Here is a 57,671-nt window from a genome sequence, read left to right as displayed (position 1 = left end):
GGCGCCATGTAGGGCTCACGGTCCACTTCGGCGGAGTCGAAATGGTACTTGGCCGGGTTCTTGACGTAGACCAGGATGTTGTCGTGCTTGGTGGGCCAGCGGTACTTGGCCCGTGCACCGTAGTCGTATGCCCAGATGATCTCGTTCAGGAAGCATTCGCGGCCAAAGATCGCGTCCAGCATGACCTTCGCATAGTGCACCTCGCGGTAGTCCAGGTGCAGGTACAGGGTGCCGTCGTCGGCCAGGAGCCGCCAGGCTTCCACAAGCCGCGGCTCGAGGAAGGACCAGTAGTCGCTGAACGCGTCGTCGTACTTGTGCAGCGCGCCCTTGATGGTGTCATAGGACCGGCCCTTGAACCCGACGCGGTCCCCCTCGCCGCCGGCGTTGAGCACCATCCTGGTTTCCTGGCGCCGCTGGACCCGACCGGTGTTGAAGGGCGGGTCCACATAAATCAGTGTGAAGGCGCCGTCCGGCAGCGTGGGGAGGTATTCCGCGTTGTCCGCGTGAACCACCAGGTTGCTGCCGTCCGGCGCCCAGACGGTGTCAGTCATGGAGGGGATTAGGCCTCGGCGCCGCTCGGCTGTGCGTCGCCGCCGGCCACTACCTCGCCGTTGCGCCGGCGGGTGCGGGTCCGGCGCCGGGCACGGGTTGCCCGGTCCACCTCGGTGGGGGCCTTCGCCGGCGCGGCGGCAGCAGCATCCGGCCCCTGTCCGTTGGCGGTCGACGCCGTGGCGGCATCGGCATCGGCAGCAGGACGGCGCCGGCGGTCGCCGGAGCGTCCGCCGGCCTCGGCGCCGCTGCGGCGCGAGTCACGGCCGCCGGTGCGGCTGCCTTCACGTGCGCCTTCACGGCCGCCGGTGCGGCTGCCTTCACGTGCGCCGTCACGGCTGCCCGTGCGGCTGGCTTCGCGGCCGCTGTCCTTTGCGCTGGTGCGCGAGTTCTTTTTGCCGGTCTCGCCGAGGTCCTCGAGGACCTCCGCGTCGACGCCGGCCAGCACACGCTTGTCGCGGGGCAACCGGCCCTTGGTGCCCGCAGGGATGTCAAGTTCCTCGAACAGGTGGGGCGAGGACGAGTAGGTTTCCACGGGCTCGGGGTAGCTCAGGCCGAGGGCCTTGTTGATGAGCCCCCAGCGCGGCATGTCGTCCCAGTCAACAAAGGTCACGGCGGTGCCCTTGTTGCCGGCACGGCCGGTGCGGCCCACACGGTGCAGGTAGATCTTCTCGTCTTCGACGCACTGGTAGTTGATCACGTGGGTGACGTCGTCGACGTCGATGCCGCGGGCGGCGACGTCGGTAGCCACGAGGACGTCCACCTTGTTGTTGCGGAAGGCGCGCAGAGCCTGTTCGCGGGCGCCCTGGCCGAGGTCGCCGTGGATGGCGGCCGCGGCGAAGCCGCGGTCCACGAGTTCCTCGGCCACCTTCGCGGCGGTGCGCTTGGTCTTGGTGAAGATGATGGTGCGGCCGCGGCCGCGGGCCTGCAGGATGCGGGCCACGACCTCCACCTTGTCCATGCTGTGGGCACGGTAGATCAGCTGGCGGATGTCGCGCTTGGTCAGGCCTTCGTCGTCCGGATCCGCGGCGCGGATGTGGGTCGGCTGGGTCATGTAGCGGCGGGCCATGGCGATGACCGGGCCGGGCATGGTGGCGGAGAACAGGAGCGTCTGGCGGACCGCAGGCGTGCCGGCGATCAGGGTTTCCACGTCCGGCAGGAACCCGAGGTCCAGCATCTCGTCGGCTTCGTCGAGGATGACGATCTTGACGTTCTTCAGGCTCAGGTGCTTCTGCTTGTAGAGATCGATCAGGCGGCCGGGGGTGCCGACGACAACTTCTACGCCGTTCTGCAGCGCCTCGACCTGCGGCTCGTAAGCGCGGCCACCGTAGATGGTGGCAATGCGGGCGTTGCGCTTCTTGGCGGCGTTTTCGAGGTCCTTGGCTACCTGGACGGCGAGTTCGCGGGTGGGCACGATCACCAGGGCCTGCGGGGCGCCGGGAACGGCCAGCTTGTCGAAGCCGGCATCGTCACGGCCGACGACGCGCTGCAGCGCCGGGATGCCGAAGCCGAGGGTTTTGCCCGTACCGGTCTTGGCCTGGCCGATGATGTCGTGCCCTGCCAGTGCGACCGGCAGCGTCATGGCCTGGATCGGGAAGGGGTGGGTGATGCCGGCGTCGGCCAGGGACTCCACGATGTCCGCGCGGACATTGAAGTCGGCAAAGGTCTTCTCGGCAATCTCGTGCGGCTTTTCGTCCGAGATGATGGTCTCTTCGGGCTCGATGGTCTCCGTGCCGGACTCATCGGTCAGAAGCTGGTGCGTGTGCAATTCACTCACAGGGGAGTTTCCTTATTCATTTTGGGCTGCGCTGCTTGCTCAACGGGGCCGGCCATGGTGGCCGTTCCGGAGCACGCTCAGGCGCGCAAGCAATTCCAGTGGAAGCCGATCGCGGGCTATCTAAATGCTGGCACTGGGGACCAGCGGGTGTATCTCAAGATCGCGTAGGGGCGGGCTTGTTGAATTCGAAAATCATGGAAATCAACGACCGGGCATCCATTTCTACCTCTTCAGTCTAGCTGTACAAGGCGCGGATCCTCGACTGGGCGGGTGATTGCGCCTCGGGAGGCCGCCGCGAGCGTGCCGGCTGCGGACAGCCAGCGGGCCGTCAACGGACCTGCAGGGGACCGTCAGCCCACGAGCTCCAACTGGATTTCCCGCGTGGCGATGTCCGAGGACACCACCCGGACCCGGACTTTGGTGCCCGGTTCCAGTTCGCCGGGGCAACGTGCGGTCACGGCGGGCTCGGCGATCTGGACGATCCCGGACGGGCCGTTTCCGTTGCCGTTGGTCTTCCCGCCATTCCCGTTGCTGGTGCCGTTGATGCTCTTTGCCGGCTTGGGACCGGAGATGACGACGGCGTCGAATTCCTGGCCGATGTGGTTGACGAGCAGCGCCGCCTCCACGGTGTCCAGCGACAGCCGCTCCAGTTTCGCGGCCAGCTGGTCCGAAGTGCCCATGATGGCCGGGAGGGACGGCAGTGCTTCCCGGGCCCAGGCAGGAACTTCAGTGCCGTTGCTCAGGGCTTCGCAGATCACCAGCACGAAGCGGTCGACCAGCCGCCGCAACGGTGCCGTGGAATGGGCGTAGGCGGCGCCGATGGCGGACTGGACGGCGGCGTCGGGCACCGTGCCGTCGAAGGGCGTGTACCCGGCGCCGCGGAAGAGCATCCCGGCCGAATGCACAATGGCCAGCTGCCGGGGGTCCGTCGGGTCAAGGGTCCGCAGGTACTCGCCGTAGCGCATTTCCCCGTCCCAGGGCTTGCCGAGGGCGTGGGTCTGCCGGTGGAAGTGGCGCAGCGAGGCCTCGTCCGGGGCGGGCATGGTGCGCAGGATGCCGACCTTGCCCTGGAGCATGAGCGCGGCGGCGGCCATCCCGGTCATGAGTGAAATCTGGGCGTTCCAGTCCTCCACCGGCAGCGGCGGTGCCGCCACGATCCGGTAGCCGCCGTCGGGCAGCTGCTGGATCTCCTGTTCCGGCATGTTCAGGCTCGCGCCGCCGCGCAGGCGTTCCAGTTCCACCCGTTTGATGCCTACTTCTTTCAGCAGCTGCAGCACGGGCGCCGCGGTGCCGGCGTCGAGCTCGGCCTGCACGCCTTTGTAGTTGAGCTTCGCGCGGCTGCGGACCTGTGCCCGGCGCACGAGGACCGAGGCGACCTCTGCCGCGGCGTCGAGCTCGAACTCCCAGACGAAAGCAGCGCACAGCTGCCCGGCGAGCAGGCTGCCGGCGGCCTCGCTGATGATCTCCGGATGCAGCGGAATCCGGCCGTCCGGGGTGTAGAAGGTCTGGCCGCGGCGCCGGGTCTCGGCGTCGAGCGCCCCGCCCGGGGCGACAAAAGAGGGGACGTCGGCGATGGCATAGAAGACCTTGTAGCCGCCGTCGCTCCGTTCGATAAACAGGGCCTGGTCCAGGTCGGTGGACGACGCCGGATCGATGGTCACGAACTCGACATGCGTGAGGTCAAGGTCCGGGAGCTTGTGCTCGGCCACTGCCGCCTCCGCGTCGCGCAGCACATCTTCGGGGAACGGGCCGGGCAGTTCCAGCGTGGTGCGCAACGCCTTGAGGGCCCCGGCAAGCTGGTTCTGCTGCTCGTGGACACTGGGGGTCAGGCGATGATGGGACACGAAAATCAGGGTAGCCCGATTTCCGCTATTAGTCTTGGATGATGAGCGCAACTGCGGACGATCCGGCCCTCTACAACAGCTTCATTGCCGACCTGCTGGGAGTCTTGGCGTACGGCGAGCTTTCCGCCTTCGAACGGCTGTCCTCGAGTGCCCGGTATTCGCCCACGCTGCATGACCGTGCGGTGCTGGGCAGGATGGCGGTGGTCGAGTTCCAGCATTACGAACTCGTCCGGGCACGGCTCGAGCACATGGGCCTGGACACGGAAGCCGCCATGCTCCCGTTCCAGCCTTCGGTGGACCACTTCCACGAACGCACGCGCCCGTCGGACTGGTACGAAGCCCTCATGAAGGCCTACGTGATCGACACGGTCGCCGCGGACTTTTACGGCGTCGTCGGCCGGTACGTCGACACCGCGACCCGGAAGCTGATCGGGCAGGTCCGCTCCACCGGGGAGTCCACAGCCGTGCTGCAGGAGCGCCTCAAAGCGGCCCTGGCTGATGACCCCCGGCTGGCGTCGCGCCTGGCGTTGTGGGCCAGGCGCCTGCTGGGGGAGGTCCTGAACCACGCCCAGCGCGTCAGCGCTGAGCACGCGTTCCTCGGCGGGCTATCGGGGCTGGACGACGCCGGCGCCCGGGCGCTGGTCAACGGCCTGGCGGCCGAGCTCGCAGCGAACCACGCGCGACGGATGACGGAGCTGGGTCTGACCGGTTAGTTTCCGTGCCGGCCGGCATTACAGGCCGCGAACCTGCCTAGGACGCGGCGTCCAGCGCCGCGAGCAAGGCTGCGGCGGCGTGGGCGGGATCGGTGGCGTCGGTGATCGCCCGGACCACGACGATCCGCCGGGCACCGGCGTCGACTACCCGTTCCACGTTGCTGAGGTCGATCCCGCCGATCGCGAACCACGGCAGCAGGCTTTCGTTGACTTTGCCCGTTCCCTCCGCGTCCGCCCCGCCGACCGCCTGCGCGGCGTAGCGCACCAGGTCGAGGCCGACGGCGGCGCGTCCGGGCTTGGTGGGCGTCGCCCACACGGGGCCCACGCAGAAATAGTCGAGCCCTTTGCGGCCGGGCGCGGCAGCAATGGCGGCGTCCACCTGCTTCGGGCTGTGGGTGGACAGGCCGATCACGGCATCCTTGCCCAGGAAGCCGCGGGCGGCGTCGAGCGAAATGTCCTTCTGGCCGACATGGAACACCGGAGCCCCGGACAGGGAGGCGATGTCCGCCCGGTCGTTGACGGCCCACAGCCGCCCGTGCCGCAGCGCTGCGGTGTGCAGGACCTCCAGCAGTTCCAGTTCCTCGGAGGCCTCGAGCGACTTGTCGCGCAACTGGATGATGTCCACGCCGCCGGCGAAGGCGGCGTCGACGAAGTCCTCGAAATCGCCGCGGTCCCTGCGGGCGTCGGTGCAGAGGTAGAGGCGGGCGGTGGTGTGGAGGGGGTCCTGGCTCATGAGACCAGCCTAGTTCCTCTAAACTGGGCGCATACCGCGGGAGCCCGCAGCAGCCATGTCACCGCTGCCCGGCTGAGAGGGCGTCAGAGCCGACCGCTTGACCTGATCCGGCTAGTACCGGCGTAGGGAAGGAATTTTTCATGGGCACACGAGCAGGCTGCGCAGCCGAAGCCGCAGATGACGCCGCCGCCCGGGTTTGTGACACAGGGCCCGGTACCGCAGAGGGAACCGTCCCGGGGGATACCAGTGCCGACGACTTCACCGCCGACGCGGTCGAGGCGGGGGATCTCAGTGCCGACGACTTCACCGCCGACGCGGTCGAGGCGGGGGATCTCAGTGCCGATGTGGCCGTGATCGGCGGCGGGGTGATCGGCCATGGCATAGCGTTCGAGGCCATCCGCGCGGGCCGTTCCGTGGTCCTGATCGATGATGCTCCCGGCAGCGGAGCCAGCTGGGCCGCGGCCGGCATGCTGGCCCCCGTGAGTGAGCTGCACTACCAGGAGGAACAGCTCCTGGAACTGATGCTTGAGGCCTCCCGGTTATGGCCAGGATTCGCTGCGGCGATCGACGCCGGTGCCGCCGGCACCGAGTCCCGGGCAGGTACCGGCTACTTAACGACGCCGACCCTGGCGGTGGGGGCCGACGCGGCGGACCGGCGCGCGCTCGCGGACTTGCGGCAAGTCCAGCAGGCCAGCGGCCTCAGCGTGGAACCACTGACACTGCGCGAGGCACGCACCCGGGAGCCCCTGCTGAGCCCCGGCATCTCGTGCGCCTTCGACATCCCGGCCGACCACCAGGTGGACCCCCGCCTGCTGATCGCCCGGCTCGCCGGCGTAATCGGTGCGGAAGGCGGCAGCTTCGTCCGCCAGCGCGCGGCAGGCCTGCTGTGGCAGGACGGACAGGTGGCGGGTGTGCGGCTGGCCGGCGGCGGTTCCGTGCGGGCTGCGGAAACCGTGGTCGCCAACGGGCTCGGCGCCGCCGCCCTCGAGGAGTTGCCCGCAGGACTGGCGCTGCCGCTGCGCCCCGTCTACGGCGACATCCTCCGGCTTCGCGTGCCCCCGCATCTGCAGCCGCTGCTCACGGCCACCGTGCGGGGCATGGTGCGCGGCGTCCCGGTGTACATCGTCCCCCGCCAGGACGGCACCGTCGTGATCGGGGCCACCCAGCGCGAAGACGGACCGTCGGACCCACACGCGGTTTCGGCCGGCGGCATCTACCAGCTGCTGCGGGATGCCCAGCAGCTGGTGCCCGCGGTCGCCGAGCTGGAGCTGCTGGAAGCCACGGCGCGGGCCAGGCCCGGAACACCGGACAACGCCCCGCTGCTGGGGCGGGTCGCACGACCGGACGGCGGGGACGTCCCCGGGCTCATCATCGCCACAGGATTCTTCCGGCACGGCGTCCTGCTGACCCCTGCCGCTGCGGCCGTGTGCCGGCAACTCATGGACTTCACGCCGGACCCGCGCTGGTCCGGGTTCCGTCCCGATCGTTTTTCCCGAATCCCGGATACGTCCGGGGACAGCCCCAATAAGGAAGCAGCATGAACATCCGACTCAACGGAACGGAGCAGAGTGTCGCCGACGGCGCCTCCGTCTCCACACTCGTCAGCCAGCTCACGGGCAGGAGCATCGGCCCCGACGGCCGCGCTGCCGACGGGCGGAAGCTCGGTGTCGCCGTGGCCCGCAATGCCGAAGTGGTACCGCGCAGCCAGTGGCACGCCACGGCGCTCGCCGACGGCGACGACGTCGAACTTGTCACGGCAGTCCAGGGAGGATGACCAGCATGAACGAGACGACGTTCGCAGGAACCCAGGCCGTGCCCGTGACCGGTCCAGTGGCCGATCCGTTCGTGGTCGACGGCGTGAGGCTCGGCTCCCGCCTCATTATGGGAACCGGCGGTGCGCCGAGCCTGGACGGGCTCGGGGCGGCACTGGTGGCGTCCGGGACGGAGCTGACCACGGTGGCGATGCGCCGCTATTCGCCGGCGGAGACGGGATCGCTGTTCCAGCTGCTCGAGGACCACCAGATCCGGGTGCTGCCCAACACGGCAGGCTGCTTCACCGCCAAGGATGCGGTCCTCACCGCCGAGCTGGCCCGGGAGGCCTTGGAAACGGACTGGGTCAAGCTCGAAGTCATTGCCGACGAGCACACGTTGCTGCCGGACGCCGTCGAACTCGTGGACGCAACCGAACAGCTTGTGGCCCGCGGCTTCAAGGTCTTTGCCTACACGAACGACGACCCCGTGCTTGCCCTCCGACTCGAAAACCTCGGCGCGGCGGCCGTGATGCCGCTGGGAGCCCCGATCGGTACCGGACTGGGCATCCTGAACCCGCACAACATCGAGCTGATCGTCTCGCGCGCGTCCGTGCCAGTGGTGCTGGATGCCGGGATCGGCACAGCCTCGGACGCGGCCCTGGCGATGGAACTCGGCTGCGACGCAGTGCTGCTGGCGACGGCCGTGACCCGGGCGCAGAATCCCGTGCTCATGGGCGAGGCCTTCAAACATGCCGTCATCGCCGGCAGGCTGGCAAAAATGGCCGGCAGGATCCCGCGGCGTGAGCATGCACTGGCGTCTTCGGCGATGGAAGGCCGGGCCGAGTTCCTCTAAAGCCGTGCTTTGAAGCCCCCGGGGACTGGTCTGGTCCCACGGGCCGGACAATCTGATCACCATTCTCTTGATGACGCGTCGGCTCTCTTGATGACGCGTCGGCTCTCTTGATGACGCGTCGGCTCTCTTGATGACGCGTCGGCGCGATCACGCGTAGGCCCGGCCGGGGCGACGTGCGGCGGGATGAACCAGGTATGCCGTCGGTCCGCGTCCGGATGGTTCGCTGTCCTTGTGGATCAAGTGGTGGTGCGAGTAAGGCAGGGTCCCGTTAGCGCGCTGGAGCCACTTTCACGAAGAATGGAGTTGCCACTTCTTTGCCGTTCCAGCTGCCCTTTTCGAGGTCAGGTGCCATCCCTTGCAGTCCTGGCATGGGTATACGCTCGCGGGCAACTTGCCACCAGAGGACGAGCCCTTGCGGATGATTTCCTGGAGCGTGCGGTTCGCATGCCAGAGAGTGGGATAGGTGATCTTGGTGCAGGTTGCCATCGGGCGAAACCCTTCTTGGAAGAGTACTCGCGTGGCTCATATCCACACTTGAGCGCCACCTAATAGCGGCGTCCCAGGTTCCACATGATTGTGTCGTTCAAGTCACAACGTACCCGCAGCCCTAACTGCCTTGCAATCGTGAGTCTTCGGCCCAAGATTCCCTGAGAAATAGCCACCGTTCCCTGTCCCTCGCCGCCGAGGACGACGTGGAAGATGTCGGAGCCGCCCGCAATATTGCGCGCGGTGGTGGCGGTGAGGCGTCGGCGGGACTGCCCGTAGGCCTGGCGGGACTGCCCGTAGGCGCCGCGGGCGCTACTGGTCGGGACGGAAGTATCTGTTCCGGCGGGGTGTCTGGGCGGGGTCGAGGTGGGGTGGTGGGATGAACCAGGGGATGCCGGTCCGCATCTGGATGTTCCAGTGTTCCTTGTGGATCACGTGGTGGTGATGGGAGCAGAGCAGGGTTCCGTTCCCGGTTCCGGTGGTTCCGCCGCGGGACCAGTAGGTGATGTGGTGGGCCTCGCACCAGGGTGCGGGGATGGTGCATTGCGGGAAGGCGCAGCCGCGGTCCCGGGCGGTGATGGCCTTGCGGATGTGCGGCGGGAAGACCCGGGAGGCGCGGCCGATGTCCAGGACCTGGCCCTTCCCGCCGAGGAGGACGGGGATGATGTCGGCGTCGCAGGCGATTTTGCGGATGGTGCCGGCGGTGACGGGGCCGGTGAACAGCAGCGAGCCGGTCTGCTGCGGCGCCCCTGTGCTGTGCGGGGAGCGGGGTCCGAGGCGCGGGGCGCCTGCTGTGGCGCCGGAGGAGTCCTGGAGCCGGGTGAGCAGGTCGCGGTAGTCGATGGTGGCCATGACCTGGGGCCGGAGCCCGCCTGCGGCGGGCAGCCCGCCGGTTGCCAGTGCCGCCTTGCAGGCGCCGACCAGCCCGTCGAGCAGCCGTTGCGGCCGGGAGCGGAGGTCCAGGGACGGCAGCGAGGGGTCCTCTTCCGCGGTGGCGGGCTCATCAGCCGCGCAGGGCGCATCCGCCGCCGCCCCGTCCTCGCCCGCCTCGCCCGGTCCGGCCTGTGCCGTGTGGCCGGAGGCGGTGCCCTCGCCGGTGCGGGGGTTGGTGGCGGTGTTCATCACGGTGATCAGGTGTTCGAACTGGTCCGCCGTGGCGAAGATTTCCAGGTGCTGCAGGCCGTGGCGGGATTTGCGGAGGAAGGCGCCCTGGAGCTGGCGGAGCAGTTCCTCGGAGGGTTCGGCGCCGTCCTGGTCCAGCGCCTCGGCCCAGCTGCGGCTGACCCGGGCAAGGAAGTCGGCGTCGTTCTCGGCCGCGGTGCGGGTCAGGGCGTGCTCCATCGCCGCCGCGGCCTCGGGGAGGCAGCCGTGCCGGACCCGGTCCAGGGCGAGCGTGATGACCGTCGCGGCCCGGGACGCGACCTCGCCGGCCGCGACGGCGGCTCCGAGCTCCGGGTGCACGGCCGGCATGGGCCCGCCGGAGAGTCCTTGCCGGGGCAGCAGCGTGTCGGCGAGGCAGAGCCGGCGCTTGGCCTCCGCGGCGCCGATCCGCAGCCGCGCCCGCAGGAACTCCACCGTGTTCCGGTACCCGTCATCCAGCACCGATCCCGGCACCGCCGGCACGGACACGCCGGCAGACGCCGCGGTACCGGACCCGCAGGCAGGCTCTAAGGCGCCGGTTGCGCCGGCAGGCCCCGCGGCCAAGGAAGTACCGGGTTCTCCGGTCTGCCATCCGCCGCCGCTCTCGCGCCAGCCCGTGGTCCACGCCGTGGCCGACCCCGCCGCAACCCCGGAGGCCGCGGCGGCGGACTGTTTCCTGGTCCGGTCCACGGCGGCGGCCGCGACGAGCTGCAGATACTCCACCGTGCGGGAGAGTTCCTCCACGCTGCCGGCGAAGTCCGCCGCGGCCCGGAATCCCCACGAGCCCGCCTCCTCCACCGCCGTCGAACTCACCGCCCGCAGCGCGGCCAGGGCGGCGTCCATACCGGATTGCCGGACCGTAGCTGCACCCCGGACCGTAGCTGCACCCCGGTCCGTGCCCTGCGCCTCGTCCCCGCAAGCGGTGAAATCCCTGATGAAATCCCTGACGGCTTCCATGGCACGAGTCTATTTCTGGGGTACGACAAGATGATGGAGACGGTTCCGTACGGCGTGATCGGACCCCAAACGAACTGTGACCACGCACCCTGTTGGGTGCGTGGTCACGGCCGCGCGCGGAAACCGGCTGCGCGGGTCTAGCGGGCTAGAGCTTCAGGATGCTGGTGAGCCGCTCGGTGTCCTGCCGGGTCCGGGCCTTGCCGAGGTACACCACGGCCGCGATCGAGGCTGCGGTGCCCAGGACCATCGGCAGGATCCACGGGATCCAGGTCAGGCCCGGCTGGTAGCCGAGCCCGGCCGCGATGAAGATGATCCAGCTGAGCATGCCGACTGACGCAGCGACTCCCGCCGGGACGGCGACGCCGTACTTCTGGTGCCGCTTGTCGTTGGCCCACACCACGAAACCCGCAGCAACGGTCACCAAGGCGACCACAATCAGGGAAAGCATTCAGGACACCTCACGCTGGTGAAGAAACGATGACGAAGAAACGATGATGAAAAAGCCCGTGAAGAAGCGGCAGTGAGAAGAACGGGGCTAGAGAGCGCCGAATCCGACGCGGCGGGCCTCTTCTGCTCCGATTTCCACGTAGCCCAGGGCGTTGGCGGGGATGATCACCAGACGGCCCTTGTCGTCCTTCAACCGCAGTTCGCTGCCCTTGGCGATCGCGTCGCCGACTACCTTGGCGACGGCGTCGGCGTCCTGGGTCGATTCGAGGACAATTTCGCGGCCAATGTTCTGAATACCAATCTTTACTTCCACAGCAAGGCCTCCCAGCCAATCAACGTCCAAAAATGTCTAAGGTCAATCTCTAGTTGTACTCTAGGTCTCTTTGGGGAAGCGGGAGATTCCGCGCCAAGCTAAACGGTAGATGAGGTCGCTGGCTACATCGAGATCCAGGTTCCCGTCCGTTTCCAGCCAATACCGGGCGCTCACATGGGCCATTCCCGCGAGCCCGCGGCCCAGCAGCTGGGCCTCCAGCTCAGGAAGCTTGGTGTCCTCGGCGATGACATGAGCGACGGCGTCGGCGAAGGTCTTGTTGAACGTTTCCAGCCGCGCACTGACGTCAGGATCGTTAATCAGGTCCGACTCGAAGACGAGCCGGTGCGCCTGGTCGTCGTGGGCGATGAAGCGGAAGTAGGCGCGCATGACGGCCTGGACGCGCTCGTCATTGTCGGTGGTGGAATTCAGGGCACCAAGCAGCAGGTCGGTCAGCTTGCTGAGGTGGCTGTCCAGCAGGGCCAGGTAGAGGTCCCGCTTGGAAGGGAAGTGCTGGTACAACACCGGCTTGCTGACGTGGGCAGTCTCGGCGATCTCGTCCATGGCGGCACCGTGGTAGCCGTTCGCCACGAAAACTTCCTGCGCGGCCGCCAGCAGCTGCGCCCGGCGTTCGTCGCGGGGGAGGCGGGCCGAGCGCTGTCCGCTCCGAGCCTGCCCTGCCGACGGCTTGCCCGACTCGTCCCGCTCCAACGGTGCCTGATGAACCACTGTCGGCCTTCTTTCCCTTTTCACCCCATTGCGCGCAATGGCACTCATTTGCATTTCGTACTGAACTACCTTGCACTCAATTACACCTTACGCGCGGGTAATATGACCTGGCGGTATCTTCGGGCATAGATTGAAGTATGGCTTCCAAGTTCACCGCCGCCGGTGCCCCCGCAACCCCCAAGACGCAGCTGGATCCGCGGCCCGGACCGCTGGTTGACCCGGCTGCGGACCTCAGCCCGGCGGAGGTGGAACGCTACTCGCGCCACCTGATCATTCCGGAGATCGGCGCGATCGGCCAGCGACGCCTCAAGAACGCGAAAGTCCTAGTGATCGGTGCCGGTGGCCTCGGCTCCCCGGCCCTGCTCTATCTCGCCGCCGCCGGGATCGGCACCCTGGGCATCGTCGACGACGACGACGTCGACCTCAGCAACCTCCAACGCCAGATCATCCATGGCGTCGCGGACGTGGGCCGGCCAAAAATCGAGTCCGCCCGCGATGCCATAGCGGCGCTGAACCCGCTCGTGGACGTCCGGCTCCACAACGTCCGCCTCGATGCGTCCAACGCACTGGAACTCTTTGCCGGCTACGACCTGATCCTCGACGGCGCCGACAACTTTGCCACCCGGTACCTCGTCAACGACGCCGCCGCCATCCTCGGCAAGCCCTACATCTGGGGATCGATTTTCCGTTTCGACGGCCAGGTCAGCGTCTTTTGGGAACAGTTCGGGCCCACCTACCGGGACCTTTACCCGGAGGCGCCGCCGCCCGGATCTGTGCCGTCCTGCGGCGAAGGCGGCGTGTTCGGCATGCTGTGCGCCGCCGTCGGAGCGCTGATGGTGACCGAGGCCGTCAAGCTGATCACCGGCGTCGGCCGGTCCCTGCTGGGCCGGCTGGCGCTCTATGACGCGCTGGGTGGCACCTGGCGCGAGATCAAGGTGACCCGGGACCCGGCGGCGGCGCGGATCACCGAACTCACCGATTACGAGGCCTTCTGCGGGATCACCCCAACGGCGGATGCCGGTACCGAGCACACCGTGACGGCGACCCAGCTCGCCACCATGCTGGCCTCCCGCCAGGCCGGCCTCAAGGACTTCCGCCTCGTGGACGTGCGCGAGCAGGGAGAATACGAAATCGTCCGCATTGAGGGGTCGGAGCTGATCCCGCAAGGCCGCATCCTTGCCGGCGAGGCGTGGCAGGAACTGCCCCAGGAAGCCGAAATTGTCTTCCACTGCAAGGCCGGAACACGATCCGCCGCCGTCCTGTCCGCAGCCCGCGCCGCCGGGTACGAGCGCGTCAGCCACCTCGAGGGCGGCATTCTCGCCTGGGTTAGGGACGTGGAACCCGGGAAACCGGTGTACTGAGCCGTGGCTGGCCATATTGGCGGCCATGTCGCGGCACCCGAATGAACGCTCCGTTGAGCGGCGCCCGCAACCGAAAGGCTTGGTCGTGAGCGAGGAAAATGTCATGAGCGAGGAATATACAGTGACGCCCCAGCGGAAGATTGGCTCCGGGTTCGGCCGGGATTCGACGGCGGCCGACGTCATTGCCGGGATCGACCTGACCGGAAAGACCGCCATTGTCACGGGCGGGTACTCGGGGCTGGGCTTGGAGACCGTGCGGGCGCTGGCCTCCGCCGGCGCCGCCGTCGTGGTGCCGGCCCGGCGGCCGGAGCATGCCCGCGACGTCCTCGCCGCGGCCGGTCTGACGCCGGCAACCACTGGCGGCGTCAGCGTCGCCGAGCTGGAAGTTGCCGAGCTGGACCTGGCGGACCAGGACAGTGTGAAGGAGTTTGCCGCCGGCTTCCTGGCCGGCCCGGCGTCCGGCCCTGCGTCTGGCGCGGCGCCGGGCGCAAGCCGCAGCCTGGAGATCCTCATCAACAACGCCGCCATCATGGCGAGTCCGGAGCGCAGGGTGGGACCCGGCTGGGAATCACAGTTCGCCACGAACCACCTGGGCCATTTTGCCTTGACCAACCTGCTGTGGCCGGCGCTTGCCGCGGCCCAGGGAGCCCGCGTGGTCGCGCTGTCCTCGACCGGCCACAAGCTCTCGGCCATTCGCTTCGATGACATCAATTTCGACGCCGGCTATGACAAGTGGCGCGCCTACGGCCAGGCCAAGACGGCGAACGCGCTCTTCGCCGTCCAGCTCGACGCCCTGGGCCGGAACTTTGGCGTGCGCGCCTTCGCAGTACATCCCGGCGGGATCATGACGGAGCTGCAGCGGCACCTGCCGCGGGAGGAGATGATCGCCGCGGGCTGGATGGACGAACACGGCAAGCTCGACCCGCGCTTCAAGACACCCGCGCAGGGCGCGGCCACCTCGGTCTGGGCCGCGACGGCGCCGGCGCTCGAAGGAATGGGCGGCGTCTACTGCGAGGACTGTGACATCGCCGAAGCCACGGTGCCCGGGTCGCCCGAAGCCAGGGTCAGGGGAGTGGATGCCCACGCGGTGGACCGGGAGGCTGCCACACGGCTGTGGCAGGTGTCGGCCGAGATGACCGGGATCAACGCTTTCCCCGGATAATCCACGGATAAGCCGCGGTGCGGGGACGCGGGGCAGCTACGCGGTTTCGCGGATGTCGCCGGCTGCGGGGCCGAGGTCGCCGGGGTTATGGACAACGGCGTTATGGACAACGGCGTTGTGGTCCACGGGGCACGCGGCCGTGGAACCGGCGGCACCGGGGACCGTTGCGCCGGCGGTGGGCTCCACCGTGATGCCGTACAGCGCCTCAAGACCGGCAATGTAGGCGTCCTGCTGTCCGTTGGAGGCCAGTTCGCGGGCCCGGACGGTGGGGACGTGCAGCAGTTGTTTCACCATGCGGCGGAGGGCAAATTCGACTTCTTCGGCGGCGGCCGTGCAGCCGTGCCGGGCCCGGACCTTTTCCATTTCCGCGTCCAGGACGTTCATCGTGTGGCGGCGCAAGGCGACGATCGCCGAGTCGACGCTCCTGGCCTCGCGCTCCTGCTCAAAGGCACTGGCCGCCCCGGCCACGATGCTGCTGGCCTGTTCGAGCGACTCGGCCTGTTCCTGCGGTGCGGCCAGCCGGACCGATTCCAGCGTCAGCAGTTCGACGCCGTCGAGGTCGCCGACAGCGGGGTCGAAGTCATGGGTCAGGGCGAGGTCGATCGCGATCAGCGGCTGGGGCGAGTTCGCACGGATCCGGGCGATTTCGTCCGCCTCGACCCGGCTGTCGGAGCCGCTGCAGCCGATCATGACGTCGGCCGCGGCAACTGCGCCCGGAAGCGTGTCCTCGTCCAGTGCCGTGCCGCCCCGGGTGGCGACGAAGCCGGCGGCGCGGCCGGAGGAGGAATAGACAGAGACATCGGTGCAGCCGCGTTCGCGCAGCAGGGACATGGTGGCACCGGCGTAGGCGCCGGTCCCGAAGACGACGGCTTTCTTGGCGGACCAGTCCGGGTTTTCCGACAGGTCAGTGGCGAGGTCCAGGGCCACGGAGACGATGGAGAGCCCGCGCGAACCCAACGCCGTCTGGGCGCCGACGTCCTTCGCGGTTTTGGACGCGGCCTGGAACAGCCGGACCAGGCCGGAGCTGGCGGTGCCCTCGTGCTGGGCCGTGATCAAGGCGCGGCGGACCTGCCCGGCAATTTCCCGTTCGCCCACCACGGCGGAGTCCAGCCCGGAGCTGACGGAGAAGAGGTGCTGGCTGACCTCGGCGCCAGTGCGGGTGCTGAAGGCGCGGGAGACGAGCTGATCGTTGAGTCCGCTGGCGCCGCTGATGTGGGTGATGAGGGCTGCCCGGGCCGCGGCGACGGCGTCCGGATGGGGGGCTTCACCATAGATTTCAAGCCGGTTGCAGGTGGCAAGGACAACGGCACCCGCCACGGCCGGCGATCCGGCGAGGGCGGATGTGGCGATCCCTGAAGCGCCGGTGCTCAACTGAGCAACGGTTTCGAGGTCGATGTCGGCGTGTGTAGCCACCAATGAAAAAAGAACCACAGCATCACCATCATAGCTTTTTCGCGTCCGTGTAGAACAACTGTCCGGGCGTGGGCTCAGGCACCCTGGCCTGTGATTCCCGCCACGGCGCGGCACGCATGGCCAGTGCCGGAGCCGGCGTGACAGGCTGTCGTTATCTTTTGGGCACAAATTTGGGCACAATCGAAGTCATGACTCCAAGCGCTGCGGCCCGTGCCGGCACGACCACCTTCAGTACGTCCGACAACGGCGCAGCCGGCAATGCCGCCAATGATGGCGCCGCCGCGGATGCCGCCGCCCGCGGCCTCGATGCCGGGCACCCGCTGATGGACGGCCGCACCGCGGATTCGCCGCTGATCACCGCCTACCGCGGCGGCAAGCCCTCCCGCCGTCCGGTCTGGTTCATGCGCCAGGCCGGCCGCTCACTCCCCGAGTACCTCAAGGTACGTGAGGGCGTCGCGATGCTGGACTCCTGCCTGCGCCCCGAGCTGGCTTCCGAGATCACCCTGCAGCCGGTCCGCCGCCACGACGTCGATGCCGCCATCTTTTTCTCGGACATTGTCATCCCGCTCAAGCTGGCCGGCGTCGGCGTGGACATCGTGCCCGGCGTCGGACCCGTCCTGGACAAACCGGTCCGCACGGCCGCGGACGTTGCCGCCCTGCCGCAGCTGACCTGGGAGGCCCTGGAGCCCATCCGCGAGGCCGTCCGGCTGACGGTGGCCGAGCTCGGCGGCACCCCGCTGATCGGCTTCGCCGGTGCCCCGTTTACCCTTGCCGCGTACATGGTGGAAGGCAAGCCTTCCCGCGACCACCTCGGCCCGCGCACCATGATGCACGCCGACCCCGGGACCTGGACTGCCCTGGCCAACTGGGCCGCCGATGCCTCGGGGATGTTCCTCCGCGCGCAGCTGGAAGCCGGCGCCTCCGCCGGCCAGCTCTTCGACTCCTGGGCCGGTTCGCTGGGACTGGCCGACTACCAGCGCTTCGTTGCGCCGGCGTCGTCCCGGGCCCTGGACCATGTCCGGCACCTCGGCGCACCGCTGATCCACTTCGGCACCGGCACGTCGGAACTGCTCGTCGCGATGCGCGACGTCGGAGTCGACGTCGTGGGGGTCGACTACCGGCTGCCGCTGGACGAGGCCAACCGCCGCCTCGGCGGCACCGTTCCGCTTCAGGGCAACATCGACCCGGCACTGCTTTCGGCACCGTGGGAAGTTCTCGAAGCCCACGTCCGCGAGGTGATCGCGGCCGGCTCCGCTGCGCCCGGGCACGTCGTGAACCTCGGCCACGGGGTGCCGCCGGAGACGGATCCTGAGGTGCTCACGCGCGTCGTCGAACTCATCCACTCCATCGCTCCGGAGTAGGGGCGTGGACGCAGGTGCCGCGGGGACTCCCGGGGAAGGCGCCGCCGTCGTGATCGGGGGCGGGATCTCCGGGCTGCTTGCGGCACGGGAATTCGCCCGGGCCGGGGTCCGCACTACCGTCCTGGAGGCAGGCGAGGGCTGGGGCGGTTGCGTCGGCAGCCATGCCGTGGCCGGACTGACCCTGGACAGCGGCGCGGAGTCTTTCGCCACCCGCACCGCCGCCGTAGCCGATCTCGCCGCGGAGCTCGGGCTGGCCGGCGAGATCGTCGCGCCGAACCCCGGCGGGGCCTGGGTCCAGTTGCCTGACGGTCCCCGGGAACTGCCCAAGACCGGCGTGCTGGGCATCCCGGCGAGCCCGTGGGACCCGGAAGTCCGCCGGTCGCTGGGCCTGCTGGGTTCCCTCCGCGCCTCCGTCGACGCCGTGCTGCCGGCCTCGCTGGGCACCGCTGCCGGGGCTACGAGCGTGTCAGCCCTGGTCCGCCGGCGGATGGGCAGGCGGGTCCTGGACCGGCTCGTGGCCCCGGTGGTCGGCGGCGTCCACTCGGCCGATCCCTCAGCCCTCGACGTCGACATGGTGGCCCCCGGTCTGCGGGCCGGCATCCGTCAGCACGGTTCCCTCGCCGCCGCCGTCGCGGCCCAGCGCAGGGGAGCGGCGACCGCCGTGGCTGGCCCCTCCGGAACGGCCAGGACAGCCGGAACAGCCCAGGCCGCCGGGCTCCAGAAGGCCGGCTCCGCCGTCGCCGGGCTGCGCGGCGGCATGCACACGCTCGTCGCCGCCCTGCTGGCCGATCTGCGTCAGCGCGGCGTCACCCTGCTGCCCGGCACCCCGGCCCGGTCAGTGCGGCGAACAGCTGACGGCTGGCGCGTGGCCACAGACCAGACCACTTTCGACGCCGGGCTCCTCGTGGTTGCGGTCGAAGGTCCCGCCGCCGTCGCTCTGCTTGAGGAGTCCCTGCCGGAACTTGCCGGCCACCGCCCCGACGCGGGACCCGACGTCAGCCTTGTCACGCTCGTGGTGGACCTCCCGGCCCTTGACGCGGCGCCACGCGGCACCGGCGTGCTTGTTGCGCCGCAGAGCCCGGGCGTGCAGGCCAAGGCGCTGACGCACGCCACCGCCAAATGGGCCTGGCTGGCGGAGCAGGCAGGCCCGGGAAGGCATGTGCTCCGGCTCTCGTACGGACGAAGCGCAGCTCCCGGGGCTGTTACTCCCCGGGCACTGCCCGCGTCGCGCGGCGGCGGACTGGCCACAGCGCCGCGCTCCGACGATGAACTTTTCCGCGCAGCGCTGGCTGATGCCTCGGCGCTGCTGGCCGTGCCCGTCGGCGCCGGGGACGTGGCCGATTGGGACGTGGTCCGCTGGGCCGGTGCGCTGCCGTTTGCGTCCCTGGGCCACAGGCAGCGCGTCGCGGCCGTCCGGAGCATCTGTGCCGCGGACGGCACGCTTGCCGTGGTGGGCGGCTGGCTGTCCGGCAATGGCCTGGCCGCGATCGTCGCCGACACCCCGCAGCAGGTCCGCAGGCTGTTGCCCTGACCGCGGATTGCCCTGACTGGGGGTTGCCCTGACCGCGGATTGCCATGAGGGACGCTGAGTTCAAGTGGTTGCCCTGACCGCGGATTGCCATGAGGGACGCTGAGTTCAAGTGGTTGCCCTGACCGCGGATTGCCATGAGGGACGCTGAGTTCAAGTGGTTGCACTGACCGCTGCTGCGCTCAGTGTGGCTTCATCGAATTTAGCTGCCCACAACGCGGTTCCCCCCGAGTCCCAAAAGCACCTTCAGTCACAGGAATCACAGCGGCTCCAAAGGCACCCTGAACCCCTCCGGTCCCGGTGGTTTCGTGCCGGAAATTCGCGGTTTTTGCAAGTTTTTCCTGCCGATCGATTCCGGCTAGGCTCGATGACCATGTTTACTTTCAGGTCCAAGGTGTCAACAACGAAGACCGGGAGCCATCGGGGCCTTCGAAGCGGCGCGGCGGCGGTCGCGCTTGGGGCCGTACTGGCTGCCACCGCCGGGGCTCCTGCCTCGCAGGCGGCCACAGGGTTGTCCGCGGCGGCGTCCACCGCACCGTCCGCGCAGGGTTCGCTGACCCTCGGCCTCGATGACGTGCTGGACAGCCTGCTCGGCTCCTCAAAGACGCCGAGCCCCTCGCCGTCCGCCGACCCGGGCGAGGCCACCCCGTCGCCCGGCAGCAGCCCGGAACCCAGCGACCCGGAACCCAGCGACCCGGAACCCAGCGACCCGGAACCCAGCGACCCCGAGTCCAGCGATCCCGAGCCCAGCGATCCCGAGCCCAGCGATCCCGAACCCACGGCCCCGCACACCAGTACCCCGCCGCCGTCGGGCACGCCGTCCGCGAAAGTTGCACCGCCCGCCGGACCGCAGGACCCCGGCGCGCCGCCCGCGGCCCCGGCTCCGGGAGATCCCGCCGGGACCGCCCCCACCGGACAGACCCCCGGCCAGCCGGCACCGGGCAGCGCGGGCGCCGACCCGGCGGCTGAGCCCCAGTCCGGCACCGCGGTACCGGCCGCGGGCAGCGTTACCGGCAAGCAGTCGGCCACGCCGCATCCGTCCCCAAGCGGTTCAAACACAACCGGCTGGACCCAGACACAGACCCAGGCCCCGGCCAAGGGCCACTCCGGCAACACCTCCCTCGAGGCAACCTCGACGTTGGAACCGGCCGGTCCGTCCCCGTTGGTCGGCTGGGGCATCTCCCTGGTAGCGCTCTCGCTTGGCGCCGGCGTCGCGGTCCTTCGGATGCGCCGGAGCTGACAGGACCAGCATCCCGTGCCCGCTCTCGCGGACCCGCCAGCCGCGCCCGTCTCCCGCTCCCGGCATGTGAAATAAAGCACTTCTACGCGTTGTAGAAGTGCTTTTTTTCGACTTAGCTGGGGAGAGGAGGCAGACTGGTATGCATGAGCCACACTTCTGCCGAATCTGTCACTAAAACCGGAATGTCAGCCCCCGGGGAATCCGTCGCCGGGGCATCGGCGCCCGAAGATTCAACTGAGCAGTTCTTCACCCTTTGGACCGTATTCAAGCGGTCAGCGGACATCCTGCGCGGCGCCGATGCCGCTGAGGACTTCGACGCCCTGATGAAAAGCCTCGCCGACGCCGGGGTTGTCCACCGCGGCAGCTACGACGTCTCGGCGATGCGGGCCGACGCGGACATCATGGTCTGGCTGCATGGTCCCCGGCCGGAAGCGCTGCAGCGGGCAGTGCGGGACATCCGGCGCAGCAAGCTGTTCGCCGGCACCGAGATCGTCTGGTCCGCCATGGGTGTGCACCGCGAGGCCGAATTCGCCAAGAACCACACCCCGGCGTTCTCCCGCGGCGTGGAACCGGCGGAATGGCTCTGCGTCTACCCCTTCGTCCGCTCCTACGAGTGGTACCTCCTCCCGGACGCCGAGCGCGGCGCCATGCTCCGCGACCACGGCCTGCTGGGCCGCGACTTCCCCCAGGTCATCTCCAACACCGTGTCCTCCTTCGCCTTGGGCGATTGGGAATGGATCCTCGGACTGGAAGCCCCCGAGCTCGTGGATCTCGTGGACCTGATGCGCCACCTCCGGGCCACCGAAGCCCGGCACCACGTCCGCGAGGAAATCCCGTTCTACACCGGCCGCCGCGTCACCGCCGCCGAGATTGCCGAGGTCCTGGCATGAGCCCGCTGGATCCCCAGGAATCCGCCGCCTCAGTAACGGCCGTGAACGCCGTCACCGAGGCCGGCCGGATGGCCCCCAAGGAGTACGACGCCGTGCTCCTCGCCTCGTTCGGCGGCCCCGAAGGCCAGGAGGACGTCATCCCGTTCCTCCGCAACGTCACCCGCGGCCGCGGCATCCCCGACGAACGGCTCGAAGAGGTCTCGCACCACTACCGCGCCAACGGCGGCATCAGCCCCATCAACGCACAGAACCGTCAGCTCAAGGCCGGCCTCGAGGCCGAACTTGCCGCCCGCGGCATCGCGATGCCGGTGTTCTGGGGCAACCGCAACTGGGACCCGTACATCCCGCAGACCCTGCAGGAGATCTACGACGCCGGCCACCGCAAGGTGCTCATGCTCACCACGAGTGCCTACTCCTGCTACTCCAGCTGCCGCCAGTACCGCGAGGACATCGGCATGGCGCTGACCGAAACCGGGCTCGACGGCAAGCTCGAGGTCGACAAGGTGCGCCAGTACTTCGACCACCCCGGCTTCGTGGAGCCCTTCATCGAGGGAACCGCCGCCGGCCTCGCCGACGTCCGTGCCCAGCTGGCCGCGGCCGGCACCCCGGATGCCCCCGTGCACATCCTGTTCGCGACGCACTCCATCCCGACCCGCGACGCAGAGGCCGCAGGCCGGTCCGAGGGTGAGCCGCGCGCCTTCGAGGAAGACTCCGCGTACGCCGCACAGCATCTGGCCTCCGGCACCGAGATCATCCGCCGGGTGGAAGACACGACGGGCCTGACCGCGCCCTGGTCCCTCGTCTACCAGTCCCGCTCCGGCGCCCCGCATGTGCCGTGGCTCGAACCGGACATCAACGACGCCATCGAGGAGCTCGCCGGCCAGGGCGTCAAGGGCATCGTGATTGTGCCGCTGGGCTTTGTCAGCGACCACATGGAAGTCGTCTGGGACCTGGACACCGAGGCGCTTGAGACCTGCGCCCGGCTGGAGCTGGCCGCAACCCGCGTCCCCACGCCCGGAACGCACCGCAAGTTTGTCGCCGGGCTCGTGGACCTCATCTGCGAGCGGACCGTCGCGAACAACATCGCCGAGCGGCCGCACCTGACCAAGCTCGGCCCCTGGTACGACGTCTGCCGTCCCGGCTGCTGCGCGAACTTCCGCGGCGAAAAGCCCACCATCGCCGGAGCCGACACCACCGTCGGGACCGGACACGATCCCTACCCGGCCGCAGCGGTGGCTTCGCGCACGGCGGCGGGCACGGCTGATACGGCGGCAGGCCGGGGGACCGCATGAGCGTCCGGATCGGCACCCGCGCCAGCAAGCTCGCCCTGACCCAGACCCAACAGACCGCGGACCAGCTGGCCGCCGTCGGCGGGTTCCCCGTCGAGCTCGTCCACATCCGGACCGACGGCGATGTCCTCAAGGGCTCGCTGTCTCAGATGGGCGGCACCGGCGTCTTCGTCGCCGCGCTCCGCGACGCCCTGCTGCAGGACACCTGCGATATCGCCGTGCATTCGCTCAAGGACCTCCCGACCGGTCCGGCCCTCGGCCTGAGCCTGGCGGCCACACCCAAACGCGTCGACGTCCGGGACGTGCTGTGCGCCCGTGACGGGCTCAAACTTGCCGACCTGCCCAGCGGCGCGAGCGTCGGCACCGGCTCGCCGCGCCGCGCGGCCCAGCTCCGAGCCGTGCGTCCGGACCTGGACATCCGCGACATCCGCGGCAACGTGGACACCCGGCTGGGGCGCGTCCCCGGCCTGTCGGGCAACACGAACGACGCTGTCGTTGACGGCAAGTCGAACGACCTCGACGCCGTCGTCCTCGCCGCCGCCGGACTGCACCGGATCGGCCGGCTCGACGCGGTCAGCGAGTACCTCGAGACGGACATCATGCTGCCTGCCGCCGGGCAGGGTGCCCTGGCGATCGAATGCCGCACCGCCGACGCGCCTCGCAGGGCCGGGTCCACGGAAGGCTCCCAGGGCGTCCTGGCGCAGGCCCTCGCGGCCCTCGATGATCCGGACACCCGGCTCGCCGTCACGGCCGAACGCGCTTTGCTGGCACGCCTGGAGGCCGGATGCGCCGCCCCCGTGGGCGCCTACGCCTACCGCAAGGGGAGCATGCTCCACCTCGAAGCGGTGGTCTGCGCGGTCGACGGCACGGCAACCGTCCGCGACAAGAAGGCCACCGACGGCCTCACCGAGGTCGGGGCGACGCTGCTCGGGATCGAGCTGGCGGAAGTCCTGCTCGCCCGTGGCGCCGCGGACATCGCGGACCTGGCCGCTTCCTGAACCGCGGATTCCACTCTTCATGGGACGGCACAGCGACCGCAACCACACGGGCGGGCCAGCCGGCATGAGCGTGCCGGAGGGCGCCCGCGTGCTGGTTGCCCGCAGCCCGGACCGCGCGGGGGAGCTCGTCACGGCCCTCCGCCGTGTCGGCGCCGAGCCGTTGCTGCTGCCGCTGATCGACTTCGAGCAGGCCAGCGACCAGCACTCCCTCGACGTCGCCTTCGACGCCCTCGGTGCCGGGGCCTACACGTGGCTCGTGGTCAGCAGCGTAACCACCGTCCAGGCACTTGAAGCGAAAGCCGCCGAACGCGGTGCCTCCCTCAGCAGCTGGTTGCCCGGCAGCATCCTCGTGGCCACGATCGGCCCGGCGACCCGCCGTGTGCTGGAATCCCGCGGTATCAGCGTCGACCTCGCACCCACGGGCCAGCAATCCGGCACGGGCCTGCTCGACATCTGGCCGGCGAACCAGGGCAGCGTGCTCCTGCCCCAGGCGGACATTGCGGACCCCCGGCTGCGCAAGGGCCTCGAGGCCCGCGGTGCCGCCGTCCAGGCCGTCACCGCGTACAACACCGTCGACTATCCGGCCGATCCGCGCCGGGCCCTGCCCGCCTCCCCGCCGGCCCCACCGCAGGCGGCCTTGACGCAGGGGACCGGTCCAGCCGGGCAGGACGCGCCGCAGCCCGCCGTGCTCACCGCGGCCGAGGCCAAAGCCGAAATCGGTGCCGGCCGGCTGCACGCAGTCGTCGCCGCCTCGCCCAGCGCCGCACGCCGCATCCACGCGGACCTCGCCCCGCTGGGCAACTGCCGTTTCGTCGCCATCGGACGCTCGACGGCGGCCGAGGCGGCTTCCCTCGGACTCACTGTCGACGCCGTCGCCGAAGAGCCGACGGCGTCCGGGCTGGTTGCCGCCGTCGTCCGGTCCCTTGACCACCAGCAGCCCCCACCGCATCCGTCAGTCGCAGAGCCCTCAGCAAAGGACACCATATGAGCTTCCCGACCCACCGCCCCCGCCGGCTCCGCACCACCCCGGCCATGCGCCGGCTGACGGCCGAACACCGGCTCTCAGCCTCGGAGCTCATCCTGCCGGCCTTCATCCGCGAAGGCCTGACCGAGCCCAACCCGATCGCCTCGATGCCCGGCGTGCAGCAGCACACCACCGATTCGCTCAGGCGTGCCGCGGCCGAGGCGGTGCAGCTGGGCGTCGGCGGCATCATGCTGTTCGGCGTCCCCGCCGTCCGGGACGCGCGCGGGACGGCGTCGCTGGACCCCGACGGCGTGCTGAACAAGGCCATCCGGGACGTCCGCGCCGAGGTCGGCGACGAACTCGTGGTCATGAGCGACGTGTGCCTCGACGAATTCACCGACCACGGCCACTGCGGCGTCCTGGACGCCAACGGCTACGTCGACAACGATGCCACCCTGGAAATCTACGGCCAGATGGCGGTTGCCCAGGCCGACGCCGGCGCCCACGTCCTGGGCCCCTCCGGCATGATGGACGGCCAGGTCGCCGTGATCCGGCAGGCCCTGGAGGACGCCGGGCACGCCAACACCGCGATCGTGGCCTACGCCGCGAAATACGCCTCCGCGTTCTACGGCCCGTTCCGCGAGGCCGTCGACTCGCAGTTGACCGGCGACCGCCGCACCTACCAGATGGACGCCGCCAACCGCCGGGAGGCCATCCTCGAGGTCGACCTGGACCTGGCCGAAGGCGCCGACATGGTCATGGTGAAGCCGGCCATGAGCTACCTGGACATCCTCGCCGACGTCGCCGCCATGAGCCCGGTCCCCGTGGCCGCCTACCAGATTTCCGGCGAGTACTCGATGATCGAGGCCGCCGCCGCGAACGGCTGGATCGACCGCCGGGCCGCCATCACCGAGTCCGTCTTGGGCATCAAACGCGCCGGCGCCAACATGGTGCTGACCTACTGGGCGAGCGAGCTCGCCGGCTGGCTGAAGGAAACCCGATGAACACGGCCCCCGAAACCCCGATCGCCCCGCTCAATTCCACACCCACGGCGCCGGTGGGACCGCACCGCATCCTCCTGGGCCTGAACACCTTCGGCGACGTCGGGGTCTTCCCGGACGGCCATCCCGTCCCGCACGCCCAGGTGCTGCGCCAGCTCCTGGAACAGGCTGAACTCGCGGACCAGATCGGCCTGCACGCCTTCGCGGTGGGGGAGCACCACCGCCGCGACTTCGCGGTCTCCGCCCCGGAGGTCTTCCTGGCCGCGGCGGCCGCCCGCACGAAGAACATCCGGCTCGGCTCGGCCGTGACAGTGCTCAGCTCCGATGACCCGATCCGGGTGTTCCAGCGCTTCGCCACCGTGGACGCCATCTCCGGCGGCCGGGCGGAGGTCATGCTGGGCCGGGGGTCCTTCATCGAGTCATTCCCGCTGTTCGGCCTGGACCTGGCGGACTACGAGGTCCTTTTCGAGGAAAAGCTCGAGCTCTTCGACAAGGTCCGGGCGCAGAAACCGGTCCACTGGGAGGGACGCACCCGGCCGGCCATCAGCGGCCTGAGCGTCTATCCACCGCTGGAACACCACCTTCTGCCGACCTGGATCGGCGTCGGCGGGACCCCCGAGTCGGTGCTGCGCTGCGCCGAGTACGGCTACCCGATCATCTTCGCGATCATCGGCGGCCAGCCGCGGTCCTTCGCGCCCCTGGCCAACCTCTACCGGGAAGCCATGGCCAAGTACGGGCACCCGATGCAGCAAATGGCCACGCATTCGCCCGGCCACGTTGCCGCCACGGATGAGGAAGCCCGCGAGGAGTTCTTCCCGCACTGGCTCGATCAGCGCAACAGGATCGGGGCCGAACGCGGCTGGGGCCCGGCCAGCCGGGGCGAGTTCGACGCGATGTGCACGCCCGAGGGTGCCCTCTATGTCGGGTCGCCGGAAACCGTGGCCGCGAAGATCGCCCTGCTCAAAAAGAACCTGGGCGTGGACCGCTTTGATCTCAAGTACAGCAACGGCACCCTGCCGCACCCGGCCATGATGCGCTCCATTGAACTGTTCGGCACCGAAGTGGCGCCCCGCGTGGCCGCGCTCCTGGCCGCGAACTGACCTCGCCGCGAACTGAAAGAATAGGAACCATGACTTCCAGCATGCCTCGCAACGAGGAACTCTTTGACCGAGCCCGCCAGCTGATGCCGGGCGGCGTGAACTCACCCGTGCGCGCCTTCGGCTCCGTGGGCGGGACGCCGCGGTTCATGGTGTCCGCCAAGGGCGCCTACCTGACCGACGCCGACGGTGCCGACTACGTCGACCTCGTCTGTTCCTGGGGCCCGGCGCTGCTGGGGCACGCCCACCCGGAGGTCCTGGCAGCCGTGCACGCCGCCGTCGACCGCGGGCTCTCCTTCGGAGCTTCCACACCGGACGAGGCAAACCTCGCCGCCATCGTCAAGGAGCGCGTCCCGGCCGCCGAGCGCGTCCGGATGGTCTCCACCGGCACCGAGGCGACCATGACGGCCGTCCGGCTGGCCCGCGGCTTCACCGGCCGCAACCTCATCATCAAGTTCGCCGGCTGCTACCACGGCCACCTCGACGGCCTCCTTGCCGCCGCAGGCTCCGGCCTGGCGACCCTCGCGCTGCCCGGCTCGGCCGGTGTCACCGCCGCCACCGCCGCCGAGACCCTCGTGCTGCCCTACAACGACCTCAGCGCCGTCGAGGCCGCCTTCGCCAAGCACGGTGACAGCATTGCCGCCGTCATCACCGAAGCCGCTCCCGCCAACATGGGCGTTGTCACCCCCGGCGACGGCTTCAACGCCGGCCTCTCCCGGATCACCCGCGAGCACGGCGCCCTGCTGATCCTCGACGAGGTCCTGACCGGCTTCCGGACCGGCTACTCCGGCTACTGGGGCCTCACCGGAGGCGCCGCCGACGCCGCCGAGCCGTGGACCCCGGACCTGCTGACGTTCGGGAAGGTGATTGGCGGCGGCATGCCGACGGCGGCCCTCGCCGGGCGCGCGGAGGTCATGGACTACCTGGCGCCCCTGGGCCCCGTCTACCAGGCCGGGACGCTGAGCGGTAACCCGGTGGCCATGGCCGCCGGGGTCGCGACCCTCACGCATGCCACCCCCGAGGTCTATTCGTTCGTGGATGCCCGCTCGCTGGAACTCTCTGCGGCGCTGTCCTCCGCGCTCGATGCAGCCGGCGTGGACCACTCCATCCAGCGCGCAGGCAACCTGTTCTCGGTGGCCTTCGGTACGGGCGCCCGGGGTGTCCACAACTACGAGGACGCCCAGGGCCAGGAAGTGTTCCGCTACGCCCCGTTCTTCCACTCCATGCTGGACTCCGGCGTCTACCTGCCGCCGTCGGTCTTCGAGGCCTGGTTCCTCTCCGCCGCGCACGACGATGCCGCGATGAACCGGATCTTCGACGCCCTCCCGGCCGCGGCGAAGGCGGCGGCTGGCGCCAAGCCGTAGCCTGCAGTTCTTTTGCGAGTTAATGACTGATGGCACCCGCTGTTGCGGGTGCCATCAGTCATTTAAGTTGCCTTGGCGCTGGCGAACTACAGAACGTCCGCGAGGAACCCCTGCAGCCGCTCGGTCCGCGGGCTGGTAAAGATTTGTTCCGGCGGACCGGACTCGACGACGACGCCGGCGTCCATGAACGTCACGGTGTCCGAGACATTGCGGGAGAAGCCCATCTCGTGGGTCACCACTACCATGGTCATGCCGCCCTTGGCGAGGTCGGCCATCAGCGCCAGCACACCCTTGACGAGCTCGGGGTCGAGGGCGGAGGTGGCCTCATCGAAGAACATCACCTCCGGCTTCATGGCCAGGGCGCGGGCAATGGCGACGCGCTGCTGCTGGCCGCCGGAGAGGTTGGCAGGACGTGCGTCGGCCTTGTGCTTGAGCCCCACCAGGTCGAGCTGCTCGAGCGCCTCGGCCCGGGCCTGCTCGGCCGGCAGTTTGCGCAGCTTCCGCAGCGCCAGCGAGACGTTGTCCACCACGGTCTTGTGCGGGAACAGGTTGAACTGCTGGAACACCATACCGATCCGCTGGCGCAGCTCGTCGGGGTTGTCCTTCAGGACCGAGCGGCCATCGAGCAGGATGTCGCCCTGGTCCGGTTCGATCAGGCGGTTCATGACCCGCAGGAGCGTGGACTTCCCTGAGCCGGAGGGACCGATCACCGAGGCCGTGGTGCCCGTCGGGACGTCCAGGTCGATGCCGCGGAGGACATGGTTTGAGCCGAAGGACAAGTGGAGGTTCTTGCCGGTCAGCGAGCCGGAGGCGAATTCGCTCAAGGCTGAGCTCCCTTCCCGATCAGGGCCGCGGCGTCGTCCGGCTGCTGTTTCTCCGGACGGCCGGTGCGCAGACGGTTGTCGATGTAGTTGACCAAGTGGGTGAGCGGAACGGTCAGGATGAGGTACATGAACGCCGCGGCCATCAGGGGCGACAGGTTGCCCGTGTTGGCGGCGGCGTCGTTACCGATCCGGAAGATCTCGCGCTGGCTGGCGAGCAGGCCGAGCAGATAGATCAGGGAGGAGTCCTTGATCAGCGTGATGAACTGGTTGACCAGGGCCGGCAGCACGCGCCGGATGCCCTGCGGAATCACCACGAGGCGCATGGATGAGTTATAGCTGAATCCCAGGGCACGGGAGGCTTCCAGCTGGCCCTTTTCCACGCTCTGGATGCCTGAGCGGAAGATCTCGCCGATGTAGGCCGACGCCATGAGCGTCAGGGCGAAGATGGCGAGCGGGAACGGGTTCGTGGATCCGGTCAGTTCCCGGACCACGGGCCCGAGCCCGATGCCGATCAGCAGGATGACCACAATCGCGGGGACCCCGCGGAACACATCCGTATAGATCCGCGACAGCCACCGGAGCGGCGTGCTGCGGGACGTGCCCATGATGGCCAGGACCATGCCCAGGATGCACCCGAGCACACCCGAGGCGATCGCCAGGATCAGGGTGTTGCGCAGGCCGACCGTAAGCATTTGCGGCAGGACGGCTGCTATCGCCTCCCAGTCGAAGAAGCTGCCTATGAGTTGATCGAGTGCATCCATGGACTAGGACTTCGGAACAGTGACGGCCTTGGAACCCGGGGACCACGTGGCCGGGGTCTCGCGGTCCGGGTACCATTCCTTGGTCAGCTTGGACCAGGTGCCATCGGCGATTACGGCGTCAAGGCCGGAGTTCAGCGCGTCAATGAGCGGCTGGTTTTCCTTGTTCACGGCGTACGCGGTGAAGTTCTGGGTGTTCACGACCGACTCGGCGATGACAGTGCCGTCGCCTTCCTTGACCTGGCCGGTGGCCTGCTGGGACGGAGCGACCCAGGCGTCGACCTGGCCGTTCTTCACGTTGGCGTAGGCGGTGTTGTAGTCCTCAAAGCGGACCGGCTCGATCTGGAGGGTGTTGGTGACGTAGTCATCCTGCACCGTGCCCTGGACCACGGCGATGCGGGTGTCCTTGGTCAGGTCCTTGAACCCCTTGATGTTGGAGTCCTTCTTGGCGACCACGGCCATGTAGCCAAAGTCGTAACCGTTGGTGAAGCCAACGGTCTTGCGTCGGGCGTCAGTGGTGGAGATCGAGGAGGAACCGAGGTCGAACTGCTTGTTCTGGACCTGGGCGAGCAGCGACGCGAAGCCGGTGGCCTTGAACTCCACCTTGAGGCCCAGCTTGTCCGCGATGGCGCGCAGGAGCTCATTGTCGTAGCCGGTGAATTTGCCGGACTGGTCGATGTAGATGTTCGGCGGCGCGTCCGAAAGGGTCCCCACAGTCAGGGTTCCCTCGGTGATCAGGCCGAGCTTGGACTTGTCGATCTGGTCCAGGGGAGTGACGTCCTTGGTGGTGTATTTGTCCAAGGACTTCTGGTCGCTGCCCTGCAGGGCATCCGTCGGTGACGCCGTTGACTGGGCCGAACCGCCGCCGCAGGCTGCAAGGGAAACCGCCACGGCGATGGCCACGGGAACGGTGGTCAGCCACTTCAAGGCTTTGCTTTTCATCACGCAATCACTTTCGTCTGAAATTCAGTGGGTCGCGGGAGGCTCATCGGGCCCCCGGCCGCTGGCTTGGGCGCCGGGTGGAGCAGACGCGCCGCGAAAGATAATTGTGTCATCCGACGTGGGCGCGCCCATTCAATCCGAATAAATCAGAGCTGGTGTGTGCGTCCTGCGAACTATCTTCAGGGTCATGCGTGATCGGCGGTGATCCTGACAGTGCTGGCGGGGTGGCGCGGAATCATTGGCGCCGGAGCGGGCGGCCGGTGGACGCCCCGGGCGGTGTGACCTCCGTCGCATTCACTGGATTTGCGCGCAGCGGGGGACTAGTTAAGCCGTTCCGCCGGCGAACGTTTCGTTTTAAGAAGTGTTCCCGCGCCGGCGCCCGGGCGTCCGGAATCCCGGCGTTCCGAAATCCTAGAAGTCGCCCCGGCTGGCATCCTCGGGAGGCAGGACGGGCCAGTCGCCTTCGATCACGGCGGCCGGCTTCGTCTTGCGCAGGTAGCTTTGGAAGTCCGCGGCCTGGGCAGAGGCCCATTCGACCTGGAGCTGGTGCAGGTTGCTCGCCGGCATCCTGAGCTTGGGGAATTTTCCGGCCATGGCATCGAGCATCCGAAGGGTTGCCAGGGCATCGGCCGCGGAGGTGTGCGCGTTGTCCAGATTGACGCCGTACTCCTCGCACAAGGCGGTGAGGGTGCGCTTGCCCTTGCGGTACCGGTCCACCTGCTTGTTCATGACGTACGGATCCAGCACGGGGAAGCGGCTCAACTGCGGGACGCCGTAGCGGGCCGATTCGGCGGCGAGCACGGTGAAGTCGTAGCTGGCGTTGAAGGCGATGACCGGCACACCCGTGTCGAAGAGCTCCTGGAGCACGGCGGCGACCTCCCGCGTCACTTCCGCGGCGGGGCGGCCTTCGCTGCGGGCCTTCTCGGTGGTGACGCCGTGGATGTCGCTGGCCTCGGTGGGAATCTCAACGCCGGGGTCGGCGAGCCACTCGTGTTCCTGGACGATCCCGCCGTCGGAGTCCACCACGGTGATGGATGCTGTGACAATCCGCGCCGCACGGGAATTCCGCCCGGTGGTTTCGAGGTCGAAGGCTGCGCGGGGGAGGGTGTTCCAAGTGCTCATGCTTCAACCGTAACTGCTGCCACTGACAGTTCCTGACCGCCGTGCCCGCGTGCCGCCCGGACACGGTCCCGGAGTCCGGAACGGCTAGGCTGGACCGATGCGGACGGAGTATGTGGAGGCGGTGCTGGAGCTCGTGGCGTTGATCCCGGCCGGCACGGCGGTGGCCTACGGCGACGTTGCGGAACTCCTCGGCGCCGGCGGCCCGCGCCAGGTCGGTTCGGTCATGAGCCACTATGGCAGCGGCGTGCCCTGGTGGCGCGTCCTGAAGTCCAGCGGGGACGCCCCGCCCGGCCTGGAGCACGAGGCATTGGGCCTTTATCTGCAGGAGGGGACGCCGCTGCTGGGCCGCTACGACGACTTCCGCCGGACCGGCGAGGGACGCTGGCGTGTTGACCTGGCCTCCGGCCGCTGGGCGCCCACCGAGGCCGACTTCGACCGGATCGATGCCATCGCGGAGCGGCTCGAGCGGGAGTCGCATAAATTGTCGGTACCCGATGATGAAATGACTGTGTGAGTACCCCCAGCCACCTCGAACCAAGCCTGCAGCGGTCCGGGTCCCGTCCCCTTCCCGGGGCGGGCCACGCAACGGGAGCAGGGTTGCGCCTGTTGCCGCCCCGGACCCACCACAGTGCGGTCCCGGTGCTGTCGCCGGACCAGCTCGCCGCCGTCGAGGTCCCGCCCGGCTCCGGCCCCGTGCTGGTGCCCGGCGCACCCGGCACCGGCAAGTCGACGGTCCTGGTCGAGGCCGCCGTCCGCCGCACCCTGCGCGACGGCCTGGAGCCGGAGCGGATGCTCATCCTGGCTCCTGGGCGACTCGCCGCGGATACGCTCCGCGACCGGTTCACGGCCCGCCTGGACCGGAGCCTGAGCACGACGCCGGCGCGGACCTGGGCGTCATACGCCTTCGATCTGATTCGCCGTGCCAAGGCCGAAGGCCTCCTGCCGCTTCCGCGCCAGCCGAAGCTGCTCTCCGGTCCGGAACAGGACCTGATCATCAAGGAACTGCTGGAGGGCCATGCGCTGCCCGGCCTCGAACTGCCCTGGCCCGAGGACCTGGACGCCGCCCTGCGGACCCGCGGTTTCCGGCAGGAAGTGCGCCAGCTCTTTGACCGGATTATCGAATCCGGGCGGACGGCCGAGGACCTTGTAGCCTTGGCGCGGCAGTGCAACCGGCCGGACTGGATTCCGGCGGCCGCTCTGTACTCCGAGTACCGCGATGTCCTGGACCTGCGCATGCCCGAGGCCTTCGACCCCGCCGGCATCATCACTGCCGCGCGCCAGATCTTCCAGGACTCGCCCGATTTCCTCGCCGCCGAACGCGACCGCCTCCAGCTGATTCTCGTGGACGACATCCAGGAGGCGAACCCGGCGGTCTTCGAATTGCTCGCAGACATCGCCGCCGGCAAGGACGCCATCATCACTGCCTCGCCGGACACCGTGGTTCAGGGCTTCCGCGGGGCACGCCCCGATCTCGTAGCGGAGCTTCCCGGCCTCCTGGCCCCTGACGGAGCGATCCTGGAACGTCCGCTGTGGACGGCGCATCGGCAGGTACCGGCGGTGGCAGAGGCTTGGCTGTCGGTGGCCGGGCGCATCTCCCGCAGGTCTGGCGGCCAGTCCGCCCGCCGGCTCGAACAGCCCGAACCAGTGCCGGCGCCGGACGGGCAACCAGTCCCGACGCCGGAGGGAACAGCAGACGGCCGCGCGGGGACGGTCGAGGCCCACCTGCTGCCGTCCCCGGTCCATGAGCTGCGGTATGTGGCCCAGCGGATCCTCGAAGCCCAGCTGAACGACGCCCGGGAACTCGGGGACATTGCCGTGATCGTGCGCAACGGCGGCCAGCTCAGCCAGTTGCAGCGGTACCTGGCCGGGCAGGGGATTCCGGTCCGGATTCCCGTCGCCGAATCCGCCGTCCGGGACGAGGTCGCGGTCCGTCCGCTGCTCGACGCCTATGCGGTGGCCCTGGACCCTGCCGCGCTCACACCCGAGTCAGCCGTGTCCCTGCTGACGTCCCGGATAGGCGGCGCCACGTCTATTGAACTGCGGAGGCTGCGGCAGTCGCTGCGCCGGGAGGAACTCCTCGGCGGCGGCGGACGCACCAGCGACGCCCTCCTGGTCGAGGCCCTGCTGGAGCCGGGAGCGTTGGCGACGCTGGGCATCGAGGGGCACTCGGCCCGCCGGATCGCCCGGATGATCGCCGCGGGGCGGGACGCCGCCGGGGCCCCCGGAGGCAACGCCGAAACGGTGCTCTGGGCGCTCTGGCATTCCACCGGCCTGGCCTCCCGCTGGACCGACGCAGCCCTCGCGGGAGGTTCTGCCGGTGCCCGGGCCGACCGTGACCTTGACGCCATGATGGCGCTGTTCCATACCGCGGAACGCTTTGTGGACCAGCTGCCGGGGTCCGGCCCGGAGCAGTTCCTTGAATACCTGCTCAGCCAGGAACTTCCCATGGATACCCTTGCGGCGCGGGCGCAGCTGGAAGATGCGGTGGAGCTCATGACCCCTGCCAGCGCGGCGGGCCGGGAGTGGCCGGTGGTGATTGTGCCCGGACTTCAGGAAGGCGTGTGGCCCAACACCCGGTTGCGCGGCGAGCTGCTCGGCAGCACGTTGTTCGCCGACGCCGTCGAGCACGGCGTGGAGTATGCGCTGCGGCTGGATCCCCAGAGCCGGCTGCGCGAAATCCGTTATGACGAGCTCCGGAGCTTTTCCACGGCAGTGTCCCGCGCCCGGGAGGTGCTGATCTGCACGGCGGTGTCCTCGGAGGATGAGCAGCCGTCCTCGTTCCTGGACTACGTGGCGCCGTTGCGGCCGGGGCAGGACCGCCGGGGCTTTACCCCGGTCGAGCGCCCCCTGACCCTCCGGGCGCTGGTCGCGGAACTGCGCCAGCACGCCCAGCTCGACCCGAGGGCGGCCGAATCGGCGGAAGCCGCGGCCGTGCTGGGAGGCTTGGCCACGGCCCAGCCGCCGGTTCCGGGCGCGCACCCCGCGAGCTGGTGGGGGTTGGCGGAGTTGTCCTCGGCGGAGCCGGTGGTCCCGCCGGGCGGTACCGTGTTCGTGTCGCCGTCGAAGGTCGAAACCGTGCAGAAATCGCCGCTGGACTGGTTTGTCCAGGCCGCCGGCGGAGAAGCCGCAACCGATTTTGCCCGCAGCCTGGGAACGCTGGTCCACGCCATCGCGCAGGACATGCCGGACGCCTCGGGAAGCGAATACGTTGCCGAACTCGTCCGGCGCTGGCCCACACTGGGGATGAAGGACAACTGGGAAGGCAAACTGGACTTCCAGCGAGCCGAGTCCATGGTCCGCAAGCTTGCCCAGTATGTTCTCGTGATGCGCAGCGAGGGCCGGAGCCTGGTCGGCGTCGAACAGGATTTTGAGGTGAAGCTGCCGGACGTTCCGGCGGAGGCCACTGCCTCGCAGGCCGGATCCGAGTCCGGCGACGGCGGGAGCACCGGTCCGGCGCGGCCCGCCGTGCTCCGGGGCCAGGTCGACCGGCTCGAGATCGACGCCGAGGGCCGGCTGGTGATCATCGACCTCAAGACCGGCAAACGCCAGCCCGGCAAAGCGGATCTGGACCGGCACCCGCAGCTCGGCGCCTATCAGGCCGCTGTGCTGGCCGGCGGCTTCGCGGGTCCCGACGACGGTCCGCCGCCGCTGCCGGGCGGGGCCGTCCTGGCCCAGCTGGGGACCACCACCAAGAGCCCCGGCATCCAGGCCCAGGCACCGCTGGATCCGCAGGACAACTGGGCACTGGAGATGGTCGGCGACGCCGCCCGCGTGATGTCCGGCAGCGTTTTCCAGGCCCGCCACGATCCGTCCAAGGGAGGCCACGGCGGCCACGGCTGCCGGCTCCCTGAAGTGTGCCCGCTGTGCGTGCGGGGAAAGCAGGTTACTGAATGAGCCCCGAGGCGCCGCCACCCGGCCCGACCGATCCGCATCCGGCACCGGCTCCCCTTCCCGCCCCGCGGTTCAGCCCGGAAGAGCTGTCGGCACTGCTGGGGGAGGGGAACAGCCCCACGGCTGAACAGTCCCTGATCATTTCCTCGCCCCTCACACCGCGGCTAGTGATCGCCGGGGCGGGGTCGGGGAAGACCGCCACCATGGCGGACCGGGTGGTGTGGCTTGTTGCCAACGGCTGGGTCCGGCCGGAGGAAGTCCTCGGCGTCACCTTCACCCGTAAGGCAGCGGGTGAACTCGCCTCGCGGATCCGGGCCAAGCTGGCCGCGCTGGCGCGCATCGCGGCGGCCGACACCGGGAACACGCTCTTCCCTGCCGGGCTGCTGAGCGCGGATGCGCTCGAACCCAAGGTCTCCACCTACCACTCGTATGCCAGCGGCATTGTGTCCGACTATGGTCTCCGCCTCGGTGTCGAACGCGACGTCGTGCTGCTCGGCGGCGCCCAGTCGTTCCAGCTCGCCAGCGAGGTCGTGGAAGCCTTTGACGGGGACTACGAACACTTCCGGTCCGCCAAGTCGACGCTCGTCAAGGCCGTGATCCAACTGGCGGGAGAGTGCTCGGAGCATCTGCAGGACCCGGCCCACGTCCGTGGCTGGCTGTTGGAACGTGTCGCCGAGTTCGAGTCGCTCCCGTACGTCGCAGAAGCCAAGAAGAACCCCACCCAGGCTGCGGGCGAGCTCAGCGCGATGCTGCGCACGCGGGCCAGCGTCGCGGACATGGTGGGCCGCTATTCGGAGGCGAAGCGCGCCCGCGGCGCCCTGGACTTCGGTGACCTGGTGGCCCTGGCGGCGCGGGTGGCCAACGAGATTCCGGTCGCTGCCCAAACGGAGCGCCAGCGCTACAAGGTGGTGCTGCTCGATGAGTTCCAGGACACCTCGCACGCCCAGTTGGTGCTGTTCTCCCGGCTCTTCGGCGACGGCCATGCGGTCACCGCGGTGGGGGACCCGAACCAGTCCATCTACGGATTTCGGGGAGCGTCCGCCGGGCAACTCTTCCATTTCGTCCGCGAATTCCCGGTCCTCGTCGGCGTCGGCGGGGACGGTCACGACACCGGCCGCGGCAGCGAGGGGGACCAGGGCAGCGGCGACCAGAGCAGTGGGCAGACCCGGCGCTTTGCCGTTGCGCCCACTTCCTACTTGACTACGGCATGGCGCAACGGACGCAACATCCTGGCCACGGCCAACCTCATTTCGGCGCCGCTGAGCAAGGCGGCGGCGAACCTCGGGGCCGCCGGGGCCCGGGAAAGCGCCGACGCCGTCGAGGTCCCGCCCCTGCAGCCCAGCCCCGCCGCGGTGGACGGCAGGGTGGTGATGGGACGGTTCGCCACGGACGAAGCCGAGGCCGCGGCGATCGCCAGCGACGTGCTGAAATTTCGTGTGACGGACTTCGACGCCGCGCACTCCGCGGACCCGGTTCCGCCGGCCATGGCCGTCCTGTGCCGGCGACGGGCGCAGATGGAATGCATTCGCCGCGAGTTCGAAGTCCGGGGCATTCCCTATGAGATCGTTGGGCTCGGCGGGCTGTTGGACACACCGGAAATCATCGACCTTGTCGCTACGCTCCGGGTCCTGGCCGATCCGGGCCGCTCAGACTCCCTCATGCGCCTGCTGGCCGGCGCGCGGTGGCGGATCGGCCCGGCGGACCTGATGGCCCTGCGGGACTGGTCCAGTTTCCTGGCCCGCCGTCGGGGCCGCCCCGGCGGCCTGGACGCCGACGACGCCGGGCGTGCCGCCGAGGATACTGGCCAGAACGACGGCGACGACGCAGTGATTGAAGGCGACATCACCGATTCGGCCAGCTTGGTCGAGGCTCTGGACTGGCTGCCCCGCGACGGCTGGACCTCGGCGCACGGGCGCAGACTGAGCCCGGAGGCCCGGGACCGTCTGCAGCGGCTCTCGGACGAGCTCCGGCAGTTGCGCAGCTACATGGGCGACGACCTCACCACTTTGCTGGGCGAGGTGGAACGGGCGATGCTCCTGGACATCGAAGTTGCGGCGCGTCCCGGGATCAGCATCCATCAGGCCCGCCGCAACCTGGACGCCTTCCAGGACGCAGCGGCCGGATTCCTGCACACCTCCCAGCGGGTCGACGTCCTGGCGTTCCTCGCATGGCTGGAAGCCGCGGCGGCCGAGGAAAACGGCCTGGATGCCGCAGCGCCGGAAGTGAACCACGAAGCCGTCCAGCTGTTGACCGTGCATGCCTCCAAGGGGCTGGAATGGGATGTGGTGTTCGTTCCCGGGCTCAATTCCGGGGCGTTCCCCAGCAGCCGGGACTCGCGGTGGAGCAGCGGCAGTGCGGCATTGCCGTGGCCGTTGCGCGGCGATCGCACCGATTTGCCCCAATGGGACCTGGACCAGCCGGACCAGAAAGGCTGGCTGGACGCCGAGAAGGAGTTCAAGTCTGCCGTCCAGGCGCACGGCGAGGCCGAGGAACGGCGCCTGGCCTACGTGGCATACACCCGTGCCAAACATGTGCTCTGGATGTCCAGTGCCGCGTGGGTGGGGTCCCGGGCCGGGTTGGCGGAGATGTCTCCTTTCCTTGCCGGGCTCGAGGGCCTCACCGCGGACGGCGCGGCCGAAATCCACCCGCTGTCCGTCAGCGAGGACGCGCTGCCGGCCGAAAGCCCCCTGACCTCTGAACTCGAAGTCGCCGCCTGGCCCTACGATCCCCTGGAGGGCCCGCATGACCCCCGGACGGGGAAACGGCTGCGGCTGGTCCCGGGCCGACGGGCGGCCATGGAATCCGCCGCGGCCCGCGTCCTGCAGGCAATGGACGCCGGCCCGGACGCCCAGCCTGGCCTCGGCCTGGGCAGCGGCCCGCAGCGGGACCGTGATGGTGACCCGGCTGCGGCCCCGACGCACCCCGGCGCGGCGGACGGCGCAGAGGTCGGAAAACGTCCCGTCCTGCGCGGTCCTGCAGCGGGGTGGGCGCAGGAGGCGGCCACGTTGCTGGAACGCCGCTCGCGGCGTTCGGTGCTCCAGGACGTGCATCTTCCCGGGCATATCTCGGCGTCGACTCTCGTGGACCTGGAAGATGACGCAGGCTCCGTCGTGGCCCGCCTGCGCAGGCCGGTCCCGCGCGAACCGGGGATGTCGGCCCGCAAGGGCACGGCCTTCCACGCCTGGGTGGAGGAATACTTCGGCGCCGCAGGGATGCTGGACCTGGGTGAGGCCGCCGGCGCTGACGACCACATCGACGAGGCCTACGGCCTGGATTCCATGGTGGAAACTTTCCGCCAGTCCGAGTGGGCCCACCGCGCCCCCGCCCACGTTGAGGTCCCGGTCGAGACGCGGATCGGCGACGTCGTGGTCCGGGGCAGGATCGATGCCGTGTTCCGCGATGCCGACGGCCGCTGGGACCTTGTGGACTGGAAGACCGGCCGCCGCCCCTCGGCTGCCCAGCTTAAGGTGAAAGCAGTCCAGCTCGCCGTCTATCGCCTGGCCTGGGCCCGCCTTAAAGGGGTCCCGTTGGATGATGTCCGGGCCGCCTTCTACTACGTGGCCGACAACCAGGTGGTCCGCCCGCACGACCTCGGATCGGCGGAAAAGCTTGAGGAAATCGTGGCGGCGGCGCTGGGAAGGAAGGCAGCGGCGAGCGGCACCTAGCGGATGTCAGCCGGCCCGAGAACACCCGCCGAACGAGCCGGCCGGGGTAGTGCACCTAAACCGGCCGGCAGCCGGGGCTAGCGGGAGGCGGAGTCGACCACCGTGATGGCGGCGGTCGACGTGTTGTCAGCGGACCCGGGCTCCGCAGCGGAGTCCGGCTGCACAGCGGAGTCCGGGTGCACGGCGGAGTCCGGCTGTACAGCGGAGTCCGGGTGCACGGCGGAGTCCGGGTGCACGGCGGAGTCCGGCTGTACAGCGGAGTCCGGCTGTACGACGGCGATCGATTGCGTCGACGTGTCGCCGCCGGAAACCGCCGCCCCGGCGTCGCTGTCACCGGCCTCTCTGACCTCCCCGGCGTCCGGGTCCGGAGCCCCCGCCTGCTGGGCGTCGTCTAGCGCGCCATCAGACTTGGAGGACTTGGAGGACTCGGGGGACTTGGAGGGCTCGAAGGACTTGGCGGCGCCGGGGACGGCGGTGATGTCGGCGGACGCGCCTGCGGCCTTATCGGCACCCGGCCCGGCGCTTACCTGGGCGCCTGCGTCGGCGGCTGTGTCCTTGGCTGTGCCCGTGTGCTGCACTGTGTCCGCGGCAGGCTGCGGGACAGACGTCGGTTCGTCAGTCTCCGATTCCCGGGGGATAGGCGTGACATGCACCGCGGGCCGCGCACTGATGCCGGTAGTGGCATCGCCGGCCGGAGCGGTACCGGGTACCGGCTCCATGGGCAGCAGCGTGACCTTGCTGACGGCGGACGCAGTTCCGTTGGCCGGAGGGACGGGCGCGGACGGGACCGTCGCCGTCGCCGTGCCGACATGAACGCCGGCCTCGGCGTTGGCTTGTTCTGTGCCGGGTACGGGTGCCGCGGCCGGCAGCGGTTCCACACTGATCGGCTGGCCGCCGTGTTCCGCCACGTCCTCGGCGAGTGTGGCGAGCATGGATTCTGCCTCGTCGATCATGTCTTCGTTGCCGGCGGCCATGCCCTTGACCAGGTACTGCGCCAGGGCGAATTCCGCGGACAGCGCGGCCCGCCGCAACAGGTGCGCGTCGGGAACGTCGCGCCGGCTGGAGGTGTAGTGATCCAGGACCGCGTTCACAAAGTCCTGTTCGTTCGAGGCGACGAGCCAAGCCATGTCGTCCGCCGGGTCGCCGATGCGCAGGTCGGTCCAGCCCGTCACTGCGGTCACACGCTCGCCTTCGACCAGCAGATTGTCCTCATGCAGGTCGCCGTGAACGACGCAGGGATTGAAGCGCCAGAGCGAGACGTCCTCCATGGCGTGTTCCCAGCGCCGCAGCAGCAGGGACGGGATCTTTCCGGTCGTGGCCGCCTGGTCCAGTTCATTCAGACGCCGCTGGCGGAATTCGTTGGGCGTGTAGCTGGGCAGGTCGGCGTTGCTCACGATCGACCGCGGGAGGTCATGGATCGCGGCCAGCGCCGCCCCGATTTCGCGGGCCAGTGCGGGGGAGCCGCTGCTGAGCTCGTCCAAGGAGCGGGTGGCGCCGGCCAGGTGCGAATAGACGAACGTGCTGAGCTGGCCTTGCCGGACCGTTCCCGCCACCGTGGGCATGAGGAACGGCAGCTCGGCCCGGATGCCGGGAGCGAAGGCCCGCAGCACCAGGAATTCGGTTTCCAGCCGGGCGCTGGCTTCGGCATGCCGGGGGGAGCGGACGCGCCAACGTTTGCCTTCGGAGTCCAGCAGGAGGGCTGCGTCGAAGTCCGCCGGATCGTCGGGCGCAGAGCTGACGGCGGTCGGGGTCAGGCCGGGTACCGCCGCCGTTGCTACGGCTGCCAGTTCGATTGGTTTCCTTCTCACCCTTCCACGGTAGATTGAGCGGCGCCCAAGACGGCGAGGCACTCCGGCGAGTCTTGAGATCGGGGACAAATCGGCGCTAAATCGGCGCTGAATCCGGGGTAAACGGCCTGTCCCGCACACGCCATGGAGTTCCCGGCGGCATGACCGGCAAATGTCAATTGTCTGCCCGAGTCAGTACGGTGGGTATATGAGTCTTGCGGAGTCACCGGCATCGTCACCAGGATCGTCATCGGCATCACAGCAAACCCCCTCCGAATCGCCGGCACCCGACGGTGCGGCCCCGCCGGTGCACCCCCTGCCGGCAAACCACCTCATGGAGACTGTCCTTCCCGTGCGCCCGGCCCTGATCGACCGTGGATCAGCGGCGCGGGGGAAACCCGGAATGCTCGCGGAACTGGTCGGTTCAGGCTCGGCGCAGGCCATGGTGCTCTCCGGCCGGCAGGCCCTCGTCAGCGGCAACAGCCTCGTGCTCCTCAACGCGGCCGAGCTCTCCGGGCACCTGGCCAACACCCCGTATGCTCCCGAACACGTGATTTACCTCGGTTCCGCCCTGGCGGGCTCGGACCTCGACGCCGGCACCGAGCTCGTCCTCTTTGTCCTCCCCGTTCAGTTCGAAGTCCAGGCCGAGGAATTCGAGGCCCACGTGGCCGGCGTTCCCAGCGATGCGCAGTGGGTGGGTTTCCGCGAAGTCGCAGCACGCCTGAACGCCACGGACACTGCGCTGTTCATTGAAGCCAGCGCCATCGCCAACTGGCACTCCACCCACACGCACTGCCCGCGCTGCGGCACTCCCACGCAGCCGGAAGCCGGCGGCTGGGTCCGGCGCTGCCCGGCCGATAACTCCGAGCACTTCCCCCGGACGGATCCGGCCATCATCGTCACCGTGGTAGGCCCCGACGGGAGACTGCTGCTGGGCGGAGGCGGCCCGCTCGATGCCCGAAACTATTCGACCCTCGCCGGCTTCGTCGAGCCGGGGGAGTCGCTCGAACAGGCCGTGCAGCGCGAAATCGGCGAGGAAGTCGGGGTCCGCGTCACCGCTTCCCAGTACCTCGGATCGCAGTCCTGGCCGTTTCCCGCCTCCCTGATGCTCGGTTTCACGGCCACCACGCCGGACACCGAGGCCCGGCCCGACGGCGTCGAGGTCACCAGGGCGCGCTGGTTCAGCCGGAGCGAACTCCAGGACGCCGTCCTCAGCGGCGAGATCGTCATTTCCAGCAGGCTCTCCATTGCCCGGTCCCTTATTGAACACTGGTACGGCGGCGTCATTCAGGACGCCGCGGACAGCGCCTGACCAGGCCTGCCCCCATCCGCAGGACACCGACTACCGACTAAGCAGCAAAGTGACCACAGAGAAATTGAACTTCAGCACCATCCCCGGCGGGGAACCGTCCGGCGGCACGACGTCGGGCGATGCCCCGGCCGGCGATGCCCCCGAGCCTGACGGCCGCTCGCTGGAGGAACGGATCCTCGGAGGCCTCGACGCCGAACAGCGCGAGGTCGCCAGCACCCTTCAGGGGCCGATGTGTGTCCTGGCCGGCGCCGGCACCGGCAAGACCCGCGCCATCACGCACCGGATCGCCTACGGCGTGCACTCAGGGGTGTACAGCCCGCAACGGCTCCTCGCTGTCACTTTCACGGCCCGGGCTGCCGCCGAGATGCGCAGCCGGCTCCGTGACCTCGGCGTCGGCAACGTTCAGGCCCGCACCTTCCACGCCGCGGCGCTGCGCCAGCTGCAGTTCTTCTGGCCGCAGGCGGTGGGCGGCACGTTGCCCAACCTGCTGGACCACAAGGCACAGATGATTGCCGAGGCCGCGCGGCGGCTCCGGCTTAGCACGGACCGCGCCTCCATCCGGGACCTCGCCTCCGAAATCGAGTGGGCCAAGGTATCCATGCTGACCCCGGCGAACTATCTGGAAAATGCCCAGGGCCGCGGCAACCCGGGCGGCTTCGACCTGACGGCCGTGGCGCGGGTCTTCCAGTCCTATGAGGACGTCAAGACCGACCGCAACGTCATCGACTTCGAGGACGTGCTGCTGATCACCGTGGGGATCCTGCAGGAGGACCCGAAGGTGGCAGCGACCGTCCGGGAACAGTACCGGCACTTCGTCGTTGACGAGTACCAGGACGTCTCGCCGCTGCAGCAGCGGCTCCTGGAGCTGTGGCTCGGCGGCCGCGACGAGCTCTGCGTCGTGGGCGACGCCAGCCAGACCATCTACTCCTTCACCGGCGCCTCCCCGAAGCACCTGCTCGGGTTCAAAGCGATGTATCCCGAGGCCCACGTCGTCAAGCTGATCCGGGACTACCGCTCCACGCCCCAGGTTGTCAGGCTCGCCAACGACCTCCTCGCCGGCCGGCGCAGCGGCGGCCCGGTGGCGGACGCCGCCTGGGCCACACCTTTGCAGCTCGTGGCGCAGCGGCCGGCAGGCCCGGTGCCGCGGTTCACCGAATGCTCGGATGACGAGGCGGAGGCCGCCACGGTCGCCGCGCGGATCCGCGAACTCCTGGACGTCGGAACTCCGGCGAGCCAGGTCGCCGTGCTCTTCCGCACCAACGGGCAGTCCGAAGCCTACGAACAGGCGCTGGCCTCGGCAGGGATCGGGTACCAGCTGCGCGGCGGTGAGCGGTTCTTCGCGCGGAAGGAGGTCCGGGATGCCATCCTGCAGCTCCGGGCCGCCACCCGGGCCGTGGCCGAAACCGCCACGCCCGAGCCGCTCGGGCAGCTGGTCCGGGACATCGTCGCCTCCCTGGGCTACACGGACGCGGCGCCGCACAGCGGGGGCGCGCTCCGGGAGCGCTGGGAATCGCTGGCCGCCCTCGTGGCGCTGGCCGACGAACTCGTGATCAGCAGGGGCCCGCAGTTCGCGCTCCCGGACTTCGTCAACGAGCTCCAGGAAAGGTCCCTGGCCCAGCACGCACCGACCGTCCAGGGCGTCACCCTGGCATCGCTGCACGCCGCCAAGGGCCTGGAATGGGACGCCGTGTTCTTGGTCGGGCTGAGCGAGGGCCTCGTGCCGATCTCGTTCGCTGACACCCCCGAGGCGGTGGACGAGGAGCGCCGGCTGCTGTATGTCGGCATCACCCGCGCCCGCGAACACCTGTCGCTGTCTTGGTCCACTGCCCGGACACCGGGCGGACGCCCCAACCGCAAGCCTTCGCGCTTCCTGGACGGCCTGCGCCCCGACTCGGTGGCCAGCTCCCAACTGCGGGGCAAGGGGCCGGCGCCGCGCCGGAAGGCGGCCGTCCCGGCGTCGTGCCGGGTCTGCGGCAGCATGCTCTCCAGCGGCGCGGAGCGCAAGGTGGGCCGCTGCAACCAGTGCCCGCCCAGCTACGAGGAACAGACGTTCGACGCGCTCAGGCAATGGCGGAAGGACGTGGCCCTTGAGGCCGACGTCCCGGCTTTTGTCGTGTTCACCGATGCCACCTTGACTGCCATCGCCGAGGCACGCCCCGAATCGCTGGAGCAGTTGGCCAAACTCGCCGGCGTTGGTCCATCCAAACTGGAGAAGTACGGCGAGGCCGTCCTGACGGTCCTGGCCGAAAGCACGGTTCAGTGATGCCCGGTTCAGTGAAGCCCGGCGCAGCTCCGGCGGCCACACCGCTGACCACCGCCGACGGCGCCCCGGTGGTGGTGCGCCGCTCTGCCCGCCGACGCCGCACGGTCGCCGCGTTCTGGGAGGACGGCACCGCCGTCGTCGCCATCCCCGCTTCCTTCAGCAGGGCCCAGGAACGGGAGTGGGTCCATCGCATGCTGGAAAAACTCCGGCGCCAGGGGGACCGGGCGGCGCCTGGTTCCGGCCGGCGGCGCCCCCGCAGCGATGCCGACCTGGCCGCCCACGCCGCCGCCCTGTCGGCGAAGTATCTGGGCGGCAGAGCGGTGCCCTCCTCGGTCCGCTGGGTCACCAACCAGAATTCGCGCTGGGGTTCCGCGACGCCGTCCGAAGGGACCATCCGGCTCTCGGTGAAGCTGCAGCCCATGCCGCAGTGGGTGATCGACTACGTGCTGCTCCACGAACTGGCCCACCTCCTGGTGGCCGGCCACGATGCCGCTTTTTGGCGGTTGCTGACCGCGTACCCGGAGACTGAGCGCGCCAAGGCCTTCCTGGAAGGGGTCTCGTTTGCGACCTCACGCGGCCTCGCGCCCGGCGGCGGATACGACGAAGCCCCGGACGGAACCGAAGTCCCGGCCGGGGCCCACTAGCGTTCGGTTACGCCTTGGGCGTGCCGCCGTCTTCCGGACCGCCGTGTTCCGGGCCGCCGTCCTGACGTTCGTCGTCGTCGTCCTGCTTGGCCGCCGATTCCTGGCCGGACGCGCCGGGCTCCGCGGTACGCTCTGACTCTGCGGTGCCCTCGGTTTCCGTGGCGTCGGTGCCGGCCGGCTCGTCGAACCCTCCGCTAAGCAGCTTCTGCAGGGCGTCGTCCACTTCGCTGTCGCTGGCTTCGGCGAGTTTGCGGCGTTCGCTGAAGCCCTGCGGATCTTCCAGGTCCTCTGCCGTGGGCAGCAGGTCGGGATGCTGCCAAACGGCGTCGCGGCCGTCCACCCCGCGCTCGTCCTTGAGCAAGGCCCACAGTGTGGCGGCCTCGCGGAGCCGGCGCGGCCGCAGTTCGAGCCCCACGAGGGAGGAGAACGCGTGCTCGGCTGGGCCCCCGGTGGCGCGGCGCCGCCGGACGGTTTCGCGCAACGCAGCGGCGGAGGGCAGCAGCTTCTCGGTCGCACCCCAGGTGAGTTCGTCCACCCAGCCCTCCACCAGGGCCAGCGCCGTTTCCAGCTTTTCAAGGGCCTGCTCCTGGGCGGGAGTGCGCTGCGGCATGAAGACGCCCTGCGAGAGCGCCTCCTGGATGCCCTCGGGGTTGCTGGGATCGATCTCGCGTGCCAGTTCTTCGATCTTGGACGTGTCGATGTGGATGCCGCGGGCGTACGCCTCGATCGCGCCGAGCAGGTGCCCGCGCAGCCAGGGGACCTGGACGAAGAGGCGGGCGTGCGCCGCCTCGCGCACGGCCAGGAACAGGCGGATGTCGTTCTCCGGCAGGCTGAGGCCCTCACCGAATTTCGCCACGTTGGCCGGCAGGAGCGCCATTTCAAGGTCGGCCAGGGGCACGCCGATGTCCGTCGAGCTGACCACTTCAGCCGAGAGCGCGCCGATCGCCTGGCCGAGCTGCATGCCGAAGATCGCCCCGCCCATGTTCTGGATCATCGAGGAGGCGCCGCCCATCATGGACTTCATTTCCTCGGGCATCTGCTCGGTCATGGCGGCCGAGAGCGCATTGGCGATGCTGTTGGCCACGGGCTCGGTCAGCCGCTTCCACGTCCCCAGGGTTTCCTCGACCCACTCGGCGCGGGACCACGCCCGGCCGATCAGTCCCGTGGCCGGAAGCCCGGTGACCTGGTCAAGCCACAGTTCGGCCAGCCGAAGGGCCTCGTCGACCTCCCGCGACTGCTGCGCCGTGACCGAGGGATCGGATCCGCTGGCGGCGACCCGCCGGGCGTTCTCATGCGCCAGCTGCCAATTGACGGGCCCCTCCGAGGGGGCGCTCATCATCGCCTGCACCTGGGAGAACATCTGGGCCAGGAGGTTGGGATCGTCCGGGAGGCCTGCTGCCTTGGCGAGTTCGGCTGGGTCGATATTGCCCATGCCCTGCCCGCCCATCAGGTTCTTGAGCATTTCGGCCAGGGGATCCTTGGGTTCCTCGTCGCCATTGGACGGATTGAGTGGGTTGGAGGTCATGATCCCGCCGATCGTCGGTGTGGCTGCTTCTCAACTTCACGGTACCCCTGTGCAAGAGTGGCTGTCTGCCGAAACCGCGCCACGTTCGCTGTAGGCAAAGAGCGGTCCGGGGTCCCAAGCGCGTAGGCTTGGAAGTTGGAATATTTGCACGCGGCAGCCTCGGGTTAGGCTGCGGCCCTGGTGCGTGGTTGCGGTGTCCTCGGGCTTGTCCTGGCGGGCCGCAGCATCTCGTGCCGGCACGGAGAGGTCGTTCAATGACAATCACCCACGGTGAGCAGCCCGCCAGCGACCCAGCGGCCGGCCCTGCCCGGGGCAGAAGGGCGCGACTGGCCGGCGTGCGGCGCCCGCGCAACAACCGGTCTTCGGCCATGCTGGTCTCGGGGCTGCTTGCCGCCGCCCTGGGCATCACAGCGGTGAGCCTGCCGGTGCCCTACGTGATCGAGTCTCCCGGCCCCACCTTCAACACCATCGGCCAGGACAACGGCAAACCGGTCATCAGCGTCAGCGGCCATGAGTCGTATCCCGCCAAAGGCAGCCTGGACCTCACCACTGTCTATGTCGACGGCGGTCCCAACGGCCCGGTCAGCGTCGTCGAGGCCTTCTCGGCATGGCTGAACGGCACCAAAGCCGTCTACCCCCAGGAGTTGCTGTTCCCGACCGGCGTCACCAAGGAGCAGTCCCAGCAGGAGAGCGCCACCGCGATGACCACCTCCCAGGAGAACGCCATCGCCTCGGCACTGAAGGAACTGAAGATTCCGTTCGGGCAGAAAATGCAGGTGGCCGGCCTCCCGGACGACTCCGCCTCGAAGGGGCTGCTGCAGGCAGGGGACGAACTTGTCTCCATCAATGACAAGCCGATTACCGCGCTCGGCGTGGTCCAGGCGGAACTGGCCGCCGGCAACGGCAAACCCGCCAAGGTCATTGTGGAACGCGCCGGCGCCCGGGTGCCCGTTACCATCACTCCGGCCAAGAACAGCGCGGGCCGCTACATCCTCGGCGTCTTGCTGCAGTACAAGTTCACGTTCCCGTTCGATGTCACCATCTCGCTCGATAAGGTCGGTGGCCCCAGTGCGGGCATGATGTTTGCGCTTGGCATCATTGACACCGTCACTCCGGGGGACCTGACCGGCGGCAAGCACATCGCCGGGACCGGAACCATCACCCCGGACGGCGCCGTAGGACCCATCGGCGGGATCGCCCAGAAAATGCAGGGGGCGCGGTCCGGCGGGGCCACGCTGTTCCTGGCGCCGGCGGCCAACTGCGAAGACGTCCTGGGCCACATCCCCGACGGACTGCAGGTGGTCCGGGTCGAGAACCTCACCGAGGCCCGCAAAGCAGTTGAACTGGCCGCGTCAGGCGGCGACACATCGGGCCTGCCGGTCTGCACCAACAACTAGACTGGCCGCGGAACTAAGCGCCGCCCCCACTCGTGGCACTAATGACGGCCGCGCCGGCCAGACGTGACCCTGCTGCAGGGCCCTGACGGAACGGCGGCGACGGCCGTTAGAATGCATCAACCCTGCAACACCGGCACTTGGTCGCCAGACTGAGCCGCAGCAGCGACTGATAACTAAAAACCAGCAGTACGACCAGCTATGAGGTACCGAGTTTGTCCCGTCCCGCCAGCACTGTCCCGCCCGGAAGACCCCAGACACGACGCGGCGCCCTGACGCCGACGCTGATCATCGTGGCCCTGATCGTGGTCGGATTCATCTTCTTCGCCAATGTCTGGACGGATGTCCTCTGGTACCAGCAGCTGGGCTACTTCGGGGTGTTCATGACCGAGAACCTCGCCAGGATTGTGATCTTCCTGGCAGGTTTCGCCGTCATGTTCACGGCCGTCTTCTTCGCCATCCGGATTGCCTACCATGCGCGGCCGGTGTACGCCCCAGACTCGGAAATCCGGGACAACCTCAACCGCTACCAGGCCCAGCTTGAACCGATCCGGCGCGTCGTGATGGTGGGGCTTCCCGTCCTCTTTGGCCTGTTTGCCGGCAGCGCCGCGGCCAGCCAGTGGCAGAAAGTGCTCCTGTTCCTGAACCAGGAGCCGTTCGGCCAGAACGATCCGCAGTTCGGGCTCGACATCAGCTTCTACCTCATGACGCTTCCTTTCCTTGGCTTCGTCACCGGGTTCCTCATCAGTGTCACGGTGATCGCCGGCCTTGCCGGTATCCTCACCCACTACCTGTACGGCAGCATCCGGATCATGGAACGCGGGATCTTCACCAGCCGCGCCGCGCAGATCCACCTGGCTGTCACGGGCGCCGCCTTCCTGGTGCTGATGGGCATCAACTTCTGGCTGGACCGCTACTCCACGGTGCAGAATAACGGCGGGCGCTGGGCCGGTGCGCTGTACACGGACGTCAACGCCGTCATTCCGACCAAGGCCATCCTGGCCGTGGCCGCGGCCATCGTCGCCGTGCTGTTCATCGTCGCCGCGGTGATCGGCAAGTGGCGTCTCCCGGTGATCGGCACTGCCATGCTCATCATCACGGCCATCCTGGCCGGCGGCGTCTACCCGTGGGTCATCCAGCAGTTCCAGGTCCGGCCCTCGGAGCAGACCCTGGAGAACGAATACATCAAGCGGAACATCGCGATGACCCGTGCCGCCTACGGCCTGGATAAGGTCCAGGAAAAGCGGTACAACGCCACCACCAATGCCACCACCGGCGCGCTGGCTCCCGATGCACAGACCACCGCCAACATCCGGCTGCTGGATCCGAACCTGATCTCTGATGCGTTCTCGCAACTGGAACAGTACCGGCCCTACTACCAGTTCCCCAGCGCCCTGAACGTGGACCGCTACGAGATCGACGGCAAGATCCAGGACACGGTCATCGCCGTCCGCGAACTCAACCCGGACGGGCTGGCCACGAACCAGCAGTCCTGGCTCAACCGGCACGTCGTGTACACACACGGCTACGGCGTTGTCGCCGCCAAGGGCAACAAGTTCACCGTGGACGGCAAGCCGGACTTCCTGCAGGCGGGCATCCCGTCCACCGGTGCGCTCGGCAACGATTCGACTTATCAGCCCCGCGTTTACTTCGGCCAGGACTCGCCCGACTACTCGATCGTGGGCGCCCCGGACGGTGCACCGCACCGTGAGCAGGACCGGCCCGCGGCCAAGGAAGGCGACGGCGAGACGCAGTACACCTTCACCGGCAACGGCGGCCCGAACGTGGGCAGCTTCTTCAACAAGATCCTCTACGCGATCAAGTTCCAGTCCTCGGACCTGCTGCTTTCCGACGGCGTGAACGCCGAGTCCCAGATCCTCTACGACCGCAACCCGCGGGACCGCGTCGAAAAGGTGGCGCCCTACCTGACCGTTGACGGCAACCCGTACCCCGCCGTCGTCGACGGCAGGGTGAAGTGGATCGTGGACGGATACACCACGAGCCCGTACTTCCCGTACTCCCAGCAGGAGCAGCTCTCCGCCGCCACGGCCGACTCACAGACCGCCGCGAACCGGACAGTAGCCCTGCCGAACAGCTCGGTGAACTACATCCGCAACTCGGTCAAGGCCACCGTGGATGCCTATGACGGCTCCGTGACGCTGTACGCCTGGGACGACCAGGATCCGGTCCTGAAGGCCTGGCAGAAGATCTTCCCGACGTCGGTGAAGCCGTACTCGGAGATGTCCGGCGCGCTCATGAGCCACGTGCGGTACCCGGAGGACCTGTTCAAGGTCCAGCGCGAGCTCCTGGGCCGCTACCACGTGACCAACCCGGACAGCTTCTACACCAACATTGACGCCTGGTCCGTTCCCAACGACCCCACCGTCAAGGACGAGGTCAAGCAGCCGCCGTACTACATGTCGCTGAAGATGCCCGACCAGGACAAGCCGGCGTTCCAGCTGACGTCGTCGTTCATCCCGCAGGTGGTCAACGGCAACGCCCGCAACGTGCTTTACGGCTTCCTGGCCGCGGACTCCGACGCCGGCAACCAGAAGGGCGTCAAGGCGGACAGCTACGGCCAGCTCAGGCTCCTGCAGATCCCGCCGGAAACCCAGGTCCCCGGCCCCGGCCAGGCGCAGAACAAGTTCAACTCCGACCCCACGGTTTCGCAGGCCCTCAACCTGCTGCGCCAGGGCGCGTCGGCGGTTCTCAACGGCAACCTCCTGACCCTGCCGGTCGGCGGTGGCATGGCGTATGTCCAGCCCGTCTATTTGCGCTCCACGGGTGAGACCTCCTACCCGACGCTGCAGCGGGTCCTGGTGGCGTTCGGCGACAAGATCGGGTTCGCGCCCACCCTGGACGAGGCCTTGAACCAGCTGTTCGGCGGAAATTCGGGGGCCGCGGCAGGAGACTCGGCGAACAAGGGACAAACGCCGGCCACGCCCACCACGCCAGGGGGTGCGACGCCGCCTGGCACCACCGACGCGAAGGCAGAGCTGAAGGCCGCGCTGGACGAGGCCAATGCCGCGATCAAGGCCGGCCAGGACGCCCTCGCGAAGGGCGACTTTGCGACCTACGGTGACCAGCAGAAGAAGCTCGCTGCCGCCCTGCAAAAGGCTCTCGAGGCCGAAGCGAAGCTGGAAACCCCGGCCGCCCCGGCTGGCACCGCCACGCCGACGCCTTCAGCCACCCCGTCAGCCACGCCGTCGGCGACGGCGGGCGGCTAGCTATCCGCAGCTGACGCTGGCAGGCTCCTGACATTGAGCTGGGGCCGGGCGCCGGCTGTGCACGGTCCGACAGGCCGGGTTTGCCCTCTCCGGAGAGGCCAGGCCCCGGCCTGTGGCGTAGACGGACCGGATTCGATCCCTGCGGCCTTGACCGGTTTGGACAGGTCTTGATCGGGCGCGGGTGGACCTGCATGGACCTGCGTGGACGCTCGCTGGTGGCGAGATGCACATCACGCCACCTCGATTTGGCCTCAAGTTCACCGGCAGGTAGAGTTGTTCTTGCGACGCGGGGTGGAGCAGTTCGGTAGCTCGCTGGGCTCATAACCCAGAGGTCACAGGTTCAAATCCTGTCCCCGCAACTGGAGAAAAGGTCCGGAACACTGGAAACAGTGTTCCGGACCTTTTGCTTTAAGCCGCTCGGGGGACGGTCCGGAAGCCGGAAAGCCGGGTTACAGGACAAAATGTGTAGGAATCCCGGCCGTACCAGGGGCGTCCTGCCGGAACCCTGAGCTACCGGGCGGGTGCCCCTGCTCCCGCCCGGCGGATGCGGCCCGGGGGCACTTTGACACGGACACGCCGCAGACACTGGACCCGGCGCCGGAATGGAGCCCAAAGCCGCCCCGGAGGGCGGGCGGCGGCTGGGCCGGGCCGGGGGCGTGGTCAGGGCGGTCCGGAAACTAGGGTAGAGTTGATCAAGCGACGCGGGGTGGAGCAGTTCGGTAGCTCGCTGGGCTCATAACCCAGAGGTCACAGGTTCAAATCCTGTCCCCGCAACTGGAGAGAAGGTCCGGAACACTGGAAACAGTGTTCCGGACCTTTCGCTTTAAGGGCTCTTCACAGTTGAGGGTGTAGTCGCCGGGTGGATGGCGGCTGGCGCGTCGGTCCCGGGGCAGGTGTCGAGGTCTTCCGAGGATGCGCAAACGCGGGCGGAGGCCCGATCTTGTGTCACCGTTCGCTGTGGACTACTTTGCGTGCCCGTTCAGATCGGTCAACGGCGCACCTGATAGCGCAGGTGAAGCACCCGGTTGCCCTGAATCACCACGTCAGGATCCTCCAACAGGTGCTGCGCGTGGACCGACCCGAAGTAGCGCTTGCCGGACCCGAACACGACGGGTGCCACGTCCATGCGCACCTCGTCGATCAGGCCCGCGGCAAGCACCTGGCCACCGACGTCGCCGGCGGCGACCTCGACCAGGCGGTCACCGGCAAGCTCCTGCGCCTTGGCCACTGCAGCCTCGACGCCGCCGACGAAGTGAAACGACCCCTCGGGGTCCCAGCCCCCGGGCTTCGGCCGGTGTGTCACGACGACTACGTGGTCGACTCCGCCCGGAGGCTTCCCGTCCCAGCCGTCCGTCATGTCGAAGACGTGGCGGCCGACGATTGTCGCCCCGATCTGGTCCCAGTACAGCCGGGTGTAGTCGTAGGACGTCTGCGATACCTTCAACTCGCCGCTCTCGTCCAACGGAACGTCACCGCTGGACAACCAGTCGAACAGCGGTCCGGGCTGGTCGTGCTCGTCCGCGATGAAGCCGTCCACCGACACCGAGCTGTACATGACCACCTTGCCCACGAGGCTCTCCTTTGCTTTGGCGTGCCCCCCAATTAGCGTGTCGTGCGCTCTCGCTCTTGTAAGAAATCATCGTCCGGCAGTGGCCAGCAGTCCAGCACGTGGCCGGGACTTACCCGACACGGCCGGCCCGGAACCGGCCGCCCCAGCGGGCCCAGAGCTGGCCCTCAGCCGTCCTTGAGCCGCTGATAGGTCGCCAGCGCCCGTGCCCGGGACTCGGCAAGGTCCACGATCGGCGCGGGGTAGCCGGCGGCGGCGCTGTCGGCCTTCCAGGGCTCGTGGACTGTCTTGTCGTCCAGCGCGGCGAGCTCGGGAATGTACCCGCGCAGGTAACGACCGGCGGCGTCGAACTTTTTGCTCTGCGTGACCGGGTTGAAGATCCGGAAATACGGCGACGCGTCGGCACCCGAGCCCGCGACCCACTGCCAGTTGGCCGGGTTGCTCGCGGCATCGGCGTCCACCAGCGTGTCCCAGAACCAGGCCTCGCCCAGCCGCCAGTCGGCCAGCAGGTTCTTCACCAGGAAGGACGCGGCCGCCATCCGCACGCGGTTGTGCATCCAGCCCGTTTGCCAGAGCTGGCGCATGCCCGCGTCCACCATCGGGTAGCCCGTACGGCCCTGCTGCCAGGCCTTGAGCTCGTCGCCCGACGCCGGCTGCCACTGAAAGCGGTCGAACTCCGGCCGGTAGTTCCGCGTCGCCAGATCCGGATTCTCGTACAGCAGCTGCCAGCAGAATTCCCGCCAGCCCAGTTCGGAACGGAAGATCCCGACGTCGGCCGGAGCCCCCGGCGCAAAGCTGTGGCGCAGCGTGTGCCAGATCCGGAAGGGGCTGATTTCGCCAAAGCGCAGGTGCGGCGAGAGCCGGCTGGTACCTTCGACACCCGGAACGTCGCGGCCGGTGCCATATTCTGCCGCCGGTCCGTCCACGAAATCCTCGAGGCGGCTGAGGGCGCCTGCTTCTCCCGGTGTCCACGTGCCGGCCAGTCCAGAGCTCCAGTCGGGGCTACGGGGGAGCAGGCCCCAGCTTTCGAGCGTTTCGCTCGCCGGCAGGCTGCCGCCGCGGGTGTGTGCAGGGGCCGGCAGCCGGTCCGGGGCCGCCATCGGCTGCCGCGGCTCGGCACCGGCCATGCAGGCCTTCCAGAACGGCGTGAACACCTTGTAGGGTCCCCCGCTGCCTGTGCGAACGGTCCACGGCTCGAACATGAGGTTCGCCTGGAAGCTCGTGGCGTTCAGGCCCTCCCCGCTGGCCCAGCTCTTCAGTCCTGCGTCGACGGCGCGTTCAGGGCCACCGTAACGGCGGTTCCACAGCAGCGCGTCTGCCGACGTCTCCACCGCGAGGTCCTGGATGATCCGGGCGGCCGGGCCGCGGCGGAGCACCAGCCGCGAGCCCGTGGCCTCCAGCGCGGCGGCCAGGCCGGCCAGGGAATGGTGGAGCCACCACTTCACCGCGCCGCCCAGCGGCCGGATGCCGGGTGACTCCTCATCCAGGACATAGACGACGGTCAGGGGTTGGTGCAGGGCGGCGGCCTCCGCCAGTGCCGGATTGTCATCCAGCCGGAGGTCGTCACGGAGCCAGACAAGGGTCGCAGACATGGATCCACGGTACACGCGCGGCCGCCGGCGCGGGCGCCGGAACGGTGAAATACAGCCACAACAAGGGCCGGGCTCCGGCGGGCGATCCTGAGGTGTCAGGTTTGCCCGCCGGAGCCCGGCCCGCGGGACTGATGCGTGCATCCTGTCCGGCGGAAACGCCGGACCGGCGGGTCAGAGCTTGTCGAAGTCGGCCTCGTCGACCGTGGAACCGGACTCGGTGCTCGGTTCCCCGGCGCCGATAGCGGCGGGGGAGCCGCCGGACTTCAGCGCTGCCAGCCGGGCTTCGATCTCGGTCTGCTCGCCCAGATCTTCCAGCGAATTGAACTGGGCGTCCAGGCTCGAGGCGGCGAGCTCCTGCTGGCCGCGGACCTTGGCTTCTTCGCGGCGGATCTTCTGTTCGAAGCGGCCCACCTCGGAGGTGGGGTCCATGATGTTGATGCTCTTGAGGGCGTCGTGAACCTGGCTCTGGGCCTGCACGGTCTTGGACCGGGCCACCAGCTCATTGCGCTTGCTGGTCAGTTCGTTGAGCTTGCCCTTCATCTGGTCAAGGCCGTGCTTGAGCTTGTCCACCACCTCGGTCTGGGACGCGATGCTCGGCTCGGCAGCCTTGGCCTCGTTCTCGGAACCCATCTGGCGCTGCAAAGCTACCTTGGCCAGGTTGTCGAACTTCTCGGCATCGCCGACGTCGCCCTTCGCCCGGTACTCGTCGGCCTTGCGCGAGGCGGCGAGGGCCTTTCTGCCCCAATCCTGGGCGTTGCGGACGTCCTCGTTGTAGTCGTCCTGGAGCATGCGCAGGTTGCCGATGGTCTGGGCCACGGCGGACTCCGCCTCCGCGATGTTGTTCGTGTAGTCACGGACCATCTGGTCCAGCATTTTCTGCGGATCTTCGGCCTGGTCCAGCAGCGAATTGATGTTTGCCTTCGCCAGCTGCGCCATGCGGCCGAAAATGGACTGCTTAACCATGGTGTTACCTTTCGTCCTGCTCCGTTGTCTCACTGCTTCCAGTGATCGATGATGTATCGCATCTATCCGCTGTCCGGGCCGTTGTGGCCGGCGCGTGGTCTGTAAAGTTTCCCGTCAAAGTTTGCCGTCCCTGTTTCCCCACTTTGTCCCCTGCGGGGGCGGGGCCAACAGGCTAGAAACTTCCGGAGTCTCCGCCACCGAAGTCTCCGCCGCCGCCAAAGTCGCCGCCACCCCAGCCGCCGCCGGAATCATCGCCGCCTCCGCCGCCCCAGCCTCCGCCGCCGCCGCCCCAGCCGCCGCCTCCGCCGTGGAGGATCGAGTTGATGAGGATTCCGCCGAGGATCGCGCCGCCGAGGCCCCCTCCGCTGCTGCCGCCGAACATGCCACCCCGGCCGTAGCCTTGGCCCTGGTTGGCGTAGCCGCCGAATTGGTCAACGTCGGACTGGGCCAGCTGCGCGGCCTGTGCCGCCAGCGCGTAGGCCTGCTGCGCGTACTGCAAGGCCGTGACAGGGTCAGTGCGGGAAATGGAGAGCGCATAGTCCAGGTTCCGCTGGGCTTCCGCCAGGCGGGTGCGGGCATCGGTGCCCACGCCACCGCGGCGGGCGGTGATGTAGTCCGACGTCGCGCTGATCTGGGCCTGGGCCGACATGATGCTCTGCTGCAGTGAGGCCTGGGCCCGGCGCGTCTGGTCCTGCTGGTCGCGGATTCCGGCGAGGGACTGGTCGAGTGCCTGGTGGGCCGTGACCACCCGTTCCAGCGTCGCGATCGGATCAATCTTGCCGCCCTGGATTTCCGCCTTGACCTGGGCAAGCGCAGCTTCCGCCGCGGCCACAGGGCCGGCAAGTTCCGGATGGGCGCCGGACTGGATCATCGCCTTCGCCTGGGCCAGGTCCTGGGCGGTATCGACGACCGCGGCTTCCAGGCTGTTGCGTGCCTCGTCGAGGCTGCCGGCCACCTTGGTGATGGCGCCGATCAGCACGTTCGTCTGGTGCAGGCTTTCCTCGGCGGCGCGGACCGCGACCGCGGCGAGGCTGCTCTCACCCGCGGCGAGCTTTTCGTGCGCCGCCGTGGAGGCATTCTGCACGAAGTCGAGACGTTCCTTGGCCTGTTTGATGTTGTCCGCAACCTGGACCAGGGCACTCTCGGCGTACTTGGCACGCAGATCGGTCAGGGACTGTTCGGCGCTGGCCAGCCTTGCCTGGGCGTCCGCGGCGCCGGCGCCGACGGCGGCGAGGGCCTGCGGGGCGTTCTTTTCCAGCTCCCGGAGGGAATCGAAATCCGCTTTCTGTTCCTGCAGCGATGCCAGCGCGGCCTCGGAGCGGCCGATGATTTCAACGAGCCAGCTCCGTTGCTGCTCCTCGGTGTCGGGGATGTGGTCGTCAAGCTGCTGCTGCAGCTTGAACGATTCCGTCATGTGGCCCTTGGCCTCCTGCAACGCTTTGGTGAAATTGCCCACCGCGGCGTCGCCGTACTGGGCCTGGGCGAATCCGAGCTCCTGCTCACTGGACTTGATGGCGTCGTCGGCTTCGATCAGCAGCGAATCGCTCTTCCGGCGCAGCTCGGCCACGCTGAGCCCCGCCAGCGGGTCCGGCTGCGAGCCTTGGGCCCCGGCTGACGCCCCCGAACTTTGCAGGGCCTTCTTCCGCCGGTTGCGCAGGTACAGGTACGTTCCAGCTCCGCCCACAGCCACGACGCCGACTCCCACGAGGACGGCGCTGCCCGCTCCGTCGCCGGAGGGCACCGTTCCGCTGCCGCCGCCGGCCGCGTCGCCCACCGCAGCGGCCGTATCAATGGCGGCCTGGGAGAAGTCGCGCTTTCCGCCAGCCAGGTTCGGCACGATGGCGTTCTGGACGATGTTGGACGTCTTGGGATAGATGGCGCTGGCCGAACTGGGTGAGAAGTAGTACTTGCCATCGTCGGACATGGTCAGGATGACGTCGGCCTTGCCCATGCCCTTGTTGGTCGCGACGGCCTGCGCCCACGCCTTGGGGTCGGCCGGATTCTCGAACGTCTTTGCCGTGATGACGTAGAGGTTGTACTTGTGGTCCTTCAGGAGCTTTTGGATGGCGTCCTGGACTTCGGCCTTGCGGCTGCCGAGCACGTTCGCACTGTCCACGATGTTCTGCCCGGACGGAATGGTCACCGGATCTTCGGCCAGGGCTGGAGCGGCGGGGAGCGCCAGCAATCCAGCGACGCCAAGGACGGCGAGGAAACGATTCAACTTAGACCGCATGTGCA

At 68.8% G+C, this 57,671-nt stretch carries 42 protein-coding genes, 2 tRNA genes, 1 pseudogene and 1 riboswitch (1 of these 46 only partly in view); of the genes and pseudogenes, 26 read left to right on the top strand and 19 right to left on the bottom strand.

Annotated features, from left to right (window positions below; genetic code table 11):
* The 3 genes from ABH915_RS16590 to ABH915_RS16580 all read right to left on the bottom strand — a co-directional run.
* Window positions 1–551 carry the 5' portion of a site-specific DNA-methyltransferase gene (locus ABH915_RS16590; RefSeq protein ID WP_370123331.1) on the bottom strand. The gene continues 322 nt to the left of window position 1, outside the view, so only the first 551 of its 873 coding nucleotides appear in the window; the start codon lies at window positions 549–551; its stop codon lies beyond the left edge, outside the window.
* Window positions 552–559: 8 nt separating this feature from the next.
* Window positions 560–2,326: a DEAD/DEAH box helicase gene (locus tag ABH915_RS16585; protein WP_370123328.1), complete on the bottom strand. Its 1,767-nt coding sequence runs from the start codon at window positions 2,324–2,326 to the stop codon at window positions 560–562.
* Between the two features lie 350 nt (window positions 2,327–2,676).
* Window positions 2,677–4,170: an RNB domain-containing ribonuclease gene (locus ABH915_RS16580; protein WP_370123325.1), complete on the bottom strand. Its 1,494-nt coding sequence runs from the start codon at window positions 4,168–4,170 to the stop codon at window positions 2,677–2,679.
* A 38-nt stretch (window positions 4,171–4,208) separates the two neighbouring features.
* On the opposite strand from ABH915_RS16580, the gene ABH915_RS16575 reads away from it, so the two are divergent.
* Window positions 4,209–4,883 (top strand): ferritin-like fold-containing protein, encoded by a 675-nt coding sequence (locus tag ABH915_RS16575; RefSeq protein WP_370123322.1) that lies wholly within the window; start codon window positions 4,209–4,211, stop codon window positions 4,881–4,883.
* A 37-nt stretch (window positions 4,884–4,920) separates the two neighbouring features.
* On the opposite strand, the gene thiE is transcribed toward ABH915_RS16575, so the two are convergent.
* Entirely contained in the window at window positions 4,921–5,616 is a 696-nt protein-coding gene (thiE, locus tag ABH915_RS16570; RefSeq protein WP_370123319.1) for a thiamine phosphate synthase, read from the bottom strand.
* Between the two features lie 26 nt (window positions 5,617–5,642).
* Window positions 5,643–5,763: riboswitch (TPP riboswitch) on the top strand.
* Here thiE and thiO point away from each other — a divergent pair.
* The 3 genes from thiO to ABH915_RS16555 all read left to right on the top strand — a co-directional run bounded on the left by thiO (window position 5,757) and on the right by ABH915_RS16555 (window position 8,220).
* Window positions 5,757–7,157, top strand: coding sequence for a glycine oxidase ThiO (thiO, locus tag ABH915_RS16565; RefSeq protein WP_370123316.1), 1,401 nt, complete (start codon window positions 5,757–5,759; stop codon window positions 7,155–7,157). Its footprint overlaps the riboswitch before it by 7 nt.
* Window positions 7,154–7,390 carry a sulfur carrier protein ThiS gene (gene thiS, locus ABH915_RS16560; protein WP_018773837.1) on the top strand — a complete coding sequence of 79 codons (237 nt, stop codon included), beginning with the start codon at window positions 7,154–7,156 and terminating at the stop codon, window positions 7,388–7,390. The genes thiO and thiS overlap by 4 nt, the downstream gene beginning before the upstream one ends.
* A gap of 5 nt (window positions 7,391–7,395) precedes the next feature.
* Window positions 7,396–8,220 carry a thiazole synthase gene (locus tag ABH915_RS16555; protein WP_370123313.1) on the top strand — a complete coding sequence of 275 codons (825 nt, stop codon included), beginning with the start codon at window positions 7,396–7,398 and terminating at the stop codon, window positions 8,218–8,220.
* A 798-nt stretch (window positions 8,221–9,018) separates the two neighbouring features.
* On the opposite strand, the gene ABH915_RS16550 is transcribed toward ABH915_RS16555, so the two are convergent.
* The 4 genes from ABH915_RS16550 to ABH915_RS16535 all read right to left on the bottom strand — a co-directional run bounded on the left by ABH915_RS16550 (window position 9,019) and on the right by ABH915_RS16535 (window position 12,343).
* Window positions 9,019–10,803 carry a DUF222 domain-containing protein gene (locus tag ABH915_RS16550; RefSeq protein ID WP_370123311.1) on the bottom strand — a complete coding sequence of 595 codons (1,785 nt, stop codon included), beginning with the start codon at window positions 10,801–10,803 and terminating at the stop codon, window positions 9,019–9,021.
* Window positions 10,804–10,948: 145 nt separating this feature from the next.
* Window positions 10,949–11,251 (bottom strand): hypothetical protein, encoded by a 303-nt coding sequence (locus ABH915_RS16545; protein WP_018773839.1) that lies wholly within the window; start codon window positions 11,249–11,251, stop codon window positions 10,949–10,951.
* An 87-nt stretch (window positions 11,252–11,338) separates the two neighbouring features.
* On the bottom strand, window positions 11,339–11,563 hold the full coding sequence (locus tag ABH915_RS16540) for a DUF3107 domain-containing protein (protein WP_018773840.1): 225 nt from the start codon (window positions 11,561–11,563) through the stop codon (window positions 11,339–11,341).
* A gap of 60 nt (window positions 11,564–11,623) precedes the next feature.
* The gene (locus ABH915_RS16535) at window positions 11,624–12,343 is read right to left on the bottom strand and encodes a TetR/AcrR family transcriptional regulator (RefSeq protein WP_370123307.1); all 720 of its coding nucleotides are present in this window, start codon (window positions 12,341–12,343) and stop codon (window positions 11,624–11,626) included.
* Between the two features lie 83 nt (window positions 12,344–12,426).
* Here ABH915_RS16535 and moeB point away from each other — a divergent pair, with 83 nt between their 5' ends.
* Window positions 12,427–13,650: a molybdopterin-synthase adenylyltransferase MoeB gene (gene moeB, locus ABH915_RS16530; protein ID WP_370123304.1), complete on the top strand. Its 1,224-nt coding sequence runs from the start codon at window positions 12,427–12,429 to the stop codon at window positions 13,648–13,650.
* A 103-nt stretch (window positions 13,651–13,753) separates the two neighbouring features.
* A complete protein-coding gene (locus tag ABH915_RS16525) occupies window positions 13,754–14,812 on the top strand; it encodes an SDR family NAD(P)-dependent oxidoreductase (RefSeq protein ID WP_370123301.1) in 1,059 nt (352 codons plus the stop codon).
* Between the two features lie 36 nt (window positions 14,813–14,848).
* On the opposite strand, the gene ABH915_RS16520 is transcribed toward ABH915_RS16525, so the two are convergent.
* Window positions 14,849–16,243, bottom strand: a complete 1,395-nt coding sequence (locus tag ABH915_RS16520; RefSeq protein WP_370123299.1) for a glutamyl-tRNA reductase — start codon at window positions 16,241–16,243, stop codon at window positions 14,849–14,851.
* Window positions 16,244–16,413: 170 nt separating this feature from the next.
* On the opposite strand from ABH915_RS16520, the gene hemE reads away from it, so the two are divergent.
* The 10 genes from hemE (at window position 16,414) to hemL (ending at window position 27,957) form a co-directional block, all read left to right on the top strand.
* Window positions 16,414–17,586, top strand: a complete 1,173-nt coding sequence (gene hemE, locus ABH915_RS16515) for a uroporphyrinogen decarboxylase (protein ID WP_370123296.1) — start codon at window positions 16,414–16,416, stop codon at window positions 17,584–17,586.
* A 4-nt stretch (window positions 17,587–17,590) separates the two neighbouring features.
* Window positions 17,591–19,117, top strand: coding sequence for a protoporphyrinogen oxidase (gene hemG, locus ABH915_RS16510; protein WP_370123293.1), 1,527 nt, complete (start codon window positions 17,591–17,593; stop codon window positions 19,115–19,117).
* 391 nt (window positions 19,118–19,508) lie between these two features.
* The gene (locus tag ABH915_RS16505; protein ID WP_370123290.1) at window positions 19,509–20,354 is read left to right on the top strand and encodes a hypothetical protein; all 846 of its coding nucleotides are present in this window, start codon (window positions 19,509–19,511) and stop codon (window positions 20,352–20,354) included.
* Between the two features lie 143 nt (window positions 20,355–20,497).
* A complete protein-coding gene (hemQ, locus tag ABH915_RS16500) occupies window positions 20,498–21,244 on the top strand; it encodes a hydrogen peroxide-dependent heme synthase (RefSeq protein ID WP_370123287.1) in 747 nt (248 codons plus the stop codon).
* Window positions 21,241–22,536 carry a ferrochelatase gene (locus tag ABH915_RS16495; protein WP_370123284.1) on the top strand — a complete coding sequence of 432 codons (1,296 nt, stop codon included), beginning with the start codon at window positions 21,241–21,243 and terminating at the stop codon, window positions 22,534–22,536. The genes hemQ and ABH915_RS16495 overlap by 4 nt, the downstream gene beginning before the upstream one ends.
* Window positions 22,533–23,531, top strand: coding sequence for a hydroxymethylbilane synthase (hemC, locus tag ABH915_RS16490; RefSeq protein WP_370123281.1), 999 nt, complete (start codon window positions 22,533–22,535; stop codon window positions 23,529–23,531). The genes ABH915_RS16495 and hemC overlap by 4 nt, the downstream gene beginning before the upstream one ends.
* 19 nt (window positions 23,532–23,550) lie before the next feature.
* Entirely contained in the window at window positions 23,551–24,519 is a 969-nt protein-coding gene (locus tag ABH915_RS16485) for a uroporphyrinogen-III synthase (protein ID WP_370123279.1), read from the top strand.
* Window positions 24,516–25,499, top strand: a complete 984-nt coding sequence (gene hemB / locus ABH915_RS16480) for a porphobilinogen synthase (RefSeq protein WP_026538376.1) — start codon at window positions 24,516–24,518, stop codon at window positions 25,497–25,499. Before ABH915_RS16485 ends, hemB begins: the two co-directional genes overlap by 4 nt.
* Window positions 25,496–26,596 (top strand): LLM class flavin-dependent oxidoreductase, encoded by a 1,101-nt coding sequence (locus ABH915_RS16475; protein WP_370123275.1) that lies wholly within the window; start codon window positions 25,496–25,498, stop codon window positions 26,594–26,596. The genes hemB and ABH915_RS16475 overlap by 4 nt, the downstream gene beginning before the upstream one ends.
* A 29-nt stretch (window positions 26,597–26,625) precedes the next feature.
* Window positions 26,626–27,957: a glutamate-1-semialdehyde 2,1-aminomutase gene (hemL, locus tag ABH915_RS16470; protein ID WP_370123272.1), complete on the top strand. Its 1,332-nt coding sequence runs from the start codon at window positions 26,626–26,628 to the stop codon at window positions 27,955–27,957.
* 86 nt (window positions 27,958–28,043) lie between these two features.
* On the opposite strand, the gene ABH915_RS16465 is transcribed toward hemL, so the two are convergent.
* The 4 genes from ABH915_RS16465 to ABH915_RS16450 all read right to left on the bottom strand — a co-directional run bounded on the left by ABH915_RS16465 (window position 28,044) and on the right by ABH915_RS16450 (window position 31,603).
* Window positions 28,044–28,781, bottom strand: coding sequence for an amino acid ABC transporter ATP-binding protein (locus ABH915_RS16465; RefSeq protein WP_026538379.1), 738 nt, complete (start codon window positions 28,779–28,781; stop codon window positions 28,044–28,046).
* Window positions 28,778–29,542: an amino acid ABC transporter permease gene (locus tag ABH915_RS16460; protein WP_370123268.1), complete on the bottom strand. Its 765-nt coding sequence runs from the start codon at window positions 29,540–29,542 to the stop codon at window positions 28,778–28,780. The genes ABH915_RS16465 and ABH915_RS16460 overlap by 4 nt, the downstream gene beginning before the upstream one ends.
* 3 nt (window positions 29,543–29,545) lie before the next feature.
* Window positions 29,546–30,481: an ABC transporter substrate-binding protein gene (locus ABH915_RS16455; protein WP_370125028.1), complete on the bottom strand. Its 936-nt coding sequence runs from the start codon at window positions 30,479–30,481 to the stop codon at window positions 29,546–29,548.
* A 411-nt stretch (window positions 30,482–30,892) separates the two neighbouring features.
* Complete coding sequence (locus tag ABH915_RS16450) at window positions 30,893–31,603, bottom strand: 3'-5' exonuclease (RefSeq protein WP_018773857.1); 711 nt, start codon at window positions 31,601–31,603, stop codon at window positions 30,893–30,895.
* 97 nt (window positions 31,604–31,700) lie between these two features.
* Here ABH915_RS16450 and ABH915_RS16445 point away from each other — a divergent pair, with 97 nt between their 5' ends.
* From ABH915_RS16445 to ABH915_RS16435, 3 genes are read left to right on the top strand one after another with little or no spacing between them, the layout of a single operon-like run.
* Window positions 31,701–32,117, top strand: coding sequence for an MGMT family protein (locus ABH915_RS16445; RefSeq protein WP_370123264.1), 417 nt, complete (start codon window positions 31,701–31,703; stop codon window positions 32,115–32,117).
* A gap of 26 nt (window positions 32,118–32,143) precedes the next feature.
* Entirely contained in the window at window positions 32,144–35,497 is a 3,354-nt protein-coding gene (locus tag ABH915_RS16440) for an ATP-dependent helicase (protein WP_370125027.1), read from the top strand.
* Window positions 35,494–39,159, top strand: coding sequence for an ATP-dependent helicase (locus ABH915_RS16435; protein ID WP_370123261.1), 3,666 nt, complete (start codon window positions 35,494–35,496; stop codon window positions 39,157–39,159). The genes ABH915_RS16440 and ABH915_RS16435 overlap by 4 nt, the downstream gene beginning before the upstream one ends.
* Before the next feature lie 557 nt (window positions 39,160–39,716).
* On the opposite strand, the pseudogene ABH915_RS16430 reads toward ABH915_RS16435, so the two are convergent.
* A pseudogene (locus tag ABH915_RS16430) lies at window positions 39,717–40,967 on the bottom strand (phosphotransferase); the annotation flags it as partial.
* A 313-nt stretch (window positions 40,968–41,280) separates the two neighbouring features.
* Here ABH915_RS16430 and nudC point away from each other — a divergent pair.
* From nudC to ABH915_RS16415, 3 genes are all read left to right on the top strand, one after another.
* Window positions 41,281–42,258 carry an NAD(+) diphosphatase gene (gene nudC / locus ABH915_RS16425; protein ID WP_231386287.1) on the top strand — a complete coding sequence of 326 codons (978 nt, stop codon included), beginning with the start codon at window positions 41,281–41,283 and terminating at the stop codon, window positions 42,256–42,258.
* Window positions 42,259–42,418: 160 nt separating this feature from the next.
* Window positions 42,419–44,521 (top strand): ATP-dependent DNA helicase UvrD2, encoded by a 2,103-nt coding sequence (locus ABH915_RS16420; protein ID WP_370125026.1) that lies wholly within the window; start codon window positions 42,419–42,421, stop codon window positions 44,519–44,521.
* Window positions 44,521–45,165, top strand: coding sequence for a M48 family metallopeptidase (locus ABH915_RS16415; protein ID WP_370123257.1), 645 nt, complete (start codon window positions 44,521–44,523; stop codon window positions 45,163–45,165). The genes ABH915_RS16420 and ABH915_RS16415 overlap by 1 nt, the downstream gene beginning before the upstream one ends.
* 7 nt (window positions 45,166–45,172) lie before the next feature.
* Here ABH915_RS16415 and ABH915_RS16410 read toward each other — a convergent pair whose 3' ends face one another.
* Window positions 45,173–46,690, bottom strand: a complete 1,518-nt coding sequence (locus ABH915_RS16410; protein WP_370123255.1) for a zinc-dependent metalloprotease — start codon at window positions 46,688–46,690, stop codon at window positions 45,173–45,175.
* Between the two features lie 254 nt (window positions 46,691–46,944).
* Between ABH915_RS16410 and ABH915_RS16405 the strand changes: the two genes are divergently transcribed.
* From ABH915_RS16405 to ABH915_RS16390, 4 genes are all read left to right on the top strand, one after another.
* Window positions 46,945–48,087: a PDZ domain-containing protein gene (locus ABH915_RS16405; protein ID WP_370123252.1), complete on the top strand. Its 1,143-nt coding sequence runs from the start codon at window positions 46,945–46,947 to the stop codon at window positions 48,085–48,087.
* A 212-nt stretch (window positions 48,088–48,299) separates the two neighbouring features.
* Window positions 48,300–51,311 (top strand): UPF0182 family protein, encoded by a 3,012-nt coding sequence (locus tag ABH915_RS16400; protein WP_370123249.1) that lies wholly within the window; start codon window positions 48,300–48,302, stop codon window positions 51,309–51,311.
* A gap of 285 nt (window positions 51,312–51,596) precedes the next feature.
* Window positions 51,597–51,670 (top strand) — tRNA-Met (locus tag ABH915_RS16395).
* Window positions 51,671–52,011: 341 nt separating this feature from the next.
* Window positions 52,012–52,085 (top strand) — tRNA-Met (locus ABH915_RS16390).
* Window positions 52,086–52,299: 214 nt separating this feature from the next.
* On the opposite strand, the gene ABH915_RS16385 is transcribed toward ABH915_RS16390, so the two are convergent.
* The 4 genes from ABH915_RS16385 to ABH915_RS16370 form a co-directional block, all read right to left on the bottom strand.
* A complete protein-coding gene (locus tag ABH915_RS16385; RefSeq protein WP_370123246.1) occupies window positions 52,300–52,881 on the bottom strand; it encodes a dihydrofolate reductase family protein in 582 nt (193 codons plus the stop codon).
* 164 nt (window positions 52,882–53,045) lie between these two features.
* On the bottom strand, window positions 53,046–54,470 hold the full coding sequence (locus tag ABH915_RS16380) for a deoxyribodipyrimidine photo-lyase (protein ID WP_370123244.1): 1,425 nt from the start codon (window positions 54,468–54,470) through the stop codon (window positions 53,046–53,048).
* A gap of 171 nt (window positions 54,471–54,641) precedes the next feature.
* On the bottom strand, window positions 54,642–55,433 hold the full coding sequence (locus ABH915_RS16375) for a PspA/IM30 family protein (protein ID WP_370123241.1): 792 nt from the start codon (window positions 55,431–55,433) through the stop codon (window positions 54,642–54,644).
* A 172-nt stretch (window positions 55,434–55,605) separates the two neighbouring features.
* Window positions 55,606–57,666 (bottom strand): TPM domain-containing protein, encoded by a 2,061-nt coding sequence (locus tag ABH915_RS16370; RefSeq protein ID WP_370123239.1) that lies wholly within the window; start codon window positions 57,664–57,666, stop codon window positions 55,606–55,608.
* Between the last annotated feature and the right edge of the window lie 5 nt (window positions 57,667–57,671).

Origin of the sequence: Arthrobacter sp. MW3 TE3886, from assembly GCF_041262145.1 — a bacterium.
Classification (GTDB): Bacteria; Actinomycetota; Actinomycetes; order Actinomycetales; family Micrococcaceae; genus Arthrobacter.
The sequence above is the reverse complement of the archived record's forward strand: the minus strand, read 5'-3'. Positions and strand labels throughout refer to the sequence as shown.

Bases quoted from the DNA above. Each gene is read 5' to 3' on its own strand.
- ABH915_RS16575 (WP_370123322.1), top strand. From the start codon at position 4,209: ATGATGAGCGCAACTGCGGACGATCCGGCCCTCTACAACAGCTTCATT.
- thiE (WP_370123319.1), bottom strand. From the start codon at position 5,616: ATGAGCCAGGACCCCCTCCACACCACCGCCCGCCTCTACCTCTGCACC.
- thiO (WP_370123316.1), top strand. From the start codon at position 5,757: ATGGGCACACGAGCAGGCTGCGCAGCCGAAGCCGCAGATGACGCCGCC.
- thiS (WP_018773837.1), top strand. From the start codon at position 7,154: ATGAACATCCGACTCAACGGAACGGAGCAGAGTGTCGCCGACGGCGCC.
- ABH915_RS16555 (WP_370123313.1), top strand. From the start codon at position 7,396: ATGAACGAGACGACGTTCGCAGGAACCCAGGCCGTGCCCGTGACCGGT.
- ABH915_RS16550 (WP_370123311.1), bottom strand. From the start codon at position 10,803: ATGGAAGCCGTCAGGGATTTCATCAGGGATTTCACCGCTTGCGGGGAC.
- ABH915_RS16545 (WP_018773839.1), bottom strand. From the start codon at position 11,251: ATGCTTTCCCTGATTGTGGTCGCCTTGGTGACCGTTGCTGCGGGTTTC.
- ABH915_RS16535 (WP_370123307.1), bottom strand. From the start codon at position 12,343: ATGCAAATGAGTGCCATTGCGCGCAATGGGGTGAAAAGGGAAAGAAGG.
- moeB (WP_370123304.1), top strand. From the start codon at position 12,427: ATGGCTTCCAAGTTCACCGCCGCCGGTGCCCCCGCAACCCCCAAGACG.
- ABH915_RS16525 (WP_370123301.1), top strand. From the start codon at position 13,754: ATGAGCGAGGAATATACAGTGACGCCCCAGCGGAAGATTGGCTCCGGG.
- hemE (WP_370123296.1), top strand. From the start codon at position 16,414: ATGACTCCAAGCGCTGCGGCCCGTGCCGGCACGACCACCTTCAGTACG.
- hemQ (WP_370123287.1), top strand. From the start codon at position 20,498: ATGAGCCACACTTCTGCCGAATCTGTCACTAAAACCGGAATGTCAGCC.
- ABH915_RS16495 (WP_370123284.1), top strand. From the start codon at position 21,241: ATGAGCCCGCTGGATCCCCAGGAATCCGCCGCCTCAGTAACGGCCGTG.
- hemC (WP_370123281.1), top strand. From the start codon at position 22,533: ATGAGCGTCCGGATCGGCACCCGCGCCAGCAAGCTCGCCCTGACCCAG.
- ABH915_RS16485 (WP_370123279.1), top strand. From the start codon at position 23,551: ATGGGACGGCACAGCGACCGCAACCACACGGGCGGGCCAGCCGGCATG.
- hemB (WP_026538376.1), top strand. From the start codon at position 24,516: ATGAGCTTCCCGACCCACCGCCCCCGCCGGCTCCGCACCACCCCGGCC.
- ABH915_RS16475 (WP_370123275.1), top strand. From the start codon at position 25,496: ATGAACACGGCCCCCGAAACCCCGATCGCCCCGCTCAATTCCACACCC.
- hemL (WP_370123272.1), top strand. From the start codon at position 26,626: ATGACTTCCAGCATGCCTCGCAACGAGGAACTCTTTGACCGAGCCCGC.
- ABH915_RS16460 (WP_370123268.1), bottom strand. From the start codon at position 29,542: ATGGATGCACTCGATCAACTCATAGGCAGCTTCTTCGACTGGGAGGCG.
- ABH915_RS16455 (WP_370125028.1), bottom strand. From the start codon at position 30,481: ATGAAAAGCAAAGCCTTGAAGTGGCTGACCACCGTTCCCGTGGCCATC.
- ABH915_RS16450 (WP_018773857.1), bottom strand. From the start codon at position 31,603: ATGAGCACTTGGAACACCCTCCCCCGCGCAGCCTTCGACCTCGAAACC.
- ABH915_RS16445 (WP_370123264.1), top strand. From the start codon at position 31,701: ATGCGGACGGAGTATGTGGAGGCGGTGCTGGAGCTCGTGGCGTTGATC.
- ABH915_RS16435 (WP_370123261.1), top strand. From the start codon at position 35,494: ATGAGCCCCGAGGCGCCGCCACCCGGCCCGACCGATCCGCATCCGGCA.
- nudC (WP_231386287.1), top strand. From the start codon at position 41,281: ATGGAGACTGTCCTTCCCGTGCGCCCGGCCCTGATCGACCGTGGATCA.
- ABH915_RS16415 (WP_370123257.1), top strand. From the start codon at position 44,521: ATGCCCGGTTCAGTGAAGCCCGGCGCAGCTCCGGCGGCCACACCGCTG.
- ABH915_RS16410 (WP_370123255.1), bottom strand. From the start codon at position 46,690: ATGACCTCCAACCCACTCAATCCGTCCAATGGCGACGAGGAACCCAAG.
- ABH915_RS16405 (WP_370123252.1), top strand. From the start codon at position 46,945: ATGACAATCACCCACGGTGAGCAGCCCGCCAGCGACCCAGCGGCCGGC.
- ABH915_RS16380 (WP_370123244.1), bottom strand. From the start codon at position 54,470: ATGTCTGCGACCCTTGTCTGGCTCCGTGACGACCTCCGGCTGGATGAC.
- ABH915_RS16375 (WP_370123241.1), bottom strand. From the start codon at position 55,433: ATGGTTAAGCAGTCCATTTTCGGCCGCATGGCGCAGCTGGCGAAGGCA.
- ABH915_RS16370 (WP_370123239.1), bottom strand. From the start codon at position 57,666: ATGCGGTCTAAGTTGAATCGTTTCCTCGCCGTCCTTGGCGTCGCTGGA.